Source organism: Pseudooceanicola lipolyticus, assembly GCF_002786325.1.
Lineage (GTDB): Bacteria > Pseudomonadota > Alphaproteobacteria > Rhodobacterales > Rhodobacteraceae > Pseudooceanicola_C > Pseudooceanicola_C lipolyticus.
The window spans coordinates 1-56,653 of the sequence record NZ_PGTB01000009.1 but is presented as its reverse complement, the minus strand read 5'-3'; the positions used below and the strand labels follow the sequence as shown (position 1 = coordinate 56,653).

The following is a 56,653-nucleotide window of genomic DNA, read 5'->3' as shown; positions in this document are numbered from 1 at the left end:
AGAACTGGTCTTCGGGGCCGAAGATGATCGACGGGCGCAGGATCACCGCATCGGGCCGGTGCTCCAGCACCGCGGCCTCGCCCTCGGCCTTGGTCCGGGCATAGTCGCTGGCCGCCTCGGCATCGGCGCCCAGCGCCGAGAGATGCACCAGATGCGCCACGCCCTGTGCGGCGGCGATCCGCGCCACCCGGCCGGCGCCCTCGGCCTGGATCGCGTCAAATCCGTTGGCCCCCGATTCGGTCAGGATGCCGACGCAATTGACCACCGCATCGGCGCCGGTCATCACCTGCGCCACCGAGGCGTCGTCGCGGATGTTGCAGAAGACCGGCTCGACCTGGCCAACCACGCCATAGGGGCGCACGAACACCGCCTCGTTCGGCCGCCGCACCGCAACGCGCACGCGCCAACCTTCCTTGGCCAGGCGCCGCGCGACATAGCGGCCAACAAAGCCCGAACCGCCATAGATCGTGACCAGCTTGGACATTCCCACGCTCCTATTTTGCAGGCCCTAAGGGTCTAGCGCCCTGCACCCGCCCGAACAAGCCGCAATTTGCCCCACCCCGCCGTAGAACGGCGCAGACAAACAATCGATCAACTGGGCAGAAAATCCGTTTGACACCCCCCGCATGTGGGCTTAAACGCACGGCTCACGACACCTGCCCAGGTGGCGGAATTGGTAGACGCGCTAGCTTCAGGTGCTAGTGTCCGTATGGACGTGGAGGTTCGAGTCCTCTCCTGGGCACCATTCATCCGACAAACACATCTTTGCAGCAGATTCGGTCGCTTCTACCGGCCCGATCCCCTGCTAAATCCCCCTGGTGCATGTCGCCAGCGTGCTTTGAAAGCCAGCACCTCGGGTAGAGGATTGCTCTCCTACTTGCGCGACACTGCCGACCACGACAGCGCCGCCAAGCGGTGACGTTCGTCCGGAACGCATTCGAACCACCGCCAGTGCATTCTTTTTGGCTTTGGGCCGTGTCCGTTGGCGGTTCCGGGGCCCTGTCATGTTTCCTTCAAGCCCTTCCGAACCCACCGGACACAACACGCCATTGGACGTTCGGGCCAGTTATCGCCGTTTTGCCGGCTTGAACCTGCGGCGCGCCGCCAGGAGTCCAATTCCGCCCATCAACAGCAAGCCGCTCGCGGGCAGCGGCACTTCGGTGACGTTGATCAACTGCCACGAACCTGGAACCTGGGACTCCCATGTGGTGTAATCGATATTCCAGATAGAAAAGCGGTCGCCTTGATCGGTAACCCACGCGCCCTGGCTGGTATAATCGCCATCGGCTTTGATATCCCAACTCACAATCTTCGTTCCAGAGAATTGGAAAGAAACCTCCTTGTACTTGTTGTTCCACGTATCGAACCAGCCGTTGGGGTTTGGGTGTTCCTGGTATCCCTTGACCGATCGATATTTGCCCGCTGTTGGTTCTATGTAAAACAGCGGTCCGCTGCTCTCCGCATACCACCAATTGCGCGCGAAATCGCCTAGAACGCCACCGGGCAGATGCGCCGCATTAATCCTGATGTCGATGAAATATGGTCCGCGTGTGGTTGGCGTGGGCGGCGGGTTTTGCCCCATGTACTTCACCCGGTAGTCACGGTCCCAGTCTTCAGTCAGAAAAAGTTCAGGTCCGGTATATCTGTAATGATAAATCGAAGCATTGGCCGTGCCGGCGCACAGCAAAAGAAGTGCGAGAATGTATCGCATGTGAAGCCCCCCCTAATTGGCGAGCGTCAGTCTATCTCGATTCGTGAAAATTACCTAAGCTGTTAAGCACCTACCGCTTTGCAGGTCATGGCGACAACGCATCTCTTGCGTCCAATCAATCCGCGCTCTTGCAGCGCGCAGAACCACGGGCCAACCTGTGTTGCGGTGGCCGTTCAGCGCCTTGGCGGCGTCCCTGTGGATGAGAATGATTTCGCCGTTTCTTGCGCCGTCGCCGTACCGCTTCGACCCGGCACAGAGCGCCCCTCTGGGTCGGGGCACCGGTGGCCCAAGGCACGGGTGCCTGCAATCACTCTGGAAGCTGAAAGTTGCGCCCGCCCGTCATGCTCATTGCCCCGGCAGGAAGGCTGAGCCCGGATCGCCCGGCGGGGTTGGTCAGCGGCCTTCCGGTTCGAAGTAATTGGCGTTGTTCGACGATATGCGCTCGATGGTTTCATCCAGACGCGACAGGTGCAGTATGCCGGCGGCAACGGCCCGTTCCGCATCATGCGCCTTGACCGCCTCGGCGATGGCACGGTGGTCCTCCACCAGTTCGGGCATGCGGGATTCCTTGGCCAGGCCCAACACGCACAGACGATCCACCTTGGACTTCTCGGCCGTGATCACATCAAAGGCAAAATCGACCTGGGCAATCTCGCAAAGCGTCCTGTGGAACTCGTAGTCGAGGGCGCCGAAGGCATCGAAATCGCCGGCCTCCAAGACGGCCTGCTGCCGCTCCAGCGCGGCATCCAGCTGCGCCGCATTCTCCGCGTCGCACAGCTTGGCAGCGCGGCGCAGCACCTCCATTTCAACCGAGGCGCGGACAAAGCGCGACTTCTCGATCTCTCGCATGGAAAAGCGCTTGACCTCGGTGGCGCGCTGCGGACGGATCAGCAGCAGATCGATATTGGCCAGCCGGCTGAACGCGTCGCGCACCGGCTGGCGTGACACACCGAACCGGGCGGCGATATCGGCTTCTGAAATCTTGTCACCCGGGCGCAGGCGCAGGTCACTGATTTCCTCGTAAAGGAAATCGAAGATGTCATCGACGCTTGTTCGTCGATCCCCAAATTGTGCCGGCTGCACCATCGCTTTTCTCCTGCAACGGCATCCATCCGCGGGCGCCGCGCAAGCCATGCGGCGCATCATGCGAATTTGACGCGCTAGGCTTGATAACACGCGGTTCTGATGGTTGACCACTAAAATTTAGACTAGTACACCAGATAATTTACTAGTATCCCAGATCAAGCCATCTCGAATCGGCCCCCGGAACCAAGGTGTCACGGGAAGACGATGCGGAAAGTGGGAGGGGATGTCTGGCATTGTTCTAATAGGACCCGTACAGACCTGCGGCCCACTCACGGTGTCGGCGGGATCGATCCGCTGGACCGGCAAAACCAGTTTGTGGCGCGAGTCGGATGGTCCGGCTGTGGCGCACTCGGGACGCAGCGCAGGGTCGCCGGGCCGGTGGCGACGGCGATATGCCGGAATACTCTGGCTGCGTTGTGACACCGGCAAACGACGACGACAAAACTGAAACCCAAAAGCAAGTGGTTGCGAACGATGAAACTCAAAGGAAAAACAGCAATTGTCACCGGCGGCGGCCGCGACATCGGGAGCGCCTGCGCGATCAAGCTGGCGTCCGAGGGCGCCAATCTGGTGATCAACTATTTCGCCAGCAGCACCGGGGCCGAGGCCACCGTCGCCAAGATTGAACAGCAGGGCGGCAAGGCGATTGCCGTTCAGGGCGATCTGAACAAACCCGAAGATGTCGAGGCGCTGGTGTCCAAAGCGGTCGAAACCTTTGGCGGTGTCGATATTCTGGTGAACAACGCCGGCGGTCTGATCGCCCGCAAGACCATTGCGGAAATGTCGCTGGAACATTGGCAGGCGGTGATGGATCTGAACCTGACCAGCACCTTCCTGATGATCAAAGCCTGCCTGCCGCACATGACCAAGGGCGCGATCGTCAATCTGGCCAGCCAGGCGGGCCGCGATGGTGGCGGCGCCGGTGCGGTCGCCTATGGCACATCGAAAGGCGCGGTCATGACCATGACGCGCGGATTGGCCAAGGAACTGGGCCCCGATATCCGCGTGAACGCGCTGTGCCCCGGCATGATCGACACCGACTTTCACAACATCCACACCCCGGATGCCGGTCGCCGCGGGCTTGAGGCCGCCGCGCCGCTGAAACGGCAAGGCACCTCCGAGGATACCGCCAATCTGGTGGCTTTCCTGGCCTCGGACGATGCCGCCTACATCACTGGGGCAAATGTCGACATCAATGGCGGGATGCTGTTCTCGTAACGCCCGCAACCCTGACCGGAGCCCTATCATGCGCGTACTCGCGATTGGCGAATGCATGGCCGAAATGGCCCCGGGCACCCAGCCGGACGAATTCCGGCTGGGCTTTGCCGGAGACACCTTCAACACGGCGTGGTATCTGGCGATGCTGTCGTCGAAGGCGGAGGTGTCGTATTTCACGGCAGTCGGGGATGATGCACTGTCAACCCGCATGGTTCAGGTGATCGCCGATGGCGGTATCGACACCCGCCATATCCAGATGCTGCCGGGCAAGTCTGTCGGGCTGTACATGATTTCCCTCGACAATGGCGAGCGCAGTTTCTCGTACTGGCGCGGTCAATCCGCCGCGCGCCTTCTGGCGCGGGACGCCAGCGCGCTGGATGCGGCCATTGCCAGCGCCGAACTGGTCTATGTCTCGGGGATCACATTGGCCATTCTGGACGCGCAGGGCCGCGCCACCCTGCTCGGCGCCATGCAGAACGCGCGCAGGGCCGGCAAACGGGTGGCGTTTGATCCCAACCTGCGCGTTCACCTCTGGGACAGCCCTGCCCAGATGACGGAAACCATCATGCACGCCGCCGCCTGTTGCGACATTGCCTTGCCCTCCTTTGAGGACGAAGCGCGCTGGTTCGGTGACAGCGATGCCGAGGCCACACTTGAACGCTATTCCAAGGCGGGCGCCGGCACCGTCATTGTCAAGAATGGCTCGGACCCGGTGCTTTACCGCGACGCCGGGACCGACGGATCGGTCTCGGTTCGCCCTCTGACTTCTGTTGTGGATACCACCGCCGCAGGGGACAGCTTTAACGCCGCGATTTTTGCCGGGCTAGCCGCTGAACTGCCGATCAATACCTCTATCGAACAGGCTTGCAGCCTGGCCGGTCAGGTCGTGCAGGGCAAAGGGGCGTTGGTCCCGATCAGCCTGGAATTTCTGGACCAGCTTGCCTGACCCTGCCCGAAACGGGGAATCGACCGTTCCGCACCAGAACCTGTCGATGCGGTGTTCTTGGGCGCCGCAAATTTTCACCCTTAAACAACGGCCAGCACCGCGGGCCCTGCCCGGCTTCTGAACAGGTGCGGCGATCCCATGGTGTTGGCGATGGCGATTCCTGATCTGGACGGCGCGGATCAATTCGCATCACAATCGGAAATCCGCCCGGCACTCTGCCCGATACCCGGGCCGCATGCGAAGGAACCGCCATCATGCCCATCGAAATCACCTGCGTTGCCCCCACACGATCCGCTATTGGCGAAGGGGCGGTCTGGGATGTTGGCGACCAAAGACTGTGGTGGGTGGATATCCCGCATGGCCTGATCCATCGCTTCGACCCGGAAACCGGCGCCAACGACACCTTTGACTTTGGCGAACCGGTGGGCTGTATCGCCCGTCGCGAAAAGGGCGGCCTGGTCATCGCGGCCAAGTCCGGCTTTTGGTTCTTTGATCCCGAAAACGGCGCGCGCGAACATATCGGCGATCCAGAGGCACACCTGCCCGAGAGCCGCTTTAACGACGGCGGAACCGATCCGCAGGGGCGTTTCTGGGCCGGGACAATGAAGGACATGGGCACCCCGGAACCCTGCGGCGCCTTCTACCGGCTGGATACGAACCTGTCCGTTTCGAAGTGGAAAGACGGGTTCTGGACGACCAACGGTCTGGCTTTCTCGCCCGACGGCTCGCGCATGTATCTGTCGGACAGCAACCCGAAGGTACGGACGATCTGGGCCTGCGACTATGACGGCGATACAGGAACACCGGGCGAGCCGGAGCTGTTTTTTGATACAAGGCAGGCCAAAGGGCGCCCCGATGGAGGTACGGTGGATGCCGATGGCTGCTATTGGCAGGCCGCGATCGAGGGCTGGTGCCTGCGTCGGTTCTCGCCAAAAGGCGAGATCTTGGAGACAGTGGAGGTGCCGGTCGAAAAACCGACCAAACCGATGTTCGGCGGCAAAAACCTCGACATCCTGTTCTTCACCTCGCTGGGGCAGTCTGTCACGCAGCGCGAGGCGCAGCCCGAGGCAGGCAGCCTGTTCGCGATTACCGGTCTGGGCATCAAGGGTGTGCCGCAGGCCCGGTTCAAGGGCTAGGCCCGTCCGCGGGGCGTGGCGGCAACTGCGCCGGGTCTGAACGCCAAAAGCGTGCCGCACTCTCTTTCAAGCCGCCGCGCAGGTTGCCGCTCGTCAGATGGTGTCCGGGAGGCCCGGCTATTCGAAATAGTCCGGGTGGGTCTCGTGAATGAGTTCGATCGTTGCATCCAATCGGGTGAGGTGACGCCGGATGGTGTGTCGCGCCTTGTCCAAATCGCCCGATCCGATGCAATCGGCCAGGTCACGGTGATCGGCCAGAACCGCTGCGGCCTCTTGGTCCCGGGCCAGCCCGAGCATACACAGCCGGTCGACCTTCTGCTTGCACCCCTGGACCGCTTCGAATGCCAGTGGCTTGCCGCTGAGTTCGCAGATCAGGCGATGGAATTCATAGTCCAACGCGTGGAATCTTGGCATGTCTCCCGCTTCTTTGGCCTGTTTTTGCCGATTCAGGTTTTCCTCGAGGATGGCCTGATTTTCGCGTGACCAGGTCTCGCAGGCACAGCGGACCACCTCCAACTCGACCGACAGCCGCACGAAGCGAGCATGCGCGATGCGCTCCATCGAAAAACCGCGCACCTGCGTTGCTTTCTGCGGGCGGATGAGCAGCAATTCCTCGTTCCCCAACCGGGTAAACGCCTTGCGCACGGGTTGTCGGGAAACACCGAATCGCCGGCCAACTTCGGATTCGGACAGTTTGGTGCCAGGCAGAACTTTGAGCGACACGATCTCTTCGTGCAATTTCTCATAGACGTCGTCGGTGGTTGTGCGCCGGACTCGGGGCTCTAAGGGTTCTTGCATCTGGCTCATGTCTGGCGTTGCCTTTTCTTTTTATTATCCGGCAGTTGAAAACAATCTCCGGCAGATACGCATCCAGGCAGAGCGGCCGATGAGCCATTGTTCGGATCCTCTCACGCTGAACCGTTTACGAAAATCCGGCCAGGATGGCGGCTTCATAGTGCTAACATACTGGGATCCTAGAAGTCTACTATTGACTAAACTTGGATACTAGTGTCCCTTGCTTGTCAGCAACGAATCCGGGCTTGGGGTTTGTGCCATGCGTAGTGGCCGCCGTCTCTTCAGGTCTCCGAGCGCCGGGAGCTGTTGCATAGACACACGGGAGGAACCCAATGAGCTTTGACATTTCCAAATCAATTTTCGCCGCAGCCACGGCGTTTACCCTGGTTGCCGGCTCGGCCGCGGCTGAGAACTGGCGCGCGTGGAACATCCACCACGATGGCCACCCCAATACCGCTGCGATGGATCGTTTCGCTGAACTGGTCGCCGAGAAAACGGATGGCGAAGTGACGGTCGATGTGTTCCACGGCGGCGTTCTGGGCTCGCAGCCCGACGCTCTGGAGCAGGTCCGCATCGGCGCGATCGAAGTCGGCAACTTCAACCTTGGCCCGATTGGCCCGATGGTGAAAGAAGCCAACCTGGTTTCCCTGCCGTTCATCTTCAAAAGCGTGCCGCACATGTTCCGCGTTCTCGAAGGCGAAGCAGGTGACATCATCGCCGACGCCATGGGCGAAGCCGGTTTGCTGCCGATTGCCTGGATCGACGCCGGGGCGCGTTCGTTCTATGCGCAAAAGGCGATCAGCACGCCTGCAGATGTTGAGGGCCTGAAAATCCGCGTCATGAACAATGACCTGTACACGGCGATGATTTCGGCCATGGGCGGCAACCCTTCACCGATGGCGTTCTCGGAAGTGCAGCAGGCGCTGAAGACCGGCGTCGTGGACGGTGCGGAGAACAACTTCCCGTCGTTCAAGAACGTGGGCCACTACGAGGTGACCAGCCACTATTCGCTGTCAGAACACCTGATCATTCCCGAATGCATCTGCGTGAACACCACCAAGTTCAACGCGCTTTCGCCCGAGCTGCAAAGCGCGGTGCGCGCCGCGGCTGAAGAAGCCGCCCTGTACCAGCGCGAGCTGTGGGCCGTCGATTCTGACAAGGCGCGGGCGGATGTCGAAGCCGCTGGCATCGTTGTTACCGAGATCGCCGACAAGTCCCCGTTCCAGGCCGCAATGACATCGGTCTACGACGAGTACCTTGCCGCCAATCCGGACATGAAAACGCTGGTGGAACTGGCTCAATCGACCGAGTGATCTCGCGTCGCAACAACAACTGAACGCTCGGCGCCACTCGGGTTCCGAGCGTTTCATCAAAGGGGGGAGATTATGCGAGATACCACTGTACCTCCGGCATTTCTGCGGGCGATGGACTGGGTCTATGACCTGATCGCCAAGCTTTGTCTGTTCCTGGCCGGTCTGTCGCTGGTCGTGATGACAGCGATCTTTGCCTGGCTGGTTTTCGGCCGCTACGTCCTGAACGACACGCCGACCTGGGTGGAACAGGTATCTCTGCTCCTGGTCATGGTGATTGCGTTTCTGGGTGCGGCGGTCGGCGTGCATCAAGACCACCACCTGTCGGTGGTCCTGTTTCGGGCCTTGGTGCCCGACTGGGTGCGCACCGTCTTTGTCTTCGCAACCGATCTGCTTCTGGCGACCTTCGGCGCCATGATGTTCTGGTACGGCACCGAATTGACGATTTTCAAATGGAAGACGCTGATCCCGCTGATCCAGTGGTCCGAGGGGCTGCGTTCGCTGCCGCTGACCATCTGCGGGGCGCTGGTTTTCCTGTTCTCTGTCGGCCACCTGATCCGCCTGGTCCTGGGGCGTGACGCACGCCAAGACCACATAGAAGGTTAAGAAATGGGACTGTTGCTACTTTTCGGGGCCTTTGCCTTTTGTCTCGTCATCGGGGTCCCGGTTGCCTTTGCATTGGGCATCTCCGCGATTGCCGCTTTCTGGTTCGAAGGGCTGCCGCTGTTTGTCGGCTTCCAGCGCATCGTCGCGGGCATCAACGTCTACGCGTTCATGGCGATCCCCTTTTTCATCTTCGCCGGTGAATTGATGTTCCACGGCGGCATCGCACAGCGGCTGGTCCGGTTTGCCCAGGCCGCTGTGGGCGCGGTGCGCGGCGGGCTCGGCATCGTCAACGTGTTCTCGTCGATGCTGTTCGGCGGTATTTCCGGCTCGGCAATTGCGGATATCTCGGCGCTGGGATCGATCCTGATCCCGGTTATGAAAGACAAGGGATATGACGCCGACTATGCGGTGAACGTCACCGTGACCTCGTCGATTGCCGGGATCATCATTCCCCCCAGTCACAACATGATCATCTTCGCGCTGGCCACCGGCGGCGCGGTGTCGATCTCCAAGCTGTTTATCGCCGGCGTCGTGCCCGGTGTGCTGATGTGCATCTGCCTGGCCGTCGCCGCCTATGTCGTGGCCGTGAAACGGGGCTATCGGGCCGAGAAATTCCCCGGTTTTGCCGCGCTGGCCGTAGCCTTTGCCGCAGCCATTCCCGGCCTGTTGACGGCCGTGATCATCGTTGGCGGCGTGCTGTCGGGCATCTTTACCGTCACCGAATCCGGGGCCTTTGGCGCCATGTATGCCTTGGTGATCACCCTGCTGGTCTATCGGAACCTCACCTGGGAAAAGTTCAAGACCGCCGTGATCTCGTCGGTGCGCACCACCTCGATGGTGACAATCCTGATCGCCTGCGCGGGTGCGTTTGCCTATATGCTGACCTTTTACCGGGTGCCGGACAAGACCGTCGACTTCCTGCTGTCGGTCACCGAAAACCCGATCATGATCCTGCTGATGATCAATGCCGTGCTGTTGATCTTGGGAATGATCATGGACATGGCGGCACTCATTTTGATCTGCACGCCGATCTTTCTGCCGGTGATGAACACCCTGGGCATCGACCCCCTGCAGTTTGGCATGATCCTGCTGGTGAACCTTGGGCTTGGTCTGTGCACCCCGCCCGTGGGCACTTGCCTGTTCGTCGGCTGTGCGGTGGGTAAATTGCCGATGGAAAAAGCGGTGCGCACGATCTGGCCGTTTTACCTGGCAATCTTCGTGGCGCTGATGCTGATCACCTTCGTCCCGGCGATCTCGCTGACCCTACCCTACCTGATCATGCCCTAGGCCCCGATATCGGGGCCCGCCGGCAGGGTTGGCCGACCAAGGAGAACAAGAATGCTGACCATCAAACGGCTCGATGTGAAGGACGCACGCTTGTTGATCGATGGGGCGAAGGCCAAGGCCGAAGAAATCGGTGTACCCATGTGTATCGCCGTTACCGATGAAAGCAGCAATCTGCTGGCCTTCGAGCGGATGGATGGCGGAAAAATCCCCAGCATCACGCTCGCCATCGACAAAAGCTTTACGGCAACCGGAATCCGAAAGGGCACGCACGAACTTGGCGAGGCAAACCAGCCGGGCCAGCCGGCCCATGGGATTGCATCCGCCCTTGGCGGGCGGATGATGGTGATCGCCGGCGGACTGCCGATCCGCATTGACGGCGAGGTTGTCGGCGGCATCGGCGTCAGTTCCGGGACTCCAGCCCAGGATCTCGAGGTCGCCGAAGCCGGGATCCGAGCGCTGATCGAAACCCAATCCTCTGTCAAAAACTAAAGGAAGCAATCATGACCAAACCCGTCATCGGTTTCATCGGCCTCGGCCTCATGGGCGGAAACATGGTGGAAAACCTTCAGAAAAAGGGGTTCCAAATGGTCGTGATGGACCTCAACAAGGACGCGGTTCAGACCGTCCTTGATCGTGGCAATGCCACCGAGGCCGCGTCGCCGAAAGAACTGGCCGCGGCAAGCGACATCATCATGCTTTGCCTGACCACTTCTGAGGTCGTGGAAAAGATCGTCTATGGCGAAGACGGCATCCTGGCCGGCATCAAGGAAGGTGCGGTTCTGATCGATTTCGGCACCTCCATCCCGGCCTCGACCCGCAAGATCGGGGCGGACCTCGCGGCCAAGGGGGCCGGTATGGTCGACGCGCCATTGGGCCGCACTCCGGCCCATGCCAAGGACGGGTTGCTCAACATCATGGCGGCCGGTGACAAGGCGACATTCGACAAGGTCAAACCGGTGCTGGATCTGCAGGGCGAGAACGTCTTCTACCTGGGCGCGCTGGGCGCCGGGCATGTGACCAAGCTGATCAACAATTTCATGGGCATGACCACCGTTTGCACCATGAGCCAGGCCTTTGCCGTCGCAGAGCGCGCCGGCGTCGATCGCCAGCAGCTTTACGACATCATGTCGACGGGCCCGTCAAATTCGCCCTTCATGGGGTTCTGCAAGAATTACGCCGTGGATGGCGTGAGCGATCTGGGGTTCTCGATTAACAATGCCAACAAGGATTTGGGCTATTTCCTGAAAATGGCCGAGGATATCGGCACCCGGGCAGAGATCGCCGAAGGCACGTCGAGCAATTTGCAGGCAGCGGTTGAAGCCGGGCTGGGTGAAGGCAACGTTCCCGAAATCTACGATTATTTCGTGAAGCTCGGCGCCTAGGCCGAGGCTCTGTGAGGTCGGAATAGCTGGTTGGTGCGATGCGCTCTTTGACCAAGCCCCGCCTTCATCGGCCAGGAGCCGAGGCAAGGCAGCCCCCAGACCTGCGATCGCCAGACAATACCGCGCCTCTTCTCGACGATGATCGCCGGTGTCGCTGGGAAACGCACCACAGGGTTGTCAGGATACGCCGTTTGCACGGCGTTCGGCTTGAATTCTCAGGTCTGGCAATCCTGGACGACGCCAATTGTCGGGGCCGCTCGAAGCACACCGCATCCGTCTTCGCGTCTTAGGGCCGATGCCATGAAGCTGCGAAGACAGATGCCCAGATCAAAGCCGGGGTGTTTGTTGGCATCGACCAATGCGGCTACGTTGCACGCATCGCATGTCTTGCTATCTTGCAACTCCCGATTTGGCCGACCAGGGTGTTGGGAAGGCGCGCAAGGCCATCCCAGACCACATAGCAGCAGATCGGAAGCGCTCCGAGCCGCTGGCTGGCAGTTTTTGCAAGGGGTTCGACAGCGACCCTTGCCTCTCGTCCTCCGGGAGCTCGGACCGTTTGGTGCCGCCCGGTGACGCAGCATAGAAGGAGGAAGCAAATGTCCACGCGGCGCGCCAACGGCAAATTCCGGTCCCAGGAATGGTTCGACAACCCCAACAATCCGGGGATGACGGCGCTCTATATCGAGCGCTACCTAAACCAGGAATACACCCGAGAGGAATTGCAGGGCGACCGGCCCATCATCGGCATTGCCCAGACCGGCTCTGATCTGACACCTTGCAACAAGATCCATGTTTTCCTGATGGATCGCATCAAAGCAGGCATTCGCGATGCTGGCGGGATCCCGATGGAATTTCCTGTACACCCGATCCAGGAAACCGGAAAACGCCCGACGGCAGCCCTTGATCGAAACCTGGCCTATCTCGGGCTGGTTGAAGTCCTGCACGGCTATCCGATTGACGGGGTCGTGCTGACAACCGGATGCGACAAGACCACGCCCGCGATGTTGATGGGCGCGGTCACGGTGGACCTTCCCGCGATCACGCTCAATGGCGGTCCGATGCTGGATGGCTGGTGGAACGGGTCGCTGGCGGGCTCCGGCAGCGTTGTCTGGGAAAGCCGGCGGCTGCTGGCCAAGGGCGACATCGACTATGATGAGTTCATGGCGCGGGTCTGTGCCTCGGCCCCGTCGCTGGGCCATTGCAACACGATGGGAACCGCCAGCACGATGAACGCGATGGCAGAGGCCCTGGGCATGTGCCTGCCTGGGAACTCCGCCATTCCGGCGCCGTTCCGCGAACGCATGGCGATGGCCTATCAGACCGGGAAACGCTGCGTCGAGATGGTATTCGAGGATCTCAAACCATCTGACATCCTGAGCCGGAAATCGTTCGAAAATGCGATTGTGGTCAACTCGGCGATCGGCGGATCAACCAACGCCCCTCCGCACCTGCAGGCCATCGCGCGCCATGCGGGCATCAAGCTTGATGTCTCGGACTGGCAGGAGATCGGATATGATGTCCCGCTCTTGGTGAACATGCAGCCGGCCGGTGAATTTCTGGGCGAGGCATTTTTCCGGGCCGGCGGCGTTCCGGCCGTGATGGGCGAACTGAATGCTGCCGGGCGGATCCATACCGACGCCATGACCGCCTCCGGGAAACATGTCGGCGACACGCTGAAGGGATGGCGCAGCCGGGATGAGCGGGTGATCAAGACTTATCTCAACCCGATGCGTGAGAAGGCCGGTTTCATGGTCCTGTCCGGCAATCTTTTTGACAGCGCCTTGATGAAGACCTCGGTCATTTCCGCGGAATTCCGCGCGCGGTTCCTTTCGGCGCCCGGTTCGGAAAACATCTTCCGGGCCAAAGCGATCGTGTTTGACGGCCCCGACGATTACCACCAGCGTATCAACGACCCTGAACTGCAGATTGATGAGAAATCGATCTTGTTCATCAGGGGGGTCGGATGTGTCGGCTATCCCGGTTCGGCCGAAGTGGTCAACATGTTGCCGCCAGACGCGTTGGTGCAAAGCGGTATCGACCACCTGCCCACCGTGGGAGACGGGCGCCAGTCCGGAACCTCGGAAAGCCCTTCCATTCTGAATGCATCACCCGAATCCGTGGTCGGTGGCGGCCTCGCATTCCTCAAAACCGGCGATCCGATCGAACTCGATCTGAATCGATGCACGTTGAACGCCTGCGTGTCCAAGGAAGACTGGGAGAAACGCAAAGCCGATTGGCAGCCGCCCGAGCTGCGCCATCAAACGCCCTGGCAGGAGCTTTACCGCAAACACGTGGGTCAGTTGGCAAATGGCGGCTGTCTTGAATTTGCAACGGCCTATCATCGCGTGGCGCGGGATCTGCCCGTGGACAATCACTGACGAGCCGGACGCCGCCGGATGGATATGGGGCTTGCCCGGAGCAAGACGCGCGGCGGCGCCCTGAGGGATCAGGACAAATAACGACGGCCGCTCCTGTGCCGCCCCGAGCCGTCATCGATGCACAAACCCCCGAGGCCGCACGGCCCCGGGGGTTTGTTTGTCAGGGCATTAATTGGCGCATCGGCTGCCGCACGGCAGGCCCGCCCCGGCGCAAGGCCTCAGAAATGCACCGACCGGCTGTCCAGCGGATTTTGCTGCGGCGGCGCGAATTTCGTCAGGTTGATGCCCTTCACCGCCGATTTGTACTCTGACATCGTCGGCGTGCGGCCCAGGATCGCCGACAGCACCACGACCGGGGTCGAGGCCAGCAGCGATTCCCCTTTCTTGGTGTCGCTGTCGGCCACCACGCGGCCCTGGAACAGCCGGGTCGAGGTGGCCAGGACCGTATCGCCCTTGGCCGCTTTTTCCTGGTTGCCCATGCACAGGTTACAGCCCGGGCGTTCGAGATAGAGGATATTCTCGTATTCCGTGCGCGCCTTGGTCTTCAGGTTGAAGTCGTCGAACTCGAAGCCCGAATACTTCTGCAGAATCTCCCAGTCGCCCTCTTCCTTGAGTTCGTCGATGATGTTGTAGGTCGGCGCGGCAACGACCAGCGGCGCCTTGAATTCGACCTTGCCATTCGTCTCTTCGAGGTTCTTCAGCATCTGGGCGACGATCTTGATGTCGCCCTTGTGCACCATGCAGGAGCCGACAAAGCCCAGGTCCACCTTTTTTTCCGCCATGTAGTAGGAAATCGGGCGGATGGTGTCGTGGGTATAGCGTTTGGAGACATCGGCGTTGTTGACGTCCGGGTCGGCGATCATCGGCTCGTCGATGGCGTCGAGGTCAACCACCACCTCGGCAAAGTATTTCGCGTTGTCATCGGGCTTCAGCGCCGGCTTCTCGCCCGAACGGATCTGCGCGATGCGCTGGTCGGCAATGGCGATCAGGCCGGCGAGCATGCCGCTGTCCTGCTCCATCCCCTTGTCGATCATGATCTGGATGCGGTGCTTGGCCAGTTCGAGGCTTTCGATCAGCGTCTCGTCGTTCGAGATGCAGATCGAGGCCTTGGCCTTCATCTCTGCGGTCCAGTCGGTGAAGGTAAAGGCCTGGTCGGCCAGCAGGGTACCGATGTGCACTTCGATGATCCGGCCCTGGAAGACGTTGTCGCCATGTTGCGCCAGCATCTGCGCCTGGGTGGCGTGGACGACATCGCGGAAATCCATGTGCTCGGCCATCTCGCCACGGAAGGTCACCTTGACCGATTCCGGGATCGGCATAGACGCCTCGCCGGTTGCCAGCGCCAGCGCCACGGTGCCCGAATCCGCGCCAAAGGCGACCCCCTTGGACATCCGGGTGTGGCTGTCGCCGCCGATGATGATCGCCCAATCGTCCACGGTGATGTCGTTCAGCACCTTGTGGATCACATCCGTCATCGGGTGATAGACATTTTTCGGATCGCGCGCGGTGACGAGGCCGAACTTGTTCATGAAGGCCATCAGGCGCGGGATATTTGCCTCGGCCTTCTTGTCCCAGACCGATGCGGTGTGACAGCCGGACTGATAGGCGCCATCGACGGCGGGCGACAGCACGGTCGCGGCCATCGCTTCCAGCTCTTGCGCGGTCATCGGGCCGGTGGTGTCCTGGCTGCCGACGATGTTGACCTTGACCCGCACGTCCGATCCGGCGTGCAGCACCTTTCCCGGCGTCGCGCCGACCGCATTGGCGTTGAAGATCTTTTCCACCGCGGTCAGGCCCTGCCCCTCGTGGCTGACCTCGCGCGCGGGGGCAAAGACCTGCGGCGGCTCAATCCCGAGGATGTCGGCGGCAGTGGATTGCAGCTTCTTGCCAAAGACGATGGCGTAAGAGCTGCCGGCCTTCATAAATTCGACCTTCTGCGGCGTGAAGGAGGCCGACAGATCGGTCAGTTCGTTGCCGTCCTCGTCGAACAGCTTTTTCTTTTTCGTGTTGATCTTCAGAACCTTGCCGGTCTCGACCGAGTATTTCTGCTCAAGGATCGGGTTCCCGTCATTGCCGAGGATCGGCCTGCCGTCCTCGCCAGTCTTGCGAACCCAGTTCTTGAGGTCGATGCCGATCCCTCCGGTCACGCCGACCGTGGTCAGAAAGATCGGAGAGATGCCGTTGGTCCCGGCCACCACCGGCGCATAGTTGACGAAGGGCACATAGGGGCTGGCCTGCTTGCCAGTCCAAAGCGCGACGTTGTTGACGCCCGACATCCGGCTGGAGCCGACGCCCATGGTGCCCTTTTCCGCGATCAGCATGACGCGCTTGTCCGGGTGCTGCAGCTTCAGCTCCTCGATGTGTTTCTGAGCGGCCTCGTCACACATGCATTTCCCGTGCAGCTCACGGTCGGCGCGCGAGTGCGCCTGGTTGCCCGGAGACAGCAGGTCGGTGGAAATGTCGCCCTCGGCGGCGATGAAGGTGACAACCTCGATCTCTTCCTCGACCTCGGGGAGGGAGGTGAAGAACTCCGCCTGGGCATAGCTCTGAAGGATGTCTGTTGCGATGGCGTTGCCGGCCTTATGCGCCGCTTCCAGCCGGTCGGTATCTGCCTCGTAAAGGAACACCTGCGTCTTGAGGACATCCGCCGCCTGCCGGGCGATATCGGCCTCATCGCCCAGAGCAAGATCAAGCAGCACCGCCACCGAGGGCCCGCCCTTCATGTGCGACAGCAGTTCAAAGGCAAATTCTTGGCTGATCTCTTCGACCGCCGCCTCGCCCAGGATGATCTCTTTCAGGAACTTCGCCTTGACGCCGGCGGCGCTGGTCGTGCCGGGCAGCGTATTGTAGATGAAAAAATTCAGCGAGTCGGCCCGGTGCGCATGGTCCGGCGTCTTGATCTGCGTGATGATCTCGGCAAGCAGGGCGCCATCGTCGATGGGCTTGGGGTGCAGCCCCTGGTCCTTGCGTGTTTCGATCTCTTCAAGGTAGCTAGCATAGAGGGTCATTGGCTTATCCGCTGACAAGATATTACAGTTTTGACGGTCACAGGCCGAAGGCGTCCGGCAGCTGCGCATAATTGTATACTGCGGTATACAACATGGACGCCACGTGCAAGCCCCTCGCGCGCGACACGCTGCCCCATGCCCTGCACCGGACCTACCGCAGGCGCCGCTTTGGTACAGAATTCCACCCGATCCAATACAGCACAATCGCAGCCACCAGAATAACGAAGCGTGATCGCGTGGGTGCGATCGTGCAAACCCCCTCGCGCCAAGCCCAAAAGTTAAGCGCCTCTGGCCAGCAATAACCGTCCCGCCGCCACCGTTCGGCATATGGTGGCACGTTTGGTCAGATGATGGTGCGGCGGACCCAGGCAGCGACCCATTCGCTGGCGATGACGGTGCCCAGGATCAACAACAGGATCACCGTGACCTGGTCCCATGCCAGAACCGCCATCGAGGCGTTCAACTTCAGGCCGATACCACCCGCGCCAACCAATCCGAGAATGGTGCTTTCCCGAATGTTGATGTCCCATCGAAAGACGGAGATGCCCCACAGCGTCGGCATGACTTGCGGCACCACGCCATAGGTCAAAACCTGCACGGGTCCGGCGCCGGTTGCCTCGATGGCCTCGATCTGGGTCGGATCGGTTTCCTCGATGGCCTCATAGAACAGCTTGCCGATGAATCCGATCGAACGCAGCGCGATAGCGATGATCCCGGCCAGCAATCCGGGTCCGATGATCGTCACCAGCAGGAGCGCCCAGATCAACGAGTTGATCGACCGCGATGCAACGATGATGAACAGCGCGATCGGACGCAGAATGGTGGCCGAAGGTGTGGTGTTGCGCGCCGCCATCAAGGCCACGGGCACAGCAAGGATCACCCCGCCCATCGTGCCCAGCGTGGCGATGTTCAGCGTGTCCCACAGCGGCAGCATCAACTCGGGGAGGTAACCCCATTTCGGCGGAACCATCCGCGCACCGATATCGGCGGCTTGCCGCGGCGCATCGAGCACAAAGGCCCAGATGGTTGTCTGGGTCATTATCTGCCAGCACCAGACAAAAAGAGCGACCAGTGCCAACCAACCGGCCCAAAGCGCGAGTCGCACGGTCCGGCTGCGATAGGACCATGTGGCAGGAAGCGAAGCGGCGTGGGTCATTGCAGGAACTTCCTGAGATAGCTGGAGCTGTATTCCGCCACCATCACGATGGCGATGATGATCAACAGGATCGCTCCGGCGCTGTCATATTCGTAGCGGTCGATTGAAGTGTTCAGAGTGGCGCCGATCCCGCCCGCGCCGACGATGCCGATCACCGCGCTTTCGCGAAAGTTGATGTCCAACCGATATAGCGACAGGCCGATCAGGCGCGGCATCACCTGCGGCTGAACCGCATAGTTCAACAGCTGAAACCACGTGGCTCCGGTGGCGCGAATGGCCTCGGCCTGGGCCTCGTCGATCTCTTCGATATCGTCGGCGAGAAGCTTGGCGATAAAGCCGATCGTGGCGAAGGTCAGCGTGAGGAAGCCCGCGAATGGGCCAAAGCCGAACATCGCGACCAGGAAGATGGCAACAATCACCTCTTGCAGCGACCGGCTGACCGCGACGATGGCACGGCAGACAAGGTAGACCGGGCGCGGGACAAGGTTGCGCGCCGCCCCGATCCCGATAGGCACAGAAATCAGCACGCCGATCACCGTCGAGGTCAGCGTCATCGTCAGGCTTTCCAGGAGCCCCTGGCTGATGTCGCGCCAACGACTGGTGAAATCCGGCTGCAAGAAGCCCATGACGAAACGCTGGCCGCGCTCCAACCCCTCGGAAACACGCTGCCAATTGACCTCGATCGTGCCGAAGGCCAGCGCGAGATACAGCAGGACCGCGATCTGTAGCGCAACCCGCAATCGCCGGTCACGTATGATCTGGGGCGGACGATGCCATGTGCCCGGGTATGGCGCACTCATGCCCCGACCTCAGCGAGATGCTGCAACGCGTCACTTTCGGCAGCGGCCTGTTCGGCGTCCCCCTTGCGCATGGCGTCCCAATCCTCGGCGCCATAAATCTCGGTAAGCGACGCCTCGGTCAACTCGACCGGGGAGCCATCGAACACCACCTGCCCGGCGCGAAGACCCACGATGCGCTGCATGAATTGCCGCGCCAGCGGCACGTCATGGATGTTGACGATGGCAGGCAGATCGCGTTCGGCGCAGATTTCTGTCAGCAGGCGCATGATCTGGCGGCTGGTCTTGGGGTCGAGGCTGGCGGTAGGTTCGTCCACCAACAGCAGATCGGGCTCTTGCGCCAAGGCTCGGGCAATGCCCACCCTTTGGCGCTGTCCACCGGAAAGCGCATCGGCGCGCTTGTTCGCATGGGCCAGAAGTCCGACCCGGTCCAACAGTTGATAGGCGCGCTGGATGTCCTTCGACTGGTACCGGCGCAGGAAGCTGCGCCAGAACGGCACATAGCCCAACCGTCCGGAAAGCACGTTTTCCATCACCGTCAGCCGTTCGACCAGCGCATATTCCTGAAAGATCATGCCGATCCGTCGGCGCTGCCGGCGCAGATCGCTGCGCCCCAGAGCCACCAGGCTCATACCTCCCAGCCGGATCTCGCCCGCGCTCGGCTCGACCAGGCGGTTTATGCAGCGGATCAGAGTGGATTTCCCGGCACCCGACGGGCCGATCAGCCCGACGATCTGGCCCTTGGGTACCTGCAAGGACACCTCGGTCAGGGCGGCGTCGCCGGTCCGGTAGATCTTGGACAGGGAGACAAGTTCAAGCATGGGTGTGGCTTTCGCTGAACGGCCAGGCGGGACATTGCCCGCCTGGCCTGCATTGCGGCATCGGTTACTGGCAGTCGTAAGAGACGCCGTTGGCCTCGTCGATCTTGCGGATCACCGACCAGTCCTCTTTGAAGCTGATCTCAATGAACTGGGCTTCGCCGTTCTTGCCGAATTCCTCTTCCAGCCCGGTGCCGGTCCAGTCGAAGCTGAAGAACGCCTCGCGGATGCTGTCCTGAAGCGCGGGCGTCAGGTTGTAGGCCACGCCGTAACCGGTCGTCGGGAAGGTCTGCGAGGTGTAGATCACGTTCATCTGGTCGTCCGAGACAACCTCGCGCTCGATCATCCGCGCCTTGACGGAATTCGCGATGGCCGCCGCCGGATAGTCCTTGTTGGCGACGCCGAGGATCGAATTGTCGTGCTTGCCGGAGAACACCGGCTCGAAATCGCGGCCCGCTTCCATGTCGAAATCGGCCTTCAGGATCGCCGAGGGTGCCTTGAAGCCCGAATTCGAGGTTTCCGAGGTGAAGGCCATCTGCCCGCCCTTGATATCCTCAACAGCAGTGATCCCCGAATCCGGGTGGGTGATGATCTCCATTTCGTAACCGAAGGAGCCGTCTTCGCCCGCCATCATGGCGAAGGGCCGAAACCCGGCGCAGGCCACGGCCAGCGGATTGGAACCGGTGTTGAACCCCGCCACATGCAGACGACCGGCGCGCATCGCCTCGATCTGGGCGGCATTAGACTGGACCGGGAAGAACTGGACGCTTTTGCCGGTGACTTCGCTCATGTGGTCGAGGAATTCGGACCAGACATCGGCATAGACGGCCGGGTCTTCGACCGGGGTATAGGCAAAGATCAACGTCGACGGGTCGATCTGATCGGCGGCATCCGCCGGGATATCGGCCACGAGATCGCCATCGGCATCGGTATAGCGGTCGCCCAGCTGGAATTCTGCCAGGACGGGTGTCGCGCAGAAGGCCGCAACCGTTGCGCCGGCAATGCTGTTGGAAAGAAAGGACATGGTGTCTCCGTCGGAAGTGCGGTCGGTGCCGCGTGAGGAAATTGACAATCGGTCTGGCGCCCGGCTCGATGCGAGGGGCGCGATTCATTCGATAATTCATGAATTATCATTTCATCAAGCGCGCCGTGACAGTCATTGCCGAGAAAATTCAGTTTTTACAAAATCTTCACACTTCACCTTCCGGCCTCGCTCTCCGGCCCGATGGCAAGAAAAGGCCTTGCAGACAGGTGAGATCGTGCATGTTTCGATCGATGGACAAGTCGTCAATGCCGGGCCAAAATCTTTAATTTGATAATTCATGAATTCACAAAACTTTTACAAGGCATTCGTAACAAGGCGCCGAGCTTACCAACACTGACAGGAGAATGTCTGCTCATGCGCACCCCTACCCTCACCGCCATTGCCCTCGCGCTGCCAGGCGTCGGCTTCGCTCAAGACGCTGTTCAGGTTGACGGGTCGTCGACCGTCTTCCCAGTGTCCGAAGCCTTTGCCGAGGAGTACCAGATCTCAACCGGCAACCGCGTCGTGGTTGGCGTTTCCGGCACCGGCGGCGGCTTCAAGAAGTTCTGCCGCGGCGAAACCAGCTTTTCCGGGGCCTCGCGCCCGATCAAGACCGAGGAAGCCGAACTGTGCGCCGAAAACGGCATCGAGTTCCTCGAAATGCCCGTCGCGATGGATGCGCTGGCCGTTATCGTGAACCCGGAAAACCCGATCACCTGCATGTCCGTCGAAGAGCTAAAGACGGCCTATGAGACCGAAGCGCAGGGCAAGATCGACAACTGGAACCAGCTGAATCCGGAATATCCCGATCAAACGCTGACCCTGTTCGGCGCCGGCACCGACTCGGGCACGTATGACTACTTCACCTTTGCCATCATCGGCGAAGAAGGTGCCTCGCGCGGGGACTTCACCGCCACCGAAGATGACAACATCACCATCCAGGGCGTGTCGACCGACCCCGATGCCATCGGCTTCCTGGGTCTGGCCTATGTCGAGGAAAACCGCGGCCGCGTGAAGCCGCTGGAGATTTCCTATAACGGCGGCGAGTGTGTCGAGCCCTCGACCGAGAACGCGGCCTCCGGCACCTACCAGCCGCTGACCCGCCCGCTGTTCATGTATGTCAACAAGGCGCATCTCGACGAGAAGCCTAACGTCGAAGACTTCGCCAAGTTCTTCTTCGATCCGGCCCACGCCATCGATCTGGTTGCCTCGACGGGCTATCTCGCGTTGCCCGAAGCCGCCTTTGTCGCCGCGGAAGCAAAGATTGCCGCCCGCCAGACCGGCTCGTTCTTCGATGGCGGCTCCAAGGTTGGCGTGACGCCCGACGACCTGCTGGCCGCGAACTAAGACCTTTCTCGATCCGGCGGTGGGACCTCGGCCCCACCGCCCCTGTTCCGGCCAAGCGAGGTCATCGTGTCCGACACTTCCATCCCCACCTCGGCAGAGCTGATCCGCAGCGGCTTTGTCCGGCGCAGACGCTGGATTGCGCGCGGCATGAAGGTTTTCCTGTTTCTCTGCGCGGCGTTGTCGGTCTTCGTGACCACCGCGATCGTCTTTATCCTCCTGCGTGATTCCTGGGATTTTTTCGTCAACGTACCGCTGTTCGACTTCCTGTTCGGAACGATGTGGACCCCGGTCTTCGCCAACCCGCAATTCGGCGTGCTGCCGCTGTTGGCGGCGACCCTGCAGACCGCCGGGCTGGCGATGATCATCGCCGTCCCCTTCGGCCTGATCATGGCGGTCTATCTGAGCGAATATGCCCGCCCCGCCGTCCGCGAAACGATCAAGCCCGCGCTGGAGATGCTGGAGGCCGTGCCCACCGTGGTCTACGGCTATTTCGCGCTGCTGGTGATGACGCCCTTTCTGCAAGGCATCATTCCGGGCCTGAAAGGCATCAACCTGCTGGTCCCTGGCATCATCCTGGGCATCATGATCCTGCCCTATGTCGTTTCGGTCAGCGAAGACGCCATGCGCGCCGTGCCCAACAGTTTGCGCGAAGGCGGCTATGGCCTCGGCATGGCGAAATGGCAGGTGGCCACACGCATCGTCATTCCCGGCGCCTTTTCCGGCATCACCGCGGCCTTCATTCTCGGCATGTCGCGGGCGGTGGGAGAAACGATGGTCCTGGCCGTCGCCGCCGGCCAGAACCCCAATTTGACATGGGATCCCCGCGAAGGCGCCGCAACGATCACCGCCTATATCGTCCAGATGAGCCTAGGCGATGTGGCACATGGATCAATCGCCTACCAGTCGATCTTTGCCGTCGGGCTGCTGCTGTTCGTCATCACGCTGCTCTTCAACATCATCGGCTTCTACCTTCGCCGCAAATTCCGCGAGGCGTATTGAGATGACCACGACCACCGAAGGCACCCTCGACGCTGCCGTGACAACCGATCAAACCGCCTTCGACGCGGTGCGGCGGGCCAAGAGAAAAGATATCCTGTTTGCCGCCGGCGGCCTTGTCGTCATGGCCCTCGCCATGACCCTGCTGCTGTCATTGATCGGCGATCTGGTGATCCGGGGCGCCGCGCGTATCGACTACGCCTTCCTGACAAGTTATCCGTCACGCTTGCCCGAACGGGCCGGCATCCTGTCGGCCTGGGTCGGGTCTCTGCTGGTTATGCTGGTGACCGCCTTCCTCGCCATTCCCATCGGCATCGGCGCGGGGCTCTACCTCGAGGAATATGCCCGCAAGGGGTGGCTGTCGAATTTTATCGAGATCAACGTCTCGAACCTCGCCGGGGTGCCCTCGATCATCTACGGCCTGCTTGCGCTCGGGCTTTTCGTCTACGGCTTCAGCCTCGGCAAGACGATCCTCGTCGCGGGAATGACGCTGGCGCTGCTGATCCTGCCGATCGTGATCGTCTCGACCCGCGAAGCGGTGCGCGCGATCCCACGAGTGATCAAGGAAGGCGCATACGGGCTTGGCGCCGACCAATGGCAGGTGATGTGGAACTACATCATCCCTGCCGCGCGCCCAGGTATCCTGACGGGTGCCATCGTGGGCCTGAGCCGCGCCATCGGCGAGACCGCCCCGATCATCACCATCGGCGCGCTGACCTTCATTGCCTTTCTGCCGCCGCCGCCGGTGACCGGCGATTTTCCCTTCATCTCATTCGCCTGGCTGAACGACGGTTTCACCGTGCTTCCGATCCAGATGTTCAACTGGGTGTCCCGCCCCCAGGCCGAATTTCACATTGCTGCCGCCGCAACCGGCGTTGTTCTGATCGCCTTGACCTTCTCGCTCAACGGCATCGCGATCTGGATCCGCTATCGGCTGCGCCAAGGCTACAGGAACTGATCCATGACAGACACATCCATGACGCATGACGCGGCGCCGACACACACCGAAGCCAAGCCCGCGGCCAGCCCGCAAAAGGCCGGCATGCCGCCGCCGATCAAACCTTCCGCCGAACGCGACCCGCTGCGCGCTCGGATCGAAAATTTCAGCTTCTATTACGCCAATGGTCATCAGGCGATCAAACATGTCGACATGCCGATCCTCGACCGGAAGATCACCGCGATCATCGGCCCCTCGGGATGTGGCAAGTCGACCTTGCTGCGCAGCCTGAACCGGATGCATGATCTCTATCCGGGCAACCGTTACGAAGGCAAAGTGATCCTTGAACCCGAGGGCGAGAACCTGATTGGCCCGGAGGTCGATCCGGTGCTGGTGCGCCTGCGCGTGGGCATGGTGTTTCAAAAGCCCAATCCCTTTCCGAAGTCGATCTATGAAAATGTCGCTGCCGGCCTGCGCGTGCGCGGTATCAAGAAACGGTCGCTGATCGACGAGGCGGTGGAAAGCGCCCTGCGCCGCGCCGCGATCTGGGACGAGGTGAAGGACAAGCTGCACGGTTCCGCCTATGACCTTTCGGGCGGACAGCAGCAGCGGCTCTGCATCGCGCGCGGGCTGGCGCCCAACCCGGAGATCCTGCTGCTGGACGAGCCGACCTCGGCGCTCGATCCGATCGCCACGGCCAAGGTCGAGGATCTCTTGCAGGAACTGTCAGAGACCGTGACCATCGTGATCGTCACCCACAACATGCAGCAGGCGGCACGCATCTCGCATCGCACAGCCTTCATGTATCTCGGTGAAGCGATGGAATTCGGGGACACCAACCAGATCTTCACCACCCCCAGGCACCCGCGCACCGAAAGTTACATCACCGGCCGGTATGGATGAGCATGGCCATGGCTTCCAACCCGCATCTGCTGAAATCCTTCGAAACGGCGCTGGAGGTTCTTCGCCAGAGTTTCAAACGCATGGGTACAATGACCGCAGAGAACTGTAGCCTGGCGACATCCGCCTATCTCGCCTCCGATGAGCCCCGCGCGCTGGAGGCGATCACCCGCGACCTCGATATAGACACGGCCTTCGAAGAGTTGCGCGCCGATTGCTTTGACGTGCTGTTGAAGTTTCAGCCGGTGGCCAAGGATTTGCGGCTGGTCATGGGCATCGAGCACGCGGTGGGCAACCTTGAGCGCGCGGGCGACCATGCCAAGACCATCGCCCGGCATGGGATTGCCAAGCCGGCCCGGAAAATGGCACCCGCCGAAGCCGGTCAGATCGCGGATATGGCCGCCCTTGTCGCGCGCACGCTTGAACTGAGCGTGACGGCGCTGGTTGACAATTCCACCGAGGCCGCAAAGCAGGTCCTGGTTACCGATGAACGGATTGACGCCTATAGGGATGCGGTGTTCGACGCGGCAATGGTGGCGCTTGGGCAGGGCCGGGCCCAGGCGCAGGCTTCGGTGGGGCGCCTGTTCGTTGCCACCGCGCTCGAGCGGATCGGAGACCACGCCACCAACATCGCCGAAGAAGTTCTGTTCGTATCGCGCGGCATTCCACCAGGCGCGACCAGAACCGGATCGGATTTCGGATGACCTGGGCGCGGGCATCGATCGCCACGGACCTCGTGTTCGAATTCGACGATATCCTGCTTGAGATCGAATGCCTGCGGGTCCGGCGCGGAGGCAAGCTGGTGCATCTCGGCTCGACCGAGTTTCTTTTACTGGTCGCCCTGATCGAAAGGCCCGGCAAAACCTGGACACGCGCCGCGCTTGTCGATCGCGTATGGGGCCAGGAAACGACAATCGACAAGCGCACCGTTGATACCCACATCGCGCGGCTGCGCAAAGCGCTGGGCCAGACGGATAATAGATATCCGATCCGCACGATACGCGGCGTGGGATATGCGCTGGGCTGAGAGCGCGGTGCTCGGCTGTTGCGGTCCTCTGGCGGCCTCCTTGAAACGATGCTAGATATACGGCCTTGGGCGGTGTGATGCTGATATCGGCTGGGCAACCTCCTTCGTGCAGTGGTCTCAGGCTTCGAAATCGGACAGGCGTGAACGAAAAGGCAAACATCTCGGCGCTCGCTGCTCTTGCGCATCCCGGGCGCATGGCGGTGTTTCGCCTTTTGGCGCGGCGCACGCCCGACACCCTTTCAGCCGGAGAGTTGACCGAGGCGCTGGAGCTGAAGCCCAGCACGCTTTCGGTCTATCTGGGGATCCTGACGCGCGCGGGCCTGATCCAACAGTCGCGGCGCGGGCGCTCGCTTCACTACAGCATCGACCTCGCGCTGACCGGCTCCCTGATCGAATACCTTGTAAACGATTGTTGCCGGGGCCGGCCCGAGCTTTTGGCGACCTTGCTGTCTCAGGGCCAGCCCGATCAGGCGCTTGGCCAGAAGCAGATTTTTAACGTGCTGTTCGTGTGCACCGGCAATTCCACCCGGTCGATCTTTGCCGAGGCCATTCTCAGGGCCGAGGGGGGAGAGCGGTTTCGCGCCTTTTCGGCCGGAACGCAGCCGCGCAAAGACCTCAAGCCGCTTGCCGCCGAGGTGCTGCGCGCCCGGGGACATGACGTGTCGCTGTTCTATCCGAAAAGCATCGAGGTGTTTTACGAACTCTCTGCACCCCGGATGGATTTCGTGTTTACCGTTTGCGATCGTGCCGCCAACGAGGAGTGCCCTCCGCTGCTGGGCCAGCCGGTGACGGCCCACTGGGGCATGTCCGACCCGGGCAAGACCGAGGGCAGCGATGCCGAGCGTGCGCTGGCGTTCAAGCAGAGCTATACCACCATGGAACGCCGCCTGAAGGCTTTCATCTCGCTGCCGCTCCCATCGCTGTCGCGGATCTCCTTGCAGAGGGAACTGGACGATATCGGCCAGATGCTCGAGGCGACCAAGGCGATTTGATCCGCGCGCCCAGAACGGCCCCATGTCTCGTCGCCGGTGTCTTCGCTGATTTTGGGGGCTTCCGGCCCCCACCAAAACCGCCCGCGCCGGAATGGCGCTTGCCTGACATGGGCTTTTGGCACACCCCCTGCGACGATTTTCCTGCCAGAACGCTCTCAAACCACCAAAAACGGCAATCAACCCATGGCATTGGCAACGACTTGCCTGCCCTGCACGGCGACTTGCACTCCGTCAAAGGTGCCTATTTCCCGTTTGCTTTTAGAGACCTGATGGTGACCCCGGCAGGATTCGAACCTGCAACCTGCCCCTTAGGAGGGGGCTGCTCTATCCAGTTGAGCCACGGGGCCACGCCGCCCTGCTCTTACCGTCACCGGCGCCGAATGTCATGGCTTGATTTCCCCACCCCCGCCGCAGGTCGGAACAGGTTGTTGAATGGTCTCGTGAAGTTGCGGTAACGTGGGGATATTGTTCCTTTCGAAAGTTGTTCCCCGTGACACTGGATGCCAAACGCCCGCTGACCCTGCGCGATGTTTCCGAAGCGTCGGGCGTGTCCGAGATGACGGTCAGCCGGGTGCTGCGCAACCGGGGCGACGTCTCGGACACCACCCGCGAACGGGTGCTCGCCGCAGCGAAAGAGCTGGGCTATGTGCCCAACAAGATCGCCGGCGCGCTGGCCTCAAGCCGGGTCAACCTGGTGGCGGTGATCATCCCGTCGCTGTCCAACATGGTGTTCCCCGAGGTGCTGACCGGCGTCAACCAGGTGCTGGAAGACACCGTGCTGCAGCCGGTGGTCGGCGTCACCGACTATCTGCCGGAAAAGGAAGAGCGGGTTCTGTACGAAATGCTGTCCTGGCGCCCCTCGGGGGTGATCATCGCCGGGCTGGAACATACCGAGGCCTCGCGGGCGATGCTGGAGGCGGCAGGCATTCCGGTGGTCGAGATCATGGATACCGACGGCAAGCCGGTCGATGCCATGGTCGGCATCTCGCACCGCCGCGCCGGGCGCGAGATGGCCAAGGCGATCCTCAAGGCCGGCTACAGCCATATCGGCTTCATGGGCACCAAGATGCCGCTGGACCACCGGGCGCGGAAGCGGTTCGAAGGGTTCACCGAGGTGCTGGCCAAAAGCGGCGTCGAAATCGAGGACCGCGAATTCTATTCCGGCGGCTCGGCGCTGGCCAAGGGCCGGGAAATGACCAAGGCGATGCTGGACCGCTCGCCCGACCTGGATTTCCTCTATTATTCCAACGACATGATTGGTGCCGGCGGGCTGCTCTACCTGCTGGACCAGGGCATCGAGGTGCCAAAACAGATCGGGCTGGCCGGGTTCAACGGGGTGGAGCTGTTGCAGGGCCTGCCGCGCAAGCTGGCCACGATGGATGCCTGCCGGCTGGAGATCGGGCGCAAGGCGGCCGAGATCATCGCCGCGCGGCTGGCCGAGCCGGCGGTCGAAATCGAACAGCAGGTGACGCTGACGCCGACGATCAGCTATGGCGACACGCTGAAACGCTGGTAGGCCCTTGTGGCACTGCCCCGCCTCGACACCCGCACTGCGCGCCGGCTGTTCCTGCACCGCCACGCGCTGGCCGAAGCGCCCAGCGGCCCGGCCAAGGGCGCCGACCTGCAGCAGCTGATCCAGAGGCTGGGCTTTGTCCAGATCGACAGCATCAACACCGTGGCGCGGGCGCATGACCTTATCCTGTTCGCGCGCCGCCCGGCCTATCGCCCGAACCATCTGAAACGGCTGTACGAAGCCGACCGGGCGCTGTTCGAACACTGGACCCATGACGCCTCGGTTATCCCGATGGCGTTTTTCCCGCACTGGCACCTGCGGTTCCGGCGCGACGCCGCGCGGCTGAAACAGCGCTGGAAAAGCTGGCAGGGCGAGGAATTTCACCACCGGTTTGACAGCGTGCTGGCGCATATCCGCGACAACGGCCCGGTCAGTTCCTCCGAGGTCGGCGCCGATGAAGAACGCAGCAGCGGCGGCTGGTGGGACTGGCACCCGTCCAAGACCGCACTGGAATTCCTCTGGCGTTCCGGAGCCGTGACGGTGGTTGGCCGCGACGGGTTCCAGAAACGCTATGACCTGACCGAACGGGTGATCGACCAGGCGCTGCTGCACACCGCCGCGGTGCCGGACGAGGCTGAAAGCGTCGACTGGCTGTGCAGCGCCGCGCTGGAGCGGTTGGGCTTTGCCACGTCCGGCGAAATCGCCGCGTTCTGGGACATCGTGCGCCCGGACGAGGCCAAGGCCTGGTGCGCGGCGCAACAGGCGGCGGGCGCGCTGATCCCGGTCGAAGTGGTCTGTACCGGCGGCGCGCTGCGCAAGGTCTTTGCCCGCCCCGACGTGATCGAGCAGGCCGAGAACGCGCCCGCGCCCAGCGGGCGGATGCGCGCGCTCAGCCCGTTCGACCCGGCGCTGCGCGACCGCAACCGCGCCGAGCGCCTGTTCGGGTTCCGCTATCGCATCGAGATCTTCGTGCCCGAGGCCAAGCGCAGCTATGGCTATTACGTCTTCCCGCTGCTGGAAGGCGACCGCATCGTCGGGCGTATCGACATGAAGGCGCATCGCGACCAGGACGTGCTGCGCGTTACCGCGCTGTGGCCCGAACCCGGCATACGCTGGTCCGCCGCCCGCACCGGGCGGCTGGAGGCCGAACTGACCCGCCTCGCCCGGCTGGCCGGGGTGGCCAGGGTGGCATTTGCCGATGACTGGCTGAGGGCCCCGAAATAGGGCCTGCCCCCCCTTATTTCAGGAACCCGCGCTCTTCGATCAGCGCCAGCAGATCCTTCAAAGACTCCTCGACCGGGCGACCCGAGGTGTTGAGCTGCGCCTCGGCACGGGCATAGAGCGATTCCCGGCTGGTCAGGATCGATTTCAGCTGTTCCATCGCCTCGGGATTGCCCGCCATCGGCCGTTCGTCGCCCTGGGCGCGGACGCGGGCCATGTGTTCGTCGGGCGTGGTTTTCAGCCAGATGGTGTGAAAATGCCCCAGCAGCGAATTATAGGTCTCGGGCTCGACCACGATACCGCCGGCGACGGCCAGCACCATGGCGTCATGGGTGCAGATCACCCGCTCGACCGCCTGCGCCTCCAGCCGGCGATAGCCCTCCTGACCGTAGAGCGCCAGCACCTCGTCCACCGGCATGCCGCTGTGGTCCTCGATCTCGCGGTTCAGCTCGACAAAGGGCACGCCCAGCGCCTTGCCCGCCATCGCGCCCAGGGTCGATTTGCCCGCCCCGCGCAGCCCGACCAGGCAGATGCGGCGAGCGCGCTTGGTTTCGATCGGCTCGGGGCTCAGCTTGCGCATCACCGCCTGCTGCACATCGGCGCTGGCGGCGCGGAACAGGTCGGCCACCCGGTTCACGTCGGACGACCACGGGTCGTCCTCGCCCATCAGCCATTCGATCCGATGGTCCAGCGCGATGGCCACGCGCTGCAACAACCCGATCGAGATATTGCCCTCGCCGGCCTCGAGCTGGGCGAGGTAGCGCGGCGACACGCCGGAAATCTCGGACAGCACGCGGCGCGGAATCCCCTTGAGTTCGCGCGCCTTGCGCACGCGCTCGCCCACGCGGCGGATCAGCGCCGCCACCGCATCATCGGAGGACCGGTGCACCGGGTCGGGAGAGGTTTCGCCTCGGAAATTCGTAATCTCGGTCATGCCCGCCGCGCTTGTGTGATATATTGCACAATCTACGACGGGACCGGGCCTCAGGCAATCCGTTTCCAAACCGTTACAGCGGTTCTGTGCCGCGTCGCCCTCAGGCGCGGATCAGCGGTTCGACGATTTCGCGAATTTCAGGCGGCGGTTCGCGGGTGTCGACGGTGGCCGCACGGGTGAACACGCAGGTGAAATTGCCTTCGAAACACAAGACGCCATCCTGCCGTCCCAGCACCCGGAACGAGATCGAGGTGCGGCCCAGCCGGGTCGGCCAGACCTCGCATTTCAGCCGGTGGCGCGGGGTCACGGGTGCACGGAAATCCAGCGACAGATGTACGAACGGGGTCCCGAACCCGCGATCCAGTTCAAGCTGATACCAGCCGTCCCCGCCCAGGACATGTTCCCACCAGGCGTCGATGGCCTCCAGCGCAAAGACCGGCAGGCGCCCGGTATAGGCAATCCTGGCCGGGTCGCAATCGCCCCAGCCGACGCGGATTTCATGTTCGAACACTGCGGGCCCCGATGCATCGGCCATTCAGTAGGTTTCCACGTGATAACGACCGTCTTCGCGCATCGCGTCGCGGATATCGGTCCATTTCATGCCAATGCCGCGGGCGATGTCCGACAGCGCCTCTTCCACGCCCTTCTCCATCGCCTTCAGACCACAGATATAGATATGTCCGTTCGGATCCTTCAACAGCGCCTCGACCTGCGACCGGTCCTCGCGCAGCTTGTCCTGTACATATTGCTTGGGCGCACCATCCTCGCGCGAGAAGGCGAAGACCTTGCGCATGAAGGTTTCGGGCACCTTTTTCAGCGGGCCGAAATAGGGCAGTTCGCCGGGCCGCCGCGCCCCGAAGACCAGCGTCAGCGAATTCTTCAGCGACGGGTATTCGCGCTGCCGCCGCATGGTAAAGCTGCGGAACGGGGCCGAACCGGTGCCGGTGCAGATCATCAGCAGATGCGCCTCCGGATCCGAGGGCAGCAGGAAGGTGGCGCCGAACGGCCCCGTCACTTTCACCGTATCGCCCGGCTTCAGGTCGCAGACATAGTTCGAGCAGAGGCCCTTTTCCTCGCGCTTCACCGTCAGCGAGACGTTGTTGTATCCCGGCCGCTCGCCATCGCGCGGCGAAGACACGGAATAGAGCCGCGGCAGGTGCGGCTTGCCGGCATCGTCGCTGCCCGGCGGGATGATGCCCAGCGACTGGCCTTCCAGCACCGGAAACGGCTGGCCGCCGAAATCCAGCAGGATCAGCCGCACGTCGCTGTCGCTATCGGCATCGGTCAGGCGGTAATTGCCCTGTACCTTGGCCTCGGCCGGCTTGCCGAGGTTGTACATGTTGACGGTCGGCTTTGACGCCGTGGCCGGCGCCTTGGCCTTGCCACCCGCGCCGGCATGGGCCTCGGCCAACAGGGCGGCCATCGCCTCGTCCAGCGTGTCGAGATCGGCATCGGCATCCTCGGCGGTTGCGATCTCTTCCTGCTCGGGCAGTTCCATCCACTCGTATTGCTGTTCCAGCGAATAGGGTTCGTTCACCACCCGCCATTCGTCGATGGACCCGGTGGGACAGACCGGGATGCAATCCATGCAGAAATTACATTTGGAGGCATCGACGACGACATTGTTGTCGTCATGCTCGATGGCCTGCACCGGGCAGGTCATCTCGCAGGTGTAACAGCGGATGCAGATTTCGGGGTCGATCAGGTGCTGCTTGAGCGGCTTGTTCATTGCGACTGGCGTTTCCTGGACAGGATCAGCTCTGGAATTGTCAGAGCGTCGATCAGTTCCGCGCACAAGCCATTGCAATTGCTGCAGCCGACACAGGCGCAATTGAGCGCGCCCAGCTCCGCCATCAGGGCCGAGGTTTGGGAGGTGTCGGGTTTGCTGCGAACGATTTCCATGACTGATACTCCGAATAGAAAAAGGGCCGGTTGCAATCAGATTGGTAGAACGAGCTTTGGTCTAAGTCTGTGACACAGCACTCACTTTACCACAGTTTCCCCCAGCATACGATCTTGCGTCGCGTGGCGGCCTGCCGGCTGGCGGTGAAGGGGCGGCGGCCGCCCCTTCCCGGCCCGGGTATCGGCGCGATCTAAGGCGCGACCGGTTGGGTCAGGCCATGTGCAGTTTGACGTATTCGAAATCGCCGGGCTTGTTGTCGATCCCGACTTTCGGCGGCGCGATCCAGCCGGCGAACTTGCCGGGTTCATAGACTGGTTTCATCAGCGACTGGATGTAGTCGCCATCGGCCTTGGTCGGCAGCCACTCGTCGCGGCGCTTGTTCCATTCCTCGGACGAGATGATCTTGCCTTCGGGATCGACCGCGACCGCACTGAACACGCCGATCTGGCGGTGAAAGCCCTCATGCGGCAGCTTCAGCTCGAACTCGATCCCGTGTTTATCGATGATCTTGTTCCAGCGACCCACGCCACCGGCAGCGTCGCGGATATAGTCGTCGCGCAGCCGCATGTTGATCGCGGTCAGCGCCGGCGCCTCTTCGGTGACGATCTTGCCGTCCTTGATGGTGCAAACCTGATAGGTCGCATCCTTCAACTGGTGATCGTCGTCGATCCGCATTTCCATAAAGCGGCCCTTGATCCCGGCGTTGAAGGCGTTCGCCGCGTTGGTCGACACCTCCTGCCCGAACAGGTCCAGCGACAGAGTGTAATGCAGGTTCAGCTTTTTCTGGATCGTGGGCAGGTCGATCACCCCCAGGTCGCGCACCTTGTTGATGTCATAGGGGTCGGTGATCCCGGCCTCGTTCATGCGCTCGCAGGTTTTCTGGATCACCCGGCCAACCCCGGTTTCGCCCACGAACATATGGTGCGCCTCTTCGGTCAGCATGAAGCGGCAGGTGCGCGACAGCGGGTCAAAGCCGGATTGCGCCAGCGATTCCAGCTGCATCTTGCCGTCACGGTCGGTGAAATAGGTGAACATGAAGAAGGACAGCCAATCGGGCGTTTCCTCGTTGAAGGCACCCAGCATCCGTGGCGCCTCGTCCGAGCCCGACGAGCGGACCAGCAGTTCGTCCGCCTCTTCCCGGCCGTCACGGCCGAAATATTTCTGCAGCAGGTAGACCATCGCCCAGAGATGGCGCCCCTCTTCCACGTTCACCTGGAACAGGTTGCGCATGTCATAGAGCGAGGGCGCGGTCAGGCCGAGGAACTTCTGCTGCTCGACCGATCCTGGCTCGGTATCCCCCTGGATCACGATCAGGCGTTTCAGCATATTGCGGTATTCGCCCGGCACTTCCTGCCAGGCGGGCTGGCCGTAATGTTCACCACAGGGGATCTTGCGGTCCTCGACCTGCGGCGCAAGCAACACGCCCCAGCGGTATTCCGGCATCTTCACATAATCGAACTTGGCCCAGCCCTTGGGATCGACCGACACGGCGGTGCGCAGATAGACCATCGATTCCTGGAAGTTCTGCGGGATCAGGTGGTTCCACCAGTTGATATAGCCGGGATGCCATTTCTCCAGCGCCTTCAGCACCTTCTTGTCGCTGGAAAGCCCGACATTGTTGGGGATCTGGGTGTCGTAGCTGACATTGATGAGATCGAGCATATTTTCCTCCGTTTGGGCCGGGGAAGGATGAGGTTGCCCGCATCCTGCGCCGGAAAGTTGGTTTGCCGGATGGGGTTCACCCCCGTCCTCACACCCGTTCCATGTTGTATTCGCCACGCACCCCGCTGCCGTAGCGTTGCAGCGCCCCGTCCTTGCCGACGGCGTTGGGCCGCTGGAAGATCCAGTTCTGCCAGGCGGTCAGGCGGCCGAAGATCCGGGTTTCCATGGTTTCGGGCCCGGCAAAGCGCAGGTTCGCCTCCATCCCGGTCATCGCGTCGGGCGAGAAGCTGGCGCGCTCTTCCATGAAGATCCGCACCTCGTCTTCCCAGTCGATGTCATCCAGGATGTAAGTGACCAGGCCCAGTTCATCTGCGTCGTCCGCCTCCAGCGGCTCGCCAATCTTGTCCTTCGCGGCGGCCACTGCCTCGGGTTCCCCCAGGAACCGGGTTTCCAGGCGGGTCAGGTCATTGCTCATCGGGTAGGTGCCGAAATTCGACTCGGTCAGGGTGATCGCCGCCAGCGGCCGGTTGTCGCCCTCGAACTCGTCCAGCATCATATAGCTGCGGTCGACCGCCCACAGGATCTCGGCCAGCATCCCGGTATAGCACGAGCCATGTTCGACCAGCGCCACCATGCTGCGCGAGGTCAGGTCGATGCGTTTCAGCACCCGCTTCCAGTATTGCAGGATCTCATTGGCCAGCCAGTGATCGGCATTGTCCAACAGCAGCTTTTCATGCGCGGCCACCCGTTCGCCATCGCCCTGGGTGGTAAACACCACCAGCCCGACCTGACGCTCGTTCAGCCGCAGATGCAATATGGCATCGTCCAACTCGCGGGCCAGGCGCAGCATATAGCCGTTGCAGCCCTCGGCCTGCAGCGCGTCGGTGTCGGCCGGGGCATCGCCCTCGGGCCCCTTGATCAGGATGGTCGCCTTGCCGGCGTCACGGTCCAGCGTGACCTCGACCAGCGAATAGGTGAGCGAACCGTCCTTGGCGATCTTGCGATCAAGCGGTTTCAGCTCGATCCCGGTCAACCCATCCGGCTTGTTCGACGCGGCGGCAAATTCCCTCGCGCGCTCCTTGACGGTGTCGTCGAACTTGGAATTGGCGACGACCTCGTCGACCAGCTTCCATTCCTTGGCGCGGTCGCCGCGCACGCCTTCCTCGATCGAGCAGAACACATCGGCCCGGTCGCGACGCACCTTGCGCTTGTCGGTGACACGGGTCAGCCCGCCGGTGCCGGGCAGCACCGCCAGCAGCGGCACCTCGGGCAGCGCGACCGAGGACGAACTGTCATTGGTCAGCATGATGTAATTGCAGGCCAGCGCCAGCTCATAGCCGCCACCGGCACAGGCGCCACGCACCGCGGCGATGTATTTCTGGCCCGAATCCGCCTCGGCGGCTTCAAAGGTGTTGCGGGTCTCGTTGGTGAACTTGCAGAAATTCACCTTGTGGGCGTGGCTGGCCCCACCCAGCATGCGGATATTCGCGCCGGCGCAGAACACCTTGTCCTTGCCGGATTGCATCACCACAACCTTGACCTCGGGATGCTCGAACCGCATCCGCTGAACCACGTCGGCCAGCTCGATATCGACGCCCAGGTCGTAGGAATTGAGCTTCAGCTCATACCCGTCAAACAGGCCACCCTTTTCATCCACATCCATGTAGAGATTGGCGACATCCCCGTCATACTCCACACGCCAGTGCCGATATTTCGAAGGATCGGTCTGAAAGTCGATTACCTTGGACATGTCGCGCTCCCTGGGTTTCTCCTGGGTGGCACTTTAATGCTTTGCACAGCTCAGGTAAAGAGCGGTGTGCAAAATAGTGCCATTTTTAAATTGTTTAAAATCATCGAATTATCGAATTGCTGGCATTTTACTGCCATCTTGAAGTGCACTATAGTGCATCATTCTACCAAAACCCCCAAACCACCGCCGCCACGAAGAATCGCCAGCCGGTCGCGGACCGCCCTCACCTCCAGCCCCATGACCCGCTCTGACGTGCCACAGGCGGCCAGATGCTTCTCGACGATGCCGCACAGCCGCCGTACCGCGTTCTCGCGCCCCATCCGGTGTTTCAGCGCGGCATTGGCCAGCTGGATCAGCGCCTGGGTGAACTGCCGTTCGGCCGATCCGTCCGGCAATACCATCCAGACCGGCTCCAGCACCTCATGCGCTTCCCAATAGAACCCCCGGTTCAGATAGACCCAGCCGGCCCGCCAGGCGAGGGTGCGGGCCAGTTCCTTCGCCCCCATGCCGGGGCGGACGCTGTCGTGAAACCGCGCGAAGACAGCGTCGTCATGCCGCCCATTGCGCCCCGGCACATGGGCATGGGGCGGCAGCGGGATAGGTTCAGGCCTGCTCAACCTCGGCCGCCTCGATCCGCTCCAGCCGTGCGGTGAACTCTGCCACCGCCGCCAGCACCGCCTCGGGCTGCTCCAGATGCGGCGCATGTTTGCAATTGTCGATCACCACCATATCCACCGGGGAATAGGCGCGCTCTTCGATCACCTCGATCTGCGCCAGCGTGCCGTACTGGTCGTCGCGCCCCTGGATCGCCAGCGCAGGAATGCGGAAATAATCGATCACCTCGGCCACGTTCCACTTGGCAAAGCCAGGATCCAGCCAGACATCGTTCCAGCCGCGAAAGGCGATTTCGGGGTCGCGGTGATACCTGGCCAGCCGCTCTTTCAGCCCGCCTTGTTCATAGCTCTTCCTGGCCTCGGCAATCGCCGCCAGCCCACCGGGTTCGGTGAAGAAATGCGGCGCCATCAGGATCAGGCCGCGCACGCGGAAATCTTCGACGCTGCCGGCATGGATCCCGGCGATGGTGGCGCCGTCGGAATGGCCGAACAGGATACCGCGCCGAAACCCGATGGCGTCCAGAATCTGCGGCAGGCTCTGCTTGGCCTCGCGGGTCATGAAATCCAGCGGGCGCGGCAGATCGACCGGGTCGGACTGACCATAGCCAGCGCGCGAATAGACGAATACTCCCATGCCGGTGACCTCGGCCACCCGCTTGGGAAAGTCGCGCCACAGCGCGGCGCAGCCCAGCCCCTCGTGCAACATGACGATGGTGGGCGCCGCATCCGGCGCCGGGCCCAGGCAATAATATTCCAGCCGCGCGCCATCGATCACCAGCGGCGTGTTCGAGGCTTCGGACCAGTCCAGCACCATCACACAGACTCCCTCAGCTTGAACCGCTGGATCTTGCCAGTTGCGGTCTTGGGAAGATCGTCGACAAATTCGATCCAGCGGGGATATTTCCACATGCCGATCTTCTGCTTCACGAACTCTTTCAGGTCGCCGACATCTTCGGCGCAGGTGCCCGATTTCAGCACCACAAAGGCCTTGGGCTTCTCCAACCCCTTGTCATCGGCCTTGGGCACCACCGCCGCCTCCAGCACGCCGGGATGCTCGACCAGCGCCTGCTCGACCTCGAAGGGCGAAACCCAGATGCCCGAGACCTTGAACATGTCGTCGGTGCGCCCGCAATAGACAAAGCGCCCGGCAGGGGTGCGCTCGTATTTGTCGCCGGTGCGGGTCCAGTGGCCCTGGAAGGTCGACATGCTTTTGCTGCGGCGGTTCCAATAGCCATCGGCGCTGGACGGGCCGCGCACCAGAAGTTCACCAACCTCGCCCTCGGCCACATCCTCGTCATGCTCATCGACCAGCCGCACCTCGTAGCCGGGCACCGCCAGGCCCGACGTGCCATAGACGCAATCGCCGGGACGGTTTGACAGGAAGATATGCAGCATCTCGGTCGAGCCGACGCCATCGACAATCTCGGCGCCCCACAGCTTTTCCCAGCGTTCGCCCACCTCGCGCGGCAACGCCTCGCCCGCCGAGGTGCAGATGCGGATCGCGTGGTCGGGCTTGCCACCGGCCTTTTCCTGCGCCGCGACCAGCGCCGCATAAAGCGTCGGCACCGCACAGAACACCGTGGGCCTTTCAGTTTTCATGATCTCCAGGGCGGCATCGGGCGTGGGGCGGCCGCCATAAAGGATGGTGGTCGCCCCCACCGCCATCGGGAAGGACATGGCATTGCCCAACCCGTAGGCAAAGAACATCTTGGCCACCGAATACACGGTGTCGTCCTCGCGAATGCCCAGCACCTGCCGCCCGAAGGTATCCACCGTCGCCTTCAGCGAGGCATGCACATGGCGGACCCCCTTGGGCGTGCCCGTCGAACCCGAGGAATAAAGCCAGAAGGCCAGTTCGTCGCCATGTGCCTCGACCGCCGGCTGCGGCGGCGCGTCCCTGATGAATTCGGCATAGCTTTCGGTGCCCCGCGGCGCCTCGCCAATCACCAGGATCGCCCGCAGGAAACGGTTGCCCTGCACCGCCGGCTCGACCACCTCCCACAGCTGCTCGGACACCACCAGGATCGAGGCGCGGCTGTCGTTCAGGATGTCTTCGTAAACCGCCGAGGACAGCAACGTGTTCAGCGGCACCGGAATGGCGCCGGCCTTGAGCGCCCCCCAGAACACCACCGGAAATTCAATCTGATCGCGGACGATCATCGCGATCCGCTCTTCCCGGCGCACGCCATGGCGGTAGAGCGCCCCGGCAAAGCGCGAGGCCTCCTCGGCCAACTGGCCATAGGTCAGGCTGCGCTTGCGCCCGTCCGCCTCGCGGAACGCCACCTTGTCGGCGCGCCCCTCCTCGACGTGACGATCCACAAAGTAAACAGCGGCATTTTCCGATTCACCCATTCCATCCCCTCCCTGCTGGCCCGGCCATGGCCGGTCTTGCGCGGAATCATCTCCTCTGGGTGCGACTATGCAACATAATGCCAATTTGTGGCAATATACTGCATATCTAAATTTTACCCGCGCCGTGACGCGCGCCCGGCAGGTTCAGGAGGTCTGCGGCCGGCCGCTCGCCTTCTCCTCTGGCACCTCGGCGCGGTCGGCGGCTTCGATCCGCTGCAAAACCGGGATCAGCGCCGCGCGCTCTGCGTGGCTCAGATGCCGGGTGATCCACGCGTCGTGGTCACCGACCGCGGCAACCGCCGCACGGTATAGCTTGGCGCCATCGTCGGTGGGATTCAGCGCATAAGCGCGCCGGTCCTTTGGCGACGGGTTACGGCTGATCAGGCCGCGCCGCTCCAAATCGTCGACGATCAACACCAGGTTGGGCCGTTCGACCGACAATGCATCGGCCAGTTGCGACTGCCGCAGGCCGGGATTGTCGACAATGATCACCAGCGCCGAAAAGGTCACCATCCGCAACCCGAACGGCGCCAACACGCGATTCACATCGGTCTGCACCGTGTTGAAGGCGCGCTTCATGTTATAGCCGGAAAAGCGGCGCAGCGTGGCGTCGCTGATGTCACGTTGCGACCCTTTTGGCTTCCTCCTTTTTGCCGGTCCGCCTGCCATCCCGCGTCACATCGGCAAGAGGAACAGCGTGATCGCCGGCACCGCCACCAGCAGGATCACCCGCAGGATGTCGGAGGCAACGAAGAACCCGACCGCCTTGTAGGTTTCCAGCATCGGCGTTTCCCGGTCCATCGAGTTGATGATGAACAGGTTCATGCCCACCGGCGGCGTGATCAGGCCCACCTCGACCACGATCAGCACCAGGATGCCGAACCAGATCGCGGTGTATTCCATGTTGATCCGGTCCAGCAGGCGTTCGCTGACGCGGATGCCCAACGCATCGATCTGCTCTTTGGTCAGCAACACGCCCTGCGCCAGCGCCTCCTGGATCGATTGCAGCATCGGCTGCGCGATCTCCACCCCTTCGGCCAGCGCCTCGGCGGCGCGATGGGCCTGGAACGCCTCCATCGACAGCAGGTTGAAATCCAGCGCCTGGATCACCGGCCAGAACACCGGAATGGTCAGCAGGATCATCGACAGGCTGTCCATGACGCAGCCGAACACCAGGTAGAACACCAGGAAGACCACCAGCACCGTCAAAGGGGCAAAGCCCTGCGACACCACGAAACTGACCATTTCATCGGGCAGCTTGGTCAGCGCAAGGAAGCCGTTGTAAAACGCCGCCCCCAACACGATGAAGAAAATCATCGCCGTCGACCGGCCGGTGACGATAAAGCTTTCGATCAGGGTGGCGCGGTTCAGCCCGCCATTCACCAGCGCGATCAGACCGGTGCCCGCCGCCCCCACCGCCGCGCCTTCGGTGGGCGAGAACCAGCCCAGATAGATACCGCCGACCACCAGCCCGAAGACCAGCAGCACCGGCCAGACGTCGACCAGCGCGGCCAAGCGTTCGCGCCAAGGCACCGGCGGGCGGGTGCCGGCACTGTCCGGAAACAGCCGCACATACAGCGAGATCGCAAGCACATAGCCCAGCGCCGCCAGGATCCCCGGAATGAAGGCAGCCAGGAACAGCTTGGCGATGTTCTGTTCGGTCAGGATGGCATAGATCACCAGCACCACCGAGGGCGGGATAAGAATGCCGAGCGTCCCACCGGCGGCCAGTGTCGCAGTGGAAAATCCGCCAGCATAGCCATAGCGCTTCAGCTCAGGCAGGGCGACGCGGCCCATGGTGGCCGCGGTGGCCAGCGAACTGCCGCAGATCGCGCCGAACCCGGCACAGGCCCCAATGGCCGCCATGCCGACCCCGCCGCGGCGGTGGCCCAGGAAACTTTCCGCCGCCCGGAACAGCGCGGTCGACATGCCGCCCAGCGTCGCGAAATGCCCCATCAGCAGGAACATCGGCACGATGGACAGCGAATAATTGGCAAAGGTGGAAAACACCTCGTTCTTCAGGCGCAGCAGCGGAAAGCTAACGCCTTCCAGCAGCGACAGGCCGACAAAGGCCACCACGAACATCGCCAACCCGATGGGCACCCTGAAAAAGATCAGCAGCAGCAGGGCGGGAAACGAGTAAATGCCAATTTGCAGGTCGGTCAATGCCCTGCCTCCGTGCCTTCGGGGATGATGGTGGTGTGGGTGAAGAATTCATAGACGCGCACCGCGCCCATATAGACGCCGACGATTGCAGCGGCGACGGCGCCAAACAGGCTGAGCGCGTAGGCCCACCAGACCGGATAGGCCAGAAGAAAGCTGGTTTCGCGATTGTCGATCTTGTCCAGCATGCCGCTGCACAGCTGCACCGCGATCACCACCAGCACCAGGCCGAACACCACCTCGGTCACCATGCGCAGAAAGCCGACCAGGCGCTCGGGCATGAAACTGACGAAGATATCGACCGAGGCATGGCCGGCGGTCATCTGGCATAGCGGGATGAAGGCGAAGATGGCAAAGGCGACGCCGGCCTCGACCAGTTCAAAATCGCCGGTGACCGGGCCGACCCCCAAATTGAGCATCCAGTCTGACAGGCCGGGCGCAATGGCGGTCATGAAATCGCCGTGGAAAAACCCGTTCAGCAGACGCCCGGCGATCGACGTGCAGGTCAGCAGGATCAGAAAACTCAGCACCAGCCCGCCCAGGACGGACATAAAGCGCGACAGGCCCAACATCATTGATTTCATGAGGGTTCCCCGGTTGCCGGGTGGACAGAGGGCCGCGGCGTTTCCGCCGCGGCCAGACGAGGCTGGTCGTCCTAGTTGGTATACATCGGCGTGTATTTCTCGATCAGCATCCGCGCCTGATCGAGCAGCGCCTGGCCATCCTTGCCCTTGGCGGCCATTTCTTCCAGCCAGGCGTCATAGACCGGCTGAGCACGCTTGCGCCATTCTTCGGTCTGATCGGCCGGAATGGTAATGATGTTATTGCCCAGATCGAGGGCGATCTCGCGCGCCGGGCCATCGGCATCGGCCTGGGTGCCGCCGGCAAAGACCGAGAATTCCAGGCCGGAATTTTCATCGATCACCGCCTTCAGATCGTCGGGCAGGCTTTCATATTTGGCCTTGTTCATCGCCAGCACGAAGGTCAGCACATACAGCGCGTGCCCTTCGAATTCGGTGTGGTTTGCAACCAGTTCCGGCACTTTCAGCGCCGGGGTCACCTCCCACGGAATGGTGGTGCCGTCGATCACCCCCTTGGACAGGCCCTCGGTCACCGCGGGCACCGGCATGCCGACCGGCGTCGCGCCCAGTTCGGTCAGCAAGGCATTGACCGAGCGCGAACCGCCGCGGATCTTCATACCTTGCAGATCCTCGGGGCGCTCGACCGGATCCTTGGTGTGGAACATGCCCGGCCCGTGCACCCAGGTACCCAGGATGTGCACGTCCTTGAACTCGTCATCCTTCATATGCTCTTCGAACATCTCCCAATACGCGTGGCTGACCGCGCGGGCATTGGTCATCATGAAGGGTAGTTCGAAGACCTCGGTGCTGAGGTAACGGCCCGGGGTATACCCCACCACCGTCCAGACAATATCGGCGACGCCATCGATCGCCTGGTCCATCAGCTCGGGCGGCTTGCCGCCCAGCTGCATCGACGGATAGCGATCGATCTTGATGCGGCCGCCGGAATCCTCTTCGACATTGTCGGCCCAGACATCCAGCACCAGTTTCGGCACGTTGGCCTGCGGCGGCAGGAACTGGTGCAGCTTCAGCGTCACCTCCTGCGCTGTCGCCGCGGTTCCGGAAAGCCCCGCCACCAACGCGGCAACGGCCGCGCCAGTGACAACGCTCAGAAGCGTTCTGCGATTGGTCATGTGTCTCCTCCCTGTGACCACCCCTTATTGCACTATACTGCCCTTTTGTGAATATAGTGCAACAGCGAAGTCTTTCTCCATCCACGAGGAAACACAGCGCGCGCCGATTTGTCAATTTAGTTATGATGCATAACTAGTTAATTTCGACCCTATCCAGCGCGGTCAACCAGCGGGGTTTGGCGTGCTTTATTCCGCTGCCGTGATGCTCAACCGGATGGGCTCCAACCCGTCGATTCCCCCTGTGATCACATCGCCTGCAACCACCGGGCCCACCCCGGCGGGCGTCCCGGTCATGATCAGGTCGCCCGGTTCCAGGTGATAGAATTTCGACAGGTCCATCACGATCTCGTCCAACTTCCAGATCAGCTCGCTCAGGGTGGCGTCCTGGCGAATCTCGCCATTCACCTCAAGGTAAATGCGCTGCGGCCCGATCTCGCCGAAGCCGGCCGCCTTGGTCAGCGGCGCCAGCACCGCGCCCTGTTCGACATCCTTGCCCAGGTCCCAAGGCCGCTGAATCTTGCGCGAGGCGATTTGCAGGTCGCGCCGGGTCATGTCCAGCCCGCAGCCATAGGCATAGATCGCCGCAAGCGCCTGTTCTTTCGTGGCCTGGAACACCGGGGCACCGATGGCTACAACCAGTTCCATTTCATGGTGATAATTCGCGGTGCCCGGTGGATAGGGTTGCGAGGCCCCGGTCAGAACCGCATTGGCGGCGGACTTGGTAAAATAGAACGGTGCCTCGCGATCGACCTCGAACCCCATCTCGGCGGCATGGGCGGCATAGTTGCGCCCCACGCAAAAGATCCGCCGCACCGGGTATTCGGCGCTTTCCCCCGATACCGGCAGGGTCAACGGTTGAGGCTGGTCGAACAGCAAATCGGTCATCAGGCAAATTCCTCGCAGAGTAAACAGCGCCGGGTCGGACAACCCTGACCCGGCCTTGTCCCTGAGTAGCCGGGCCGGAAGAGGCCGTAAAGATAACTCGAACGGATCAGACCCGGCCGGAACTGACCCTGATTGATCCGATGTATGCCCCCGTTTGGGTCATGTCCCGGCGCGGCATCCACAATAAAAAGAATCACAGGCGACAATCACTTTATTGCGAACGCGGCGGCGGCAAACCCCAAGGCCAAGGAAACCCGCCCAACGCGCACTATCTTAACACTAAGTTAAAAGGTGACCGGTAAAGATTACCAACCCATTGGCGATTTCCGCGGCCTTGTCGCCTGACGCTTCGGGGGAATCGCACAGCGCAGGAATTCGGCATGATCGTCGGACTCATCCTTGCCGCGACTCTGTTGGGACTGATCGCAGGCGTGCTGACCCTGCTGGGCGGCTTTTCGGTATGGATCGCTTTGGCTGTCTATGCCGGGACCGGGATGTTGACCGTTCTGCTGCTCTGTTTGCTCCCGCCAATTGCGAGACGCCTATTCGGCAACCGCCACGCCGTGCCGCTGCAAACTCCCAAATCCGATCGTGTCAGATTGAATTGGTTTGGCCGCATGATGGCCAATCTCCGCCTATGGATTCAGCATGCGCTGGGCAAGGACATGCGCGCCAGCGACCGGCCCGATGGCAATGGGTGACTTCGGCGGATGAGATCCCTATATCCCAATTGAAGTCTGGGTTTCTAATTGACCCGAAGGCCAAAACGTTAATGACACCGGAGCGGAACGGGTTTGTCGTCTGTTGCCATCGCCGCTGCCCGAAGGGCGCAATCACTTGCCATGCTATTGACGGCCTGCGTGGTGCTTGCCGTCGGCTTTGGCACCCTGTGGCCGACATTGGTGGTGCACGGGCCGGCAGGCACCGACAAAACCATCCATCTTCTGGCCTTTGCCGCAATCGTGCTGCCGACGGCGATCTTCACCCCCCGGAGGCTGTTCTGGATCATCCCGGCGGCGGCCTGCTATGGCGCCGCGATCGAGTTGATTCAACCGATGGTGGGACGCACAGCGGATCTGAATGATTTCCTTGCCGATGCCGCGGGCATTTGCATCGGCGCGGGCGCCGGTTTGCTCCTGTCGCTATTCGTGCCAAAACCCTGACGGGCAAGCCATTTTATCTGCTGGATATCCGTGCACGATTCCAGGCCCTACAGCGGAGTCGGCTCCGGCGTTCCCGAGCCACTCGGTGAACCGGTAGGATCGCCTGCCAGCGGGGGCTCCAAATGACGGCATTTGAGCCGTTGAATTCCTTTCAGATTCCTTAAAGAGGAAGATTAAAGCCACAATCCTGCCGCATTCGATCGCCAGTATCCAACTAACAATATCGCGACGCCCCAAAAGGGAGACGTAGGACGCTGCGTTTCGGCAGGCGCACCAAATACTGCGAGGCGAAGGAATGAGAATACTTGCGGTCGACGACGATCCGATCATCCTGGAGTTGCTGACAGAACTCCTGGCAACATTTGGTCAACACGAGGTCGACACAGCAGAATCGGCCAAGGAAGCCCTGGCGCGGCTCTCGGATCCCGCGGCCGGCATCTATGACTGTTTCCTGCTGGACATCCAGATGCCGGAAACCGACGGCATCGAACTCTGCGGTTTGCTGCGCCAGACCCAGGCCTATGCCCGCAGCCCGATCCTGATGATCACGGCGATGTCGGACAAGGCTTATATTGACAATGCCTTTTCCGCCGGGGCCACCGATTACGTCACCAAACCCTTCGATATCACCGAGCTGCGCTTCCGGATCAAGAACGCCGAGGCCCGCCTGACCAGCGAAGGCGGCATGGCCAAGAAGATCTTTGCCGTGTCGCGCGCCAGCGAGGCCGCGAACACACCGCAGCCGAAAGTGGCACTGAACGAGCCGGTGACGATTCTGGATGTTGACGGCGTCATCGATTATTTCGCCTTCGAAAACTACATCACCGAGCTTTCGCGCGGCTCGCTTTTCGGGTCAACGGTATTCGCCTTCACCATCCGCCGGATCGACGAGCTGTACGCGGACTCCACGCCATTCGGCTTTGAATGCTTGATCACGGACACCTCCGAAGCGATTTCGGACTGCCTGAAACCGCATCAGTTCCTGATTTCCTATGCCGGCAACGGCACCTTTATCTGCGTTGTCGAGGGCGGCTATCGCCCCGACCTGGACAAGCTGACCGATGCGATCAACCTTCAGATCCACAACATGGACCTGCATTTCTGCGATGGTCGCAAGCTGGACTTCCGCGTCTGCGCCGGCCAGTCCTTCCGCCTGATCTGGCGGGCCGGGCGCAACGCTTTGGATGCGGTGATCCAGGCCCATGCCAGCGCCGAGGACGAGGCGCAGCGGCGCGAGCGGATGAGCGATGGCTTCTGGCTGACGGAGCAGGCGGTATGACCGCACAAGCAGCTCTGATCCCCGGCCTTGAACGGATCCGGGCCAGGTTTCTCGACATGCTGGTCGACCGGCTGACCGAGATCGAAACGCTGTGCGAAGAGCCCAGCACCGCCTCGCTGCGTCAGTCCCAGCAGATCTTGCACAAGATCGCCGGCTCGGCCGGGACGCTGGGCCTGCAGGATCTGGGCGAAACGGCGCGGGTATGCGAGACCCGGATCATCGAGTTTCTCGATACCGGCAACATGGAACTGTCGCAGGTCTACCAGTCGCTGGGCGATTTCGCCGAAATCGCCGAAGACCTCCTGACCGAGGACAGCTGAGCGCTGTCCTCCCGGCCAGCCTGGCACACATTCTCTAAATTTAATGGCTCAGGCGTTTAGCGCGTCCATGATCTGATCCCCCAGGGTGATCGGATCAAAGGGTTTGACCACCACCGCAATCGCCGAAATCGCCTTCAGCTCTTCGATCTCGGCAGGCTGCGCGCGTGCCGTCATGAAGATTGCGGGCGTATCGCGAAACGCGTCCATCTTGCGCAGGGTCTCCAGCGTGGTCGGGCCGCTCATCCCCGGCATCATCACATCCAGCAACAGCACCTCGGGCATGAACTCCGGGGCCTTCTTCAATGCCTCTTCGCCTGACTCGCATTGCAGCAACTCAAACTTGCCCGACAGCTCCAGGGCCATCTTGGCAACTTCACGGATGTCCTCGTCATCCTCGACATGCATCAGACGTAGCATTTTCTGCTTACCTTCTTGGGGGCCGGGGTGGTTACCCGGCGAAACCGACCTGCTTTTCCTTGGCCGATAATTCATGGTTTACGGCGGGAAATTCAATATAGAATGTCGAGCCGACACCTTCTTCGCTGTCCAGGCCGATGGTTCCCTGCTGCTGTTCCATGATCGCGCGCGAGATGTGCAGCCCCAGGCCGGTGCTGGCCACCGCACTGTTCGTGGCTTTGGCAACCTGCGCAAAACGCTCGAAAATGCGCTTCTGCGACTCCCTGGGAATACCCGGACCGAAGTCCTGAACGCTGACGCGGATGCGGCCGGATTTGCGCTCCATCAGCACGTTGATCGTGCCTCCGGGTGGCGAGAATTTCGCGGCATTGGACAGCAGATTGGTCAACACCTGCAAGGTGCGGCCGAAGTCATAGCTGGCCACCGCCTTGGCATCGAGATCATGGGTTTTGACGGTGACATCGAACCGGTTGGCAAACTGCTCGTTGGCGGCGATGGCCTCTTCGATGACATCGACCAGCGGTTGCGCCTGCAGGTCGAACTCCATCTGACCCGCCGCGATTTTTTCGATATCGAGGATGTCGTTGATGATCATCACCAGCCGGTCGGCATTGCGATAGGCAATGCTGAGCATGTCGCGCGCTTTCTGTGGCAGGTCGCCGGCGGCATTGGACAACAGCAGCCCCATGGCGCCCTTGATCGAGGTCATCGGCGTGCGCAGCTCGTGGCTGATCGTCGACAGCAACTCGGCCTTGACCCGTTCGACTTCGGCCTGTTCCGAGGTGTCGCGCAAAACCACCAGCAGCTTGGGCTGACCCGCAAAGGTGCTGACCTTCTGTACCCGCACGTCATAATGCGTTTTGCCGATCACGTCGGGATAGTTGACGTGATCGACCTCACCACTCAGCAAAGGTGCAATGCGATCGCGAAATTGTTGCTCGTCGATCTGGCACTCACCATGCCTGACGGATTTGCACCGGTACTCGTCTTCGGACAGTCCCAGCCGCGCCATCGACGCTTCGTTCATGTACACATAGGAAAACGTCTGCGGGTCGAGGATGTAAACCTCGTCCCACAGCTTGTGCAGCGCGGCGTGCATGTCCTTTTGCTCGACATCCATCTTGGCCGCGGTGATGTCATTGCGGATCGAGATCGAGCCGGCCAGATTGCCTTGGCGGTCCAGATGCGGAATGACAGTGGCCAGCGTCCAGACCGTGCTGCCGTTCTTATGCTTCAGCCGGGTTTCACCGCTCCAGGGGCGGCCTGAGGCCAGGCCGGCGCGGATTTCCTCGAACAGTTCGACATTGTCACCGTCATAGACATGGCCCGCAGTCTTGCCGATCAGTTCGGAGGCCTCGTAACCAAGCGTGGCCAGCATCTTCTCATTGACGTGGAACATCTTGGCGTTGGTGTCAGTCAGGCAGACCATCGCGTGGTGGTTCAGGGCCGAGGCCTCTTGCAACAGCTGACGCTGGTGCGCTTCGAGTTCGTTTTCCAGCGCGCCTTTGGACCGGTGGAACAAAACCTTTGCCAGCATTGCCAGGAAAAGGCCGGTAGCGGTCAGAAGAAAGGGATAGGCAATGTCGGGAAGCTGCCAACCAGCCAGATGCGCCACGGGCGGGACGGCCAAAACCAAACCCAGTGCCATTATGGCGATCTTCAATTTAAACCGTTCCGATTTCATCGTCCGGCTGCCCTCTCCGATCAAATAATTTTACCTGCTTCTTTCTGTCAGGTTCTTGATAACGCCCAACTTTCTAAAGTCGGCGCCCAAACTGTCAATCTTCGAACCGCAGATTGGTCCGGCTATCTGCTATTTTAAGGCCGAGATCATGTCAAAAGTGAGATATTTCCCACAGTAGCGCGGGGCCTCCGGACCGGGCTTCGCCCGGATCACACACGCATGGCCATACGGCCCAGCACATGGGATTGATCCTCCAGGCTTTCGTCATGCAGCACCGTGGTAAACCAGAACACCGTTTCCACGTTTGGCACGCTGTCATAGCCGATCTTGCCACCCATCCGTTCGACCAGCTGCTTGGCAATGCTCAGCCCCAGACCGGTGCCGCCCTTCTGTCGCGTGTCGGTACCATCGGCCTGCGAGAAAGGTTTGAAAATGTTGCTGCGGAAGGAATCCGGCACGCCCTGGCCCTCATCGCGAACCAGGAATTTGACAAATTTTCCTTCCTTCTGGGCATCGATCGTCACGGTGCTGCCGGATTTCGAAAATTTGCAGGAATTGGACACCAGGTTTCCAAAAACCTGCGCGATACGGGCACGGTCGCACCAGACCAGGATGTCCTCGTCCTCGGGCACGTTCAGCTCGACCTTGATTCCCAAGCGTGAGGCATAGGGCAGGATCTGCGCCTGCGCCTCTTCCATCAGTTCACGGGCGCTTTCCTTCGAGAAGGCGAATTCCAGCCGGCCGGTCTCGATCCGCTCGAGGTCCAGAATATCGTTGACCAGTTCGATCAGCCGGTCCGAATTGGTCTGGGCGATATCCAGCAGACGGCGGCCGGAGGAACTCAACTCGGCGCCGGCGGAATCATCCAGGATCGCCAGCGCGCCCCGGATCGAGGTCAGCGGTGTGCGCAGCTCGTGGCTGACGGTCGCCACGAAGACGCTCTTCATATGTTCGACCTGCTGCTTCTCGGAAATATCGTTGACCTGCAGGATGAAGATGTCTTCGCCGGTATGCTCGTCCAGGGTCCAGGCCAGGCTCATCAGGCCCCAGCAGGTCGTGCCATCCTTGCGGCGCAGCTCGGTTTCGACCTCCAGCGCATGAATGCCGTCGGCCTTGCAGCGTTCCACCTCGGTCAGGATGTTCTTCAGATCCTCTTCGGACACGAAATCGCGGAACCGGCACTCTTCCTTCAACTCCCGCTCGGAATAGCCCAGCAGCAGGGTCAACGCGTCGTTGATCAGGATGAAATTCCCCATGTGATCGATCACCGCGTTGCCAACAGGCGCATGGGAAAAGATCAGGCGGAACCGTTCTTCGCTGTGCTTCAGCTTGATCTGCGCGCGGATTTCCTCGGTGATGTCGGCCTGGGTGCCAACCATACGCAGCGGTGCGCCCGCCCGGTCGCGTTCCACCACCACCGCGTCCGAACGCATCCAGCGCCAGCGATCACCGCTGAATTTCACCCGGTACTGGGCCACGCTGCGCTCGGTCTCGCCGCGCAGGCAGGCGGCATCCGCGGCCTGCAGCGCCGGGTAGTCCTCGGGGTGGATGCGGGACAGGAAATTGGCCTGCGTGTCGAAATCCGCATCGTCCAGTGGCACCGCCATAAGCTGCCGCCAGGTGTCCGACACCACCGATTTCCCGGTTGTAAGATCGATGTCGAACACGCCGATCTCGGCCCCTTTCATCGCCAGATCAAAGCGGCGCTCGGTCTCGGCGATCTGCGCCTTGGCACGTGCCTCCTGGCTGACATCGTGCAGGATCAGCATGCCACGCGCCTGCCCGTCTGCGGCCCGCCAGGCGCTTTTCTGGAATTCCAGGGTCAGGCGCTCCGGCGCATCGCCGTCTTTGGTCATCGGGGAAAATTCGAAGATGCCACTGTCGGCCGATGGGTCAAGCGCCGGGAAAAGCTCGGCCAGATCTCGCCCCACCACATCCGATGCGTCGCGCCCCAGCATGTCCAGCCCCGCCCGGTTGCAGCCAAGTACGGTCTGGCCCCCATCGACCAGAACGATCCCGGCGCGGGCGTTTTCGACGATGGCGCTGTTTTCCTGTTCGCTGTTGCGCAGGTCCGAGGTGACCTCGGCGACCTTGCGGTTCACATCCGCCTCGCGCCGCGTGGTATTCCGGAACAGCAGCCAGAACAGCAGGGTCAAAATCGCCCCCGCCAACAGGATGATTGCCGCGGTGAAATCTTTCTGGCTGGCGTCGAACTCTGGCGTGCTGGCCCAGTCCAGGATCCAGCGGCGTCCCATTACCTCCAGCTGCGCGGTCGCGGTGAACGCGGCGGCGGTGCGGTCGAACCCGGCCTCGGCGCTGTCATAGATCAGGCTGCGCGCGCCGGTGTCCGAGGCATCATAGGCGCGCAGGTGAAACAGGTTTGATTGCGTCGCGGTGATCCGGTCAAAGGCCTGCTCTCCGGCGAAGGCGGCAAACACCCAACCCATGAAGGACTCGCGGCGCGCCGCTGCGGTTTCGGGGGGCGGCCCGGTGCGATAGACCGGCAGCAACAAGTGAAATTCCCGCACGCCGCCTTCGGGCTGCTGCACGGGAGAAATCTGCGGCGCGCCGCTGTCACGCGAGAGTTGCGCCGCTGCGCGACAGCCGTCATGCGAGGCCATGTCGAACCCGGCCTGCAGGGTGCTGGCCTCGTATTCTTGGTAATACTTGGTGATGAACAGCTCGTCCAAGCCGGTATCGGGCCAGATTTCAAGACGGCCCGCGCCGTCGGTGCGCGCGGTTTCGAGGTAAGCGGGCAGCGCTTGCCGCGCCACCGGCGCCAGATAGCCGACACCGAGCGCCGCTGGCATGCTTTCATCCAGCCGCAATTGCGCGGCGTAGAGCGCAAAGTCGTCCTTGGTCACCTGTTCGGATGCCACGAACAGCCCGCCCAACCCGACCAGGTTCTGCCGATAGGATTTCAGGCGTGCGAGAAATGCGTCTTGGCTGTCGGTAACCAGCGCACCAAACGCCGCACGAGAGCGGTCCTCGGCCGCGTTGCGGACGGTGAAGAAGGAAAATACCGTCAAAGCCAGGCACAAGACCAACAAGCCGGTCTGCGCCGTTTTCGTTCCGAACCTCAATCTCCGCTCTTTCTTGACCGAACTCTAGATTTACCAACTATACGGCCGCGGCAGGCGGCCGCTTACGCGTGCTGAAAATCTAAACCACTTGTGGTTGCGGGGAAGATGAAACTTTCCTCCGCCCGGAATCGTTGCAAATGAGGCGCAGTGTGGCCGGACGGGCACAGGGCCCGGTTATGCAACGGCACACCGCCCGCGAGGTGCCGATAGGGGTCTCTGGTCCGGTTCAGCCACACCATAGGCGGGTGACGATGCCCTGCGCGTTGTAATCCGCATTAAGCCGTTCCGGGCGATAGTCCTGCACATAGATATCGTCGGGCCCGATGATCCGCGCCGTCGCGGGCAGCGTCAGGCGCGCCTGCGCCACCGGCTGGCCGACCAACAGCTTTTGTGACTCCTCCAAGCAGGCCTCCAGCACTTCGAACTCGGCGGCGGGGCGCTCCAACCCCTCGATCCCGCCAAAGCCGGGATTGGACTGCACCGTTTCAACCGGCTCCGGGGGCAACGTGTCATCCGGCACATCGGCACAGGCGGCGACAAGAACCAACACCGGCACCATCCACTTCACTCTTGTCACTCTGCTTTCCCCTGCGCGCAAATCACTGGCCCCTCGCTGATATCCCCGGTTGAAAACACACCGGGTTTGCCGCAGGTTCCCTGAAAATGCCCAGGAGGTAAATTCGAAAATGCGTACCCGTGCAGCCGTGGCCCTTGAGGCCGGAAAACCGCTTGAAATCATGGAGGTAAACCTCGACGGCCCGAAAGCTGGAGAGGTTCTGGTCGAAATCAAGGCGACCGGTATCTGCCACACGGATGAGTTTACGCTGTCCGGCGCCGACCCCGAAGGCCTGTTTCCGTCGATCTTGGGCCACGAGGGCGCGGGTGTCGTCCTCGAAGTCGGCGAAGGCGTCACCACCCTGAAACCGGGCGACCACGTGATCCCGCTCTACACCCCGGAATGCCGCGAATGCTATTCCTGCTTGTCCGGCAAGACCAACCTGTGCACCGCCATCCGCAACACCCAGGGCCAGGGGCTGATGCCCGATGGCACCTCGCGGTTTTCGATGCTGGATGGCACACCGATCTATCACTACATGGGCTGTTCGACCTTCGCCAACCACACGGTGATGCCCGAGATCGCGCTGGCCAAGGTGCGCGAGGACGCGCCGTTCGACAAGATCTGCTATATCGGCTGCGGCGTCACCACCGGGATCGGCGCGGTGATCAACACCGCCGGCGTCGAAATCGGCTCGACCGCGGCGGTGTTCGGCCTGGGTGGCATCGGGCTGAACGTGATCCAGGGCCTGCGCATGGCCGGGGCCGACATGATCATCGGTGTCGATCTGAACGACGACAAGGCCGAGATGGCGAAGAAATTCGGCATGACCCATTTCGTGAATCCCAAGAAGGTGGACAACACCGTCCAGGAGATCGTCAACCTGACCAAGACCGAGAAAGACCAGATCGGCGGCGTCGACTATTCCTTTGATGCCACCGGCAACGTGCAGGTGATGCGCGACGCGCTGGAATGTTCGCATCGCGGCTGGGGCGTGTCGGTGATCATCGGCGTGGCGCCGGCGGGGGCCGAGATCTCGACCCGGCCGTTCCAGCTGGTCACCGGACGGGTCTGGAAAGGCACCGCGTTTGGCGGCGCCAAGGGCCGCACCGATGTGCCAAAATTCGTCGACTGGTACATGGACGGCAAGATCGAGATCGACTCGATGATCACCCATACCCTGACACTGGACACGATCAACGAGGGCTTCGACCTGATGCACAAGGGCGAGTCGATCCGCTCGGTGGTGATCTACTGAGCCGGGCCGGGCGGACTGCCGGTCAGGCCGCCCGCCACTTGTCGAGGATATAGCGGCTGGTCATCAGGTCCAGATGCGCGCCGCCGCCATTCTTGAACAGGGTGATCTCGTCGGCGCCGCCGCGCCGGAAGGCGTCGAGCGCGTAGAAATCGGCCAGCACATCGGCGCGCTGCAGCACCCCTTCGGCCAGCGGCATTTTCAGCTCGCCGATATGGTCCAGCGTGGTGTCGAAACTGTCGACATAGACCTTCGATTTTAGCAGCGCGGCGTCATCCGCCTCGCGCATGTCGGGGCGGTAGGCACCGATCAGGTTCAGATGCTGGCCCGGGCGCAGCCACTCGCCCTTGATCACCGGCTCGGTCGACATGGTGGCGGACACGATGATGTCGGCCGCGCGCACCGCCGTTTCCAGATCCTCGGCGAGGTCCACACCCTTTGCCTCGGCCAGCGCCCGCGCCTTGCTGGTGGTGCGGTTCCACACCGCCTGTTTCGCCTGCGGAAAGCCCGCGGCAAAGGCCTCGCACAGCGAGGCGCCCACCGTTCCCGCGCCGACGATCAGGATGCGCTCGCTGTCCGCGCGGGCCAGCCGCAGCGCCCCCAGCAGGCTGTCGCCGGCGGTTTTCCACTTGGTCACCAGGTGGAAATCCACCAGCGCCTCCAGCATGCCATCCGCGTCGGAATACAGGCAGACACCGCCATTCACCATCGGCTTGCCCTTGCCCGGATTGCCGGGAAACACGGTGGCCGATTTCACCGCCAGCCCCATGCCGTCGATCCAGGCGGCGCGCGACAGCAGCGTGTCGGGGTCGCGATAGAGGAAGGTATCGCCGATTTCGGCCTTGGGCAGCTGGTGCCCCGCAGCCAGGGCCTCGGTCAGTTCCAGCCAGTTCAGCAGTGCCTCGCCTTCGGCAAAGGGGATGATCGGCAGGGTCATGCGGCCTCCTTTTCGCTCAGCAGACCCGCCGCAACCAGCCGGTTTGCCCAACCTGCGGGGCTTTCGAACAGATGGGTCTGCCAGCCGCGGCTGGCGGCCATCGCGATATTGTCGGCCCGGTCATCGGTGAACAGCAGCGCGCCGGGAGCGACGCCGCAATCCTGTTCGACCATTTCATAGATACGCGGTTCGGGTTTGATCACCCCCATATGGCCCGAGATATAGGGCCGGTCGAAATCGCGCAGAAAGGGGTAGTGCGTGGCGGCATAGTCGAAACTCTGGATGCCGAAATTGGTCAACGAGAAGACCGGCACCCCCTTTGCCTGCAGCGCCCGCATCAGCCGCACCGAGTGATCGATGACCGGGGTGGCCAGCTCGATCCAGCGGTCGTGCCACATGCGGATCTCGGCGCGCCAGTCGGGATAATCTTCGGCGGTGGCATAGATCACCTCGGTGAAATGTCCGCCGCGGTCGACCTTGTCGTTCATGCCGTGCAGATCGACCTCGGCAAACAGGGCCCGCCGGCGCGCCTCGCCGATCTCGCGGTCGTAAAACCGTTCCGGCTGCCATTCGATCAGAACATTGCCGATGTCAAAAATCACCGCCTGCGGGGTCATGCCTGCCTCTCAAATTTTGCAGGGCCAAAAAACGGGAGCGGTCCGGGAATGTAAAGAGCCGGCTGGACCTTGCCGGCCGCGCCGGATAGCCAAGGGCCAAACCTGAACAAGGACTGCACAATGGACATCCAGTCGGAAAACCGCTGCTTCGGAGGTGTGCAGGGCGTCTATACCCACGCCTCGGCCACCTGCAAATGCGACATGACCTTTGGCCTGTTCCTGCCGGAAGAGGCCAAGGACGGCCCGGTGCCCCTGCTATGGTATCTCTCCGGCCTGACCTGCACCCATGAAAACGCCATGACCAAGGCCGGGGCGCAGGCCTGGGCCGCCGAAGAAGGCATCGCGCTGGTTTTTCCCGACACTTCGCCGCGCGGCGCGGAGGTGGCCGATGACGAAGCCTATGACCTGGGCAAGGGCGCCGGCTTTTACGTCAATGCCACCCAATCGCCCTGGGCGCCGCATTTTTCCATGTGGGATTACGTGGCGACCGAACTGCCGGCGCTGCTGGGCGAGACCTTTGCACTGGACATGGAACGCCAGGCGATCACCGGCCATTCCATGGGCGGGCATGGCGCGTTGACGCTGGCCATGGGCCTGCCGGGGCGCTTCCGCTCGGTCTCGGCCTTCGCGCCGATCGCCAATCCCACCGCTTCGGACTGGGGGCGCAAGCAGCTGAGCGCCTATCTGGGCGATGATGAGACCGCCTGGGCACCGCATGACGCGACGCTGCTGATGGAAGCCAACGGCTTTGACGGCCCGATCCTCACCGATACCGGCACCGCCGACCAGTTCATCGACCTGCTGCGCCCCGAGGCGCTGGCCAACGCGGTGGCCAAACGACGGCAGCAGGCGGTGCTGCGGCTGCAGCCCGGCTATGACCACAGCTATTTCTTCGTCGCCTCCTTCATGGAGGATCATGTCCGCTTTCACGCCGATCACCTGATGGCATGACGGCACTGTTTATCGACGCCGACGCCTGCCCGGTCAAAGCCGAGGCGGAAAAGGTGGCCACCCGGCACCGGGTGAAGATGTACGTCGTCTCCAATGGCGGGTTGCGCCCCTCGCCCAACCCGCTGGTGGAAACGGTGATCGTGGCGCAGGGTGCGGATGAGGCCGACAAGTGGATCGCCGACCGCGCCGGGCCGGGCGACGTGGTGGTCACCGGAGACATCCCGTTGGCCGCCAAATGCATCGAGGCCGGGGCGCGGGTGCTGCGCCATAATGGCGAGGCCTTCACCCGGGCCAATATCGGCCAGCAGCTGGCGATGCGCGACCTGATGGCCGATCTTCGCGCCGCCAACCCGCTGGGCGCCGGCGGCGGCGGGCGCGGCTTTACCAAGGCTGACCGCTCGCGGTTCCTGGAGGCACTGGAGCGCGAGCTGCGCGCCGCGGCGCGTCAGGCCAGGTAGGCCGCCGCACCGCGTCCGGCCCAGCGCCCGGTGGCCAGGCAGGCGGTCAGAAGATAGCCGCCGGTCGGCGCCTCCCAATCCAGCATCTCGCCGGCACAGAACACGCCGGGCAAAGCCTTCAGCATCAACGCCCCGTCCAGGGCATCCTGCCTGACTCCCCCCGCCGTCGAAATCGCCTCGTCGAGCGGGCGCAGCCCGCTATGGCGCACCGGCAGCGCCTTGATCAGCGCCGCCAGCGCCGTCGCATGCTGCGGCAGCGGCCGGGCGAATTCATTCAACAGCGCAATCTGCGCCGGCGGCAGGCCCAACCGCTTGCGCAAGCGATTGGCCAGGCTCGCCTTGCCGCGCGGGGCGGCCAGGCGGTC

55 protein-coding genes and 2 tRNA genes (1 of these 57 cut by a window edge) are annotated in these 56,653 nt (G+C 62.1%); 26 read left to right on the top strand and 31 right to left on the bottom strand.

Going from position 1 to position 56,653, the window contains the following annotated elements:
- A protein-coding gene (locus CVM52_RS05340; protein ID WP_100161512.1) for a complex I NDUFA9 subunit family protein crosses the window boundary here: on the bottom strand, positions 1–484 show its start. Its footprint begins 500 nt before the window's first position; only the first 484 of its 984 coding nucleotides appear in the window; the start codon lies at positions 482–484; its stop codon lies off the left edge, out of view.
- Positions 485–658: 174 nt separating this feature from the next.
- Here CVM52_RS05340 and CVM52_RS05335 point away from each other — a divergent pair.
- Positions 659–745 (top strand) — tRNA-Leu (locus CVM52_RS05335).
- Positions 746–1,066: 321 nt separating this feature from the next.
- Here the strand turns inward: CVM52_RS05335 and CVM52_RS05330 are convergent.
- Together CVM52_RS05330 and CVM52_RS05325 are read right to left on the bottom strand one after the other, a co-directional pair.
- Positions 1,067–1,711, bottom strand: coding sequence for a hypothetical protein (locus tag CVM52_RS05330; protein WP_133119791.1), 645 nt, complete (start codon positions 1,709–1,711; stop codon positions 1,067–1,069).
- 393 nt (positions 1,712–2,104) lie between these two features.
- Positions 2,105–2,797 carry a GntR family transcriptional regulator gene (locus tag CVM52_RS05325; RefSeq protein WP_100161510.1) on the bottom strand — a complete coding sequence of 231 codons (693 nt, stop codon included), beginning with the start codon at positions 2,795–2,797 and terminating at the stop codon, positions 2,105–2,107.
- 474 nt (positions 2,798–3,271) lie between these two features.
- Between CVM52_RS05325 and CVM52_RS05320 the strand changes: the two genes are divergently transcribed.
- The 3 genes from CVM52_RS05320 (at position 3,272) to CVM52_RS05310 (ending at position 6,097) form a co-directional block, all read left to right on the top strand.
- Entirely contained in the window at positions 3,272–4,015 is a 744-nt protein-coding gene (locus tag CVM52_RS05320) for an SDR family NAD(P)-dependent oxidoreductase (RefSeq protein WP_100161509.1), read from the top strand.
- A 28-nt stretch (positions 4,016–4,043) separates the two neighbouring features.
- Positions 4,044–4,961 (top strand): sugar kinase, encoded by a 918-nt coding sequence (locus CVM52_RS05315; protein WP_100161508.1) that lies wholly within the window; start codon positions 4,044–4,046, stop codon positions 4,959–4,961.
- Between the two features lie 254 nt (positions 4,962–5,215).
- Positions 5,216–6,097: an SMP-30/gluconolactonase/LRE family protein gene (locus CVM52_RS05310; RefSeq protein WP_100161507.1), complete on the top strand. Its 882-nt coding sequence runs from the start codon at positions 5,216–5,218 to the stop codon at positions 6,095–6,097.
- Positions 6,098–6,214: 117 nt separating this feature from the next.
- Here CVM52_RS05310 and CVM52_RS05305 read toward each other — a convergent pair whose 3' ends face one another.
- The gene (locus CVM52_RS05305; RefSeq protein WP_100161506.1) at positions 6,215–6,904 is read right to left on the bottom strand and encodes a GntR family transcriptional regulator; all 690 of its coding nucleotides are present in this window, start codon (positions 6,902–6,904) and stop codon (positions 6,215–6,217) included.
- 320 nt (positions 6,905–7,224) lie between these two features.
- Here CVM52_RS05305 and CVM52_RS05300 point away from each other — a divergent pair, with 320 nt between their 5' ends.
- The 6 genes from CVM52_RS05300 (at position 7,225) to CVM52_RS05275 (ending at position 13,855) form a co-directional block, all read left to right on the top strand.
- Positions 7,225–8,205, top strand: coding sequence for a TRAP transporter substrate-binding protein (locus CVM52_RS05300; RefSeq protein WP_100161505.1), 981 nt, complete (start codon positions 7,225–7,227; stop codon positions 8,203–8,205).
- 72 nt (positions 8,206–8,277) lie between these two features.
- Positions 8,278–8,808 carry a TRAP transporter small permease gene (locus tag CVM52_RS05295; RefSeq protein WP_100161504.1) on the top strand — a complete coding sequence of 177 codons (531 nt, stop codon included), beginning with the start codon at positions 8,278–8,280 and terminating at the stop codon, positions 8,806–8,808.
- Between the two features lie 3 nt (positions 8,809–8,811).
- Positions 8,812–10,095, top strand: coding sequence for a TRAP transporter large permease (locus tag CVM52_RS05290; RefSeq protein ID WP_100161503.1), 1,284 nt, complete (start codon positions 8,812–8,814; stop codon positions 10,093–10,095).
- Positions 10,096–10,146: 51 nt separating this feature from the next.
- The gene (locus tag CVM52_RS05285; RefSeq protein ID WP_100161502.1) at positions 10,147–10,584 is read left to right on the top strand and encodes a GlcG/HbpS family heme-binding protein; all 438 of its coding nucleotides are present in this window, start codon (positions 10,147–10,149) and stop codon (positions 10,582–10,584) included.
- Between the two features lie 11 nt (positions 10,585–10,595).
- Positions 10,596–11,477, top strand: a complete 882-nt coding sequence (locus CVM52_RS05280) for an NAD(P)-dependent oxidoreductase (RefSeq protein ID WP_100161501.1) — start codon at positions 10,596–10,598, stop codon at positions 11,475–11,477.
- 596 nt (positions 11,478–12,073) lie between these two features.
- Entirely contained in the window at positions 12,074–13,855 is a 1,782-nt protein-coding gene (locus CVM52_RS05275; RefSeq protein WP_100161500.1) for an IlvD/Edd family dehydratase, read from the top strand.
- A gap of 218 nt (positions 13,856–14,073) precedes the next feature.
- Here CVM52_RS05275 and CVM52_RS05270 read toward each other — a convergent pair whose 3' ends face one another.
- The 5 genes from CVM52_RS05270 to phnD all read right to left on the bottom strand — a co-directional run bounded on the left by CVM52_RS05270 (position 14,074) and on the right by phnD (position 20,658).
- Positions 14,074–16,863 carry a bifunctional aconitate hydratase 2/2-methylisocitrate dehydratase gene (locus CVM52_RS05270; protein ID WP_100161499.1) on the bottom strand — a complete coding sequence of 930 codons (2,790 nt, stop codon included), beginning with the start codon at positions 16,861–16,863 and terminating at the stop codon, positions 14,074–14,076.
- A gap of 343 nt (positions 16,864–17,206) precedes the next feature.
- Positions 17,207–18,019 carry a phosphonate ABC transporter, permease protein PhnE gene (gene phnE, locus CVM52_RS05265; RefSeq protein WP_100161498.1) on the bottom strand — a complete coding sequence of 271 codons (813 nt, stop codon included), beginning with the start codon at positions 18,017–18,019 and terminating at the stop codon, positions 17,207–17,209.
- The gene (phnE, locus tag CVM52_RS05260) at positions 18,016–18,819 is read right to left on the bottom strand and encodes a phosphonate ABC transporter, permease protein PhnE (RefSeq protein ID WP_100161497.1); all 804 of its coding nucleotides are present in this window, start codon (positions 18,817–18,819) and stop codon (positions 18,016–18,018) included. Before phnE (CVM52_RS05260) ends, phnE (CVM52_RS05265) begins: the two co-directional genes overlap by 4 nt.
- The gene (gene phnC / locus CVM52_RS05255) at positions 18,816–19,637 is read right to left on the bottom strand and encodes a phosphonate ABC transporter ATP-binding protein (RefSeq protein ID WP_100161496.1); all 822 of its coding nucleotides are present in this window, start codon (positions 19,635–19,637) and stop codon (positions 18,816–18,818) included. The genes phnE (CVM52_RS05260) and phnC overlap by 4 nt, the downstream gene beginning before the upstream one ends.
- 64 nt (positions 19,638–19,701) lie before the next feature.
- Positions 19,702–20,658, bottom strand: coding sequence for a phosphate/phosphite/phosphonate ABC transporter substrate-binding protein (gene phnD / locus CVM52_RS05250; RefSeq protein WP_100161495.1), 957 nt, complete (start codon positions 20,656–20,658; stop codon positions 19,702–19,704).
- A gap of 375 nt (positions 20,659–21,033) precedes the next feature.
- Between phnD and CVM52_RS05245 the strand changes: the two genes are divergently transcribed.
- The 7 genes from CVM52_RS05245 to CVM52_RS05215 all read left to right on the top strand — a co-directional run bounded on the left by CVM52_RS05245 (position 21,034) and on the right by CVM52_RS05215 (position 26,857).
- A complete protein-coding gene (locus CVM52_RS05245) occupies positions 21,034–22,005 on the top strand; it encodes a PstS family phosphate ABC transporter substrate-binding protein (RefSeq protein ID WP_100161494.1) in 972 nt (323 codons plus the stop codon).
- Between the two features lie 66 nt (positions 22,006–22,071).
- A complete protein-coding gene (gene pstC, locus CVM52_RS05240) occupies positions 22,072–23,004 on the top strand; it encodes a phosphate ABC transporter permease subunit PstC (RefSeq protein ID WP_205964885.1) in 933 nt (310 codons plus the stop codon).
- Between the two features lies 1 nt (position 23,005).
- The gene (gene pstA / locus CVM52_RS05235; RefSeq protein WP_100161493.1) at positions 23,006–23,959 is read left to right on the top strand and encodes a phosphate ABC transporter permease PstA; all 954 of its coding nucleotides are present in this window, start codon (positions 23,006–23,008) and stop codon (positions 23,957–23,959) included.
- A gap of 84 nt (positions 23,960–24,043) precedes the next feature.
- Positions 24,044–24,841, top strand: coding sequence for a phosphate ABC transporter ATP-binding protein PstB (pstB, locus tag CVM52_RS05230; RefSeq protein WP_100161526.1), 798 nt, complete (start codon positions 24,044–24,046; stop codon positions 24,839–24,841).
- 8 nt (positions 24,842–24,849) lie between these two features.
- Entirely contained in the window at positions 24,850–25,542 is a 693-nt protein-coding gene (phoU, locus tag CVM52_RS05225) for a phosphate signaling complex protein PhoU (protein ID WP_172720915.1), read from the top strand.
- Positions 25,539–25,865, top strand: a complete 327-nt coding sequence (locus tag CVM52_RS05220; protein WP_100161491.1) for a winged helix-turn-helix domain-containing protein — start codon at positions 25,539–25,541, stop codon at positions 25,863–25,865. Before phoU ends, CVM52_RS05220 begins: the two co-directional genes overlap by 4 nt.
- Before the next feature lie 74 nt (positions 25,866–25,939).
- Complete coding sequence (locus tag CVM52_RS05215; RefSeq protein ID WP_306372750.1) at positions 25,940–26,857, top strand: arsenate reductase/protein-tyrosine-phosphatase family protein; 918 nt, start codon at positions 25,940–25,942, stop codon at positions 26,855–26,857.
- 270 nt (positions 26,858–27,127) lie between these two features.
- On the opposite strand, the gene CVM52_RS05210 is transcribed toward CVM52_RS05215, so the two are convergent.
- Positions 27,128–27,204: transfer RNA gene (locus CVM52_RS05210), tRNA-Arg, on the bottom strand.
- Between the two features lie 143 nt (positions 27,205–27,347).
- Here CVM52_RS05210 and CVM52_RS05205 point away from each other — a divergent pair.
- Together CVM52_RS05205 and CVM52_RS05200 are read left to right on the top strand one after the other, a co-directional pair.
- Entirely contained in the window at positions 27,348–28,373 is a 1,026-nt protein-coding gene (locus CVM52_RS05205) for a LacI family DNA-binding transcriptional regulator (RefSeq protein ID WP_100161525.1), read from the top strand.
- Positions 28,374–28,379: 6 nt separating this feature from the next.
- Positions 28,380–29,594 carry a winged helix-turn-helix domain-containing protein gene (locus tag CVM52_RS05200; protein ID WP_100161489.1) on the top strand — a complete coding sequence of 405 codons (1,215 nt, stop codon included), beginning with the start codon at positions 28,380–28,382 and terminating at the stop codon, positions 29,592–29,594.
- A gap of 13 nt (positions 29,595–29,607) precedes the next feature.
- Here CVM52_RS05200 and CVM52_RS05195 read toward each other — a convergent pair whose 3' ends face one another.
- From CVM52_RS05195 to CVM52_RS05135, 14 genes are all read right to left on the bottom strand, one after another.
- The gene (locus CVM52_RS05195) at positions 29,608–30,525 is read right to left on the bottom strand and encodes a helix-turn-helix transcriptional regulator (protein WP_100161488.1); all 918 of its coding nucleotides are present in this window, start codon (positions 30,523–30,525) and stop codon (positions 29,608–29,610) included.
- Positions 30,526–30,625: 100 nt separating this feature from the next.
- On the bottom strand, positions 30,626–31,060 hold the full coding sequence (locus CVM52_RS05190; protein ID WP_100161487.1) for an acyl-CoA thioesterase: 435 nt from the start codon (positions 31,058–31,060) through the stop codon (positions 30,626–30,628).
- Positions 31,061–32,254, bottom strand: a complete 1,194-nt coding sequence (boxA, locus tag CVM52_RS05185) for a benzoyl-CoA 2,3-epoxidase subunit BoxA (RefSeq protein WP_100161486.1) — start codon at positions 32,252–32,254, stop codon at positions 31,061–31,063.
- Complete coding sequence (locus tag CVM52_RS26815; RefSeq protein WP_172720914.1) at positions 32,251–32,427, bottom strand: hypothetical protein; 177 nt, start codon at positions 32,425–32,427, stop codon at positions 32,251–32,253. Before CVM52_RS26815 ends, boxA begins: the two co-directional genes overlap by 4 nt.
- A gap of 211 nt (positions 32,428–32,638) precedes the next feature.
- Positions 32,639–34,090, bottom strand: a complete 1,452-nt coding sequence (gene boxB, locus CVM52_RS05180; protein ID WP_100161485.1) for a benzoyl-CoA 2,3-epoxidase subunit BoxB — start codon at positions 34,088–34,090, stop codon at positions 32,639–32,641.
- Between the two features lie 88 nt (positions 34,091–34,178).
- On the bottom strand, positions 34,179–35,840 hold the full coding sequence (gene boxC / locus CVM52_RS05175) for a 2,3-epoxybenzoyl-CoA dihydrolase (RefSeq protein WP_100161484.1): 1,662 nt from the start codon (positions 35,838–35,840) through the stop codon (positions 34,179–34,181).
- Positions 35,841–35,998: 158 nt separating this feature from the next.
- Complete coding sequence (locus CVM52_RS05170) at positions 35,999–36,457, bottom strand: DUF309 domain-containing protein (protein ID WP_240620867.1); 459 nt, start codon at positions 36,455–36,457, stop codon at positions 35,999–36,001.
- The gene (locus CVM52_RS05165; RefSeq protein ID WP_100161483.1) at positions 36,444–37,268 is read right to left on the bottom strand and encodes an alpha/beta fold hydrolase; all 825 of its coding nucleotides are present in this window, start codon (positions 37,266–37,268) and stop codon (positions 36,444–36,446) included. The genes CVM52_RS05170 and CVM52_RS05165 overlap by 14 nt, the downstream gene beginning before the upstream one ends.
- The gene (locus CVM52_RS05160) at positions 37,268–38,806 is read right to left on the bottom strand and encodes a benzoate-CoA ligase family protein (protein WP_100161482.1); all 1,539 of its coding nucleotides are present in this window, start codon (positions 38,804–38,806) and stop codon (positions 37,268–37,270) included. The genes CVM52_RS05165 and CVM52_RS05160 overlap by 1 nt, the downstream gene beginning before the upstream one ends.
- Before the next feature lie 144 nt (positions 38,807–38,950).
- Complete coding sequence (locus CVM52_RS05155; RefSeq protein WP_100161481.1) at positions 38,951–39,475, bottom strand: MarR family winged helix-turn-helix transcriptional regulator; 525 nt, start codon at positions 39,473–39,475, stop codon at positions 38,951–38,953.
- 6 nt (positions 39,476–39,481) lie between these two features.
- Entirely contained in the window at positions 39,482–40,972 is a 1,491-nt protein-coding gene (locus CVM52_RS05150) for a TRAP transporter large permease (protein ID WP_100161480.1), read from the bottom strand.
- Positions 40,969–41,553 carry a TRAP transporter small permease gene (locus CVM52_RS05145; protein ID WP_100161479.1) on the bottom strand — a complete coding sequence of 195 codons (585 nt, stop codon included), beginning with the start codon at positions 41,551–41,553 and terminating at the stop codon, positions 40,969–40,971. The genes CVM52_RS05150 and CVM52_RS05145 overlap by 4 nt, the downstream gene beginning before the upstream one ends.
- Positions 41,554–41,624: 71 nt before the next feature.
- A complete protein-coding gene (locus tag CVM52_RS05140) occupies positions 41,625–42,683 on the bottom strand; it encodes a TRAP transporter substrate-binding protein (RefSeq protein ID WP_100161478.1) in 1,059 nt (352 codons plus the stop codon).
- Positions 42,684–42,869: 186 nt separating this feature from the next.
- A complete protein-coding gene (locus CVM52_RS05135; protein ID WP_100161477.1) occupies positions 42,870–43,568 on the bottom strand; it encodes a fumarylacetoacetate hydrolase family protein in 699 nt (232 codons plus the stop codon).
- A gap of 380 nt (positions 43,569–43,948) precedes the next feature.
- On the opposite strand from CVM52_RS05135, the gene CVM52_RS05130 reads away from it, so the two are divergent.
- The 4 genes from CVM52_RS05130 to CVM52_RS05115 all read left to right on the top strand — a co-directional run bounded on the left by CVM52_RS05130 (position 43,949) and on the right by CVM52_RS05115 (position 46,330).
- On the top strand, positions 43,949–44,269 hold the full coding sequence (locus CVM52_RS05130) for a hypothetical protein (protein WP_100161476.1): 321 nt from the start codon (positions 43,949–43,951) through the stop codon (positions 44,267–44,269).
- 141 nt (positions 44,270–44,410) lie between these two features.
- Positions 44,411–44,731, top strand: a complete 321-nt coding sequence (locus CVM52_RS05125; protein WP_100161475.1) for a VanZ family protein — start codon at positions 44,411–44,413, stop codon at positions 44,729–44,731.
- 295 nt (positions 44,732–45,026) lie between these two features.
- On the top strand, positions 45,027–46,010 hold the full coding sequence (locus tag CVM52_RS05120; protein ID WP_100161474.1) for a response regulator: 984 nt from the start codon (positions 45,027–45,029) through the stop codon (positions 46,008–46,010).
- Positions 46,007–46,330, top strand: coding sequence for an Hpt domain-containing protein (locus CVM52_RS05115; RefSeq protein WP_100161473.1), 324 nt, complete (start codon positions 46,007–46,009; stop codon positions 46,328–46,330). Before CVM52_RS05120 ends, CVM52_RS05115 begins: the two co-directional genes overlap by 4 nt.
- A gap of 48 nt (positions 46,331–46,378) precedes the next feature.
- On the opposite strand, the gene CVM52_RS05110 is transcribed toward CVM52_RS05115, so the two are convergent.
- From CVM52_RS05110 to CVM52_RS05095, 4 genes are all read right to left on the bottom strand, one after another.
- Entirely contained in the window at positions 46,379–46,747 is a 369-nt protein-coding gene (locus CVM52_RS05110; RefSeq protein ID WP_100161472.1) for a response regulator, read from the bottom strand.
- 31 nt (positions 46,748–46,778) lie between these two features.
- The gene (locus CVM52_RS05105) at positions 46,779–48,395 is read right to left on the bottom strand and encodes a PAS domain-containing sensor histidine kinase (protein WP_172720913.1); all 1,617 of its coding nucleotides are present in this window, start codon (positions 48,393–48,395) and stop codon (positions 46,779–46,781) included.
- A 245-nt stretch (positions 48,396–48,640) separates the two neighbouring features.
- The gene (locus tag CVM52_RS05100) at positions 48,641–51,514 is read right to left on the bottom strand and encodes a CHASE domain-containing protein (protein ID WP_100161470.1); all 2,874 of its coding nucleotides are present in this window, start codon (positions 51,512–51,514) and stop codon (positions 48,641–48,643) included.
- A gap of 226 nt (positions 51,515–51,740) precedes the next feature.
- On the bottom strand, positions 51,741–52,091 hold the full coding sequence (locus CVM52_RS05095) for a hypothetical protein (RefSeq protein ID WP_133119790.1): 351 nt from the start codon (positions 52,089–52,091) through the stop codon (positions 51,741–51,743).
- A 109-nt stretch (positions 52,092–52,200) separates the two neighbouring features.
- Between CVM52_RS05095 and CVM52_RS05090 the strand changes: the two genes are divergently transcribed.
- On the top strand, positions 52,201–53,328 hold the full coding sequence (locus tag CVM52_RS05090; protein ID WP_100161468.1) for an S-(hydroxymethyl)glutathione dehydrogenase/class III alcohol dehydrogenase: 1,128 nt from the start codon (positions 52,201–52,203) through the stop codon (positions 53,326–53,328).
- Positions 53,329–53,350: 22 nt separating this feature from the next.
- Here the strand turns inward: CVM52_RS05090 and CVM52_RS05085 are convergent, their stop codons facing one another.
- A complete protein-coding gene (locus CVM52_RS05085) occupies positions 53,351–54,262 on the bottom strand; it encodes an ornithine cyclodeaminase family protein (RefSeq protein ID WP_100161467.1) in 912 nt (303 codons plus the stop codon).
- Complete coding sequence (locus CVM52_RS05080; RefSeq protein ID WP_100161466.1) at positions 54,259–54,879, bottom strand: HAD family hydrolase; 621 nt, start codon at positions 54,877–54,879, stop codon at positions 54,259–54,261. Before CVM52_RS05080 ends, CVM52_RS05085 begins: the two co-directional genes overlap by 4 nt.
- A gap of 120 nt (positions 54,880–54,999) precedes the next feature.
- Between CVM52_RS05080 and fghA the strand changes: the two genes are divergently transcribed.
- Positions 55,000–55,830: an S-formylglutathione hydrolase gene (gene fghA, locus CVM52_RS05075; RefSeq protein WP_100161465.1), complete on the top strand. Its 831-nt coding sequence runs from the start codon at positions 55,000–55,002 to the stop codon at positions 55,828–55,830.
- Complete coding sequence (locus tag CVM52_RS05070; RefSeq protein ID WP_100161464.1) at positions 55,827–56,288, top strand: YaiI/YqxD family protein; 462 nt, start codon at positions 55,827–55,829, stop codon at positions 56,286–56,288. The genes fghA and CVM52_RS05070 overlap by 4 nt, the downstream gene beginning before the upstream one ends.
- Here the strand turns inward: CVM52_RS05070 and CVM52_RS05065 are convergent.
- A partial coding sequence (locus CVM52_RS05065) for an NAD(P)/FAD-dependent oxidoreductase (protein WP_205964884.1) occupies positions 56,276–56,653 on the bottom strand: 378 nt, incomplete at its 5' end. The two genes, CVM52_RS05070 and CVM52_RS05065, sit on opposite strands and share 13 nt — an antisense overlap.

Coding starts and splice junctions, on each gene's coding strand:
- CVM52_RS05295 (WP_100161504.1), top strand. CDS start 8,278: ATGCGAGATACCACTGTACCTCCGGCATTTCTGCGGGCGATGGACTGG.
- CVM52_RS05310 (WP_100161507.1), top strand. CDS start 5,216: ATGCCCATCGAAATCACCTGCGTTGCCCCCACACGATCCGCTATTGGC.
- CVM52_RS05270 (WP_100161499.1), bottom strand. CDS start 16,863: ATGACCCTCTATGCTAGCTACCTTGAAGAGATCGAAACACGCAAGGAC.
- CVM52_RS05300 (WP_100161505.1), top strand. CDS start 7,225: ATGAGCTTTGACATTTCCAAATCAATTTTCGCCGCAGCCACGGCGTTT.
- CVM52_RS05125 (WP_100161475.1), top strand. CDS start 44,411: ATGCTATTGACGGCCTGCGTGGTGCTTGCCGTCGGCTTTGGCACCCTG.
- CVM52_RS05320 (WP_100161509.1), top strand. CDS start 3,272: ATGAAACTCAAAGGAAAAACAGCAATTGTCACCGGCGGCGGCCGCGAC.
- CVM52_RS05280 (WP_100161501.1), top strand. CDS start 10,596: ATGACCAAACCCGTCATCGGTTTCATCGGCCTCGGCCTCATGGGCGGA.
- phoU (WP_172720915.1), top strand. CDS start 24,850: ATGGCTTCCAACCCGCATCTGCTGAAATCCTTCGAAACGGCGCTGGAG.
- CVM52_RS05140 (WP_100161478.1), bottom strand. CDS start 42,683: ATGACCAATCGCAGAACGCTTCTGAGCGTTGTCACTGGCGCGGCCGTT.
- CVM52_RS05165 (WP_100161483.1), bottom strand. CDS start 37,268: ATGGTGCTGGACTGGTCCGAAGCCTCGAACACGCCGCTGGTGATCGAT.
- CVM52_RS05090 (WP_100161468.1), top strand. CDS start 52,201: ATGCGTACCCGTGCAGCCGTGGCCCTTGAGGCCGGAAAACCGCTTGAA.
- CVM52_RS05305 (WP_100161506.1), bottom strand. CDS start 6,904: ATGAGCCAGATGCAAGAACCCTTAGAGCCCCGAGTCCGGCGCACAACC.
- phnD (WP_100161495.1), bottom strand. CDS start 20,658: ATGTCCTTTCTTTCCAACAGCATTGCCGGCGCAACGGTTGCGGCCTTC.
- phnC (WP_100161496.1), bottom strand. CDS start 19,637: ATGCTTGAACTTGTCTCCCTGTCCAAGATCTACCGGACCGGCGACGCC.
- boxC (WP_100161484.1), bottom strand. CDS start 35,840: ATGTCCAAGGTAATCGACTTTCAGACCGATCCTTCGAAATATCGGCAC.
- CVM52_RS05190 (WP_100161487.1), bottom strand. CDS start 31,060: ATGGCCGATGCATCGGGGCCCGCAGTGTTCGAACATGAAATCCGCGTC.
- CVM52_RS05315 (WP_100161508.1), top strand. CDS start 4,044: ATGCGCGTACTCGCGATTGGCGAATGCATGGCCGAAATGGCCCCGGGC.
- CVM52_RS26815 (WP_172720914.1), bottom strand. CDS start 32,427: ATGGAAATCGTTCGCAGCAAACCCGACACCTCCCAAACCTCGGCCCTG.
- pstB (WP_100161526.1), top strand. CDS start 24,044: ATGCCGCCGCCGATCAAACCTTCCGCCGAACGCGACCCGCTGCGCGCT.
- CVM52_RS05130 (WP_100161476.1), top strand. CDS start 43,949: ATGATCGTCGGACTCATCCTTGCCGCGACTCTGTTGGGACTGATCGCA.
- CVM52_RS05330 (WP_133119791.1), bottom strand. CDS start 1,711: ATGCGATACATTCTCGCACTTCTTTTGCTGTGCGCCGGCACGGCCAAT.
- CVM52_RS05275 (WP_100161500.1), top strand. CDS start 12,074: ATGTCCACGCGGCGCGCCAACGGCAAATTCCGGTCCCAGGAATGGTTC.
- CVM52_RS05080 (WP_100161466.1), bottom strand. CDS start 54,879: ATGACCCCGCAGGCGGTGATTTTTGACATCGGCAATGTTCTGATCGAA.
- CVM52_RS05285 (WP_100161502.1), top strand. CDS start 10,147: ATGCTGACCATCAAACGGCTCGATGTGAAGGACGCACGCTTGTTGATC.
- CVM52_RS05070 (WP_100161464.1), top strand. CDS start 55,827: ATGACGGCACTGTTTATCGACGCCGACGCCTGCCCGGTCAAAGCCGAG.
- fghA (WP_100161465.1), top strand. CDS start 55,000: ATGGACATCCAGTCGGAAAACCGCTGCTTCGGAGGTGTGCAGGGCGTC.
- CVM52_RS05145 (WP_100161479.1), bottom strand. CDS start 41,553: ATGAAATCAATGATGTTGGGCCTGTCGCGCTTTATGTCCGTCCTGGGC.
- pstA (WP_100161493.1), top strand. CDS start 23,006: ATGACCACGACCACCGAAGGCACCCTCGACGCTGCCGTGACAACCGAT.
- CVM52_RS05160 (WP_100161482.1), bottom strand. CDS start 38,806: ATGGGTGAATCGGAAAATGCCGCTGTTTACTTTGTGGATCGTCACGTC.
- CVM52_RS05155 (WP_100161481.1), bottom strand. CDS start 39,475: ATGGCAGGCGGACCGGCAAAAAGGAGGAAGCCAAAAGGGTCGCAACGT.
- CVM52_RS05120 (WP_100161474.1), top strand. CDS start 45,027: ATGAGAATACTTGCGGTCGACGACGATCCGATCATCCTGGAGTTGCTG.
- CVM52_RS05110 (WP_100161472.1), bottom strand. CDS start 46,747: ATGCTACGTCTGATGCATGTCGAGGATGACGAGGACATCCGTGAAGTT.
- CVM52_RS05115 (WP_100161473.1), top strand. CDS start 46,007: ATGACCGCACAAGCAGCTCTGATCCCCGGCCTTGAACGGATCCGGGCC.
- CVM52_RS05195 (WP_100161488.1), bottom strand. CDS start 30,525: ATGACCGAGATTACGAATTTCCGAGGCGAAACCTCTCCCGACCCGGTG.
- CVM52_RS05085 (WP_100161467.1), bottom strand. CDS start 54,262: ATGACCCTGCCGATCATCCCCTTTGCCGAAGGCGAGGCACTGCTGAAC.
- boxA (WP_100161486.1), bottom strand. CDS start 32,254: ATGAACAAGCCGCTCAAGCAGCACCTGATCGACCCCGAAATCTGCATC.
- boxB (WP_100161485.1), bottom strand. CDS start 34,090: ATGCTCGATCTCATCAATGTCAGCTACGACACCCAGATCCCCAACAAT.
- CVM52_RS05220 (WP_100161491.1), top strand. CDS start 25,539: ATGACCTGGGCGCGGGCATCGATCGCCACGGACCTCGTGTTCGAATTC.
- CVM52_RS05245 (WP_100161494.1), top strand. CDS start 21,034: ATGCGCACCCCTACCCTCACCGCCATTGCCCTCGCGCTGCCAGGCGTC.
- CVM52_RS05290 (WP_100161503.1), top strand. CDS start 8,812: ATGGGACTGTTGCTACTTTTCGGGGCCTTTGCCTTTTGTCTCGTCATC.
- CVM52_RS05135 (WP_100161477.1), bottom strand. CDS start 43,568: ATGACCGATTTGCTGTTCGACCAGCCTCAACCGTTGACCCTGCCGGTA.
- phnE (WP_100161497.1), bottom strand. CDS start 18,819: ATGAGTGCGCCATACCCGGGCACATGGCATCGTCCGCCCCAGATCATA.
- phnE (WP_100161498.1), bottom strand. CDS start 18,019: ATGACCCACGCCGCTTCGCTTCCTGCCACATGGTCCTATCGCAGCCGG.
- CVM52_RS05325 (WP_100161510.1), bottom strand. CDS start 2,797: ATGGTGCAGCCGGCACAATTTGGGGATCGACGAACAAGCGTCGATGAC.
- CVM52_RS05105 (WP_172720913.1), bottom strand. CDS start 48,395: ATGGCACTGGGTTTGGTTTTGGCCGTCCCGCCCGTGGCGCATCTGGCT.